50 protein-coding genes and 9 tRNA genes (1 of these 59 only partly in view) are annotated in these 56,279 nt (G+C 66.9%); 28 read left to right on the forward strand and 31 right to left on the reverse strand.

Going from position 1 to position 56,279, the window contains the following annotated elements:
• Both HGB51_RS02525 and HGB51_RS02530 read left to right on the forward strand, forming a co-directional pair.
• Positions 1 to 1,172, forward strand: partial view of a TadG family pilus assembly protein gene (locus HGB51_RS02525; protein WP_070208247.1) — the 3' portion only. 970 nt of this gene lie to the left of the window's left edge; 1,172 of the gene's 2,142 nt are visible here — the last part of the coding sequence; its start codon lies off the left edge, out of view; it ends in the stop codon at positions 1,170 to 1,172.
• A gap of 45 nt (positions 1,173 to 1,217) precedes the next feature.
• Positions 1,218 to 1,553: a putative quinol monooxygenase gene (locus HGB51_RS02530; protein WP_070208248.1), complete on the forward strand. Its 336-nt coding sequence runs from the start codon at positions 1,218 to 1,220 to the stop codon at positions 1,551 to 1,553.
• 50 nt (positions 1,554 to 1,603) lie between these two features.
• Here HGB51_RS02530 and HGB51_RS02535 read toward each other — a convergent pair whose 3' ends face one another.
• On the reverse strand, positions 1,604 to 2,368 hold the full coding sequence (locus tag HGB51_RS02535) for a SapC family protein (RefSeq protein WP_070208249.1): 765 nt from the start codon (positions 2,366 to 2,368) through the stop codon (positions 1,604 to 1,606).
• Between the two features lie 234 nt (positions 2,369 to 2,602).
• On the opposite strand from HGB51_RS02535, the gene HGB51_RS02540 reads away from it, so the two are divergent.
• Positions 2,603 to 3,310 (forward strand): M949_RS01915 family surface polysaccharide biosynthesis protein, encoded by a 708-nt coding sequence (locus HGB51_RS02540; protein ID WP_070208250.1) that lies wholly within the window; start codon positions 2,603 to 2,605, stop codon positions 3,308 to 3,310.
• A gap of 54 nt (positions 3,311 to 3,364) precedes the next feature.
• Complete coding sequence (locus HGB51_RS02545) at positions 3,365 to 3,667, forward strand: hypothetical protein (RefSeq protein WP_070208251.1); 303 nt, start codon at positions 3,365 to 3,367, stop codon at positions 3,665 to 3,667.
• Here the strand turns inward: HGB51_RS02545 and lldD are convergent.
• The 4 genes from lldD to HGB51_RS02565 all read right to left on the reverse strand — a co-directional run bounded on the left by lldD (position 3,654) and on the right by HGB51_RS02565 (position 6,609).
• Positions 3,654 to 4,802 carry an FMN-dependent L-lactate dehydrogenase LldD gene (lldD, locus tag HGB51_RS02550; protein ID WP_070208252.1) on the reverse strand — a complete coding sequence of 383 codons (1,149 nt, stop codon included), beginning with the start codon at positions 4,800 to 4,802 and terminating at the stop codon, positions 3,654 to 3,656. The genes HGB51_RS02545 and lldD overlap by 14 nt on opposite strands.
• Positions 4,803 to 4,849: 47 nt before the next feature.
• The gene (locus HGB51_RS02555; RefSeq protein ID WP_070208253.1) at positions 4,850 to 5,284 is read right to left on the reverse strand and encodes a VOC family protein; all 435 of its coding nucleotides are present in this window, start codon (positions 5,282 to 5,284) and stop codon (positions 4,850 to 4,852) included.
• Positions 5,284 to 5,739: an MgtC/SapB family protein gene (locus HGB51_RS02560; protein WP_070208254.1), complete on the reverse strand. Its 456-nt coding sequence runs from the start codon at positions 5,737 to 5,739 to the stop codon at positions 5,284 to 5,286. Before HGB51_RS02560 ends, HGB51_RS02555 begins: the two co-directional genes overlap by 1 nt.
• A gap of 111 nt (positions 5,740 to 5,850) precedes the next feature.
• Positions 5,851 to 6,609 (reverse strand): SDR family NAD(P)-dependent oxidoreductase, encoded by a 759-nt coding sequence (locus HGB51_RS02565; RefSeq protein WP_070208255.1) that lies wholly within the window; start codon positions 6,607 to 6,609, stop codon positions 5,851 to 5,853.
• A 162-nt stretch (positions 6,610 to 6,771) separates the two neighbouring features.
• On the opposite strand from HGB51_RS02565, the gene HGB51_RS02570 reads away from it, so the two are divergent.
• Positions 6,772 to 7,881 carry an alkene reductase gene (locus HGB51_RS02570; RefSeq protein ID WP_070208256.1) on the forward strand — a complete coding sequence of 370 codons (1,110 nt, stop codon included), beginning with the start codon at positions 6,772 to 6,774 and terminating at the stop codon, positions 7,879 to 7,881.
• A gap of 129 nt (positions 7,882 to 8,010) precedes the next feature.
• On the opposite strand, the gene HGB51_RS02575 is transcribed toward HGB51_RS02570, so the two are convergent.
• Together HGB51_RS02575 and HGB51_RS02580 are read right to left on the reverse strand one after the other, a co-directional pair.
• Entirely contained in the window at positions 8,011 to 9,903 is a 1,893-nt protein-coding gene (locus HGB51_RS02575) for a CocE/NonD family hydrolase (protein WP_070208257.1), read from the reverse strand.
• Positions 9,904 to 10,012: 109 nt separating this feature from the next.
• Complete coding sequence (locus HGB51_RS02580) at positions 10,013 to 12,862, reverse strand: beta-glucosidase (protein ID WP_171966718.1); 2,850 nt, start codon at positions 12,860 to 12,862, stop codon at positions 10,013 to 10,015.
• Between the two features lie 358 nt (positions 12,863 to 13,220).
• Between HGB51_RS02580 and HGB51_RS02585 the strand changes: the two genes are divergently transcribed.
• The 7 genes from HGB51_RS02585 to HGB51_RS02615 all read left to right on the forward strand — a co-directional run bounded on the left by HGB51_RS02585 (position 13,221) and on the right by HGB51_RS02615 (position 21,029).
• Entirely contained in the window at positions 13,221 to 13,634 is a 414-nt protein-coding gene (locus tag HGB51_RS02585; RefSeq protein WP_084738999.1) for a type II toxin-antitoxin system MqsR family toxin, read from the forward strand.
• 2 nt (positions 13,635 to 13,636) lie between these two features.
• Complete coding sequence (locus tag HGB51_RS02590) at positions 13,637 to 14,116, forward strand: type II TA system antitoxin MqsA family protein (RefSeq protein WP_070208259.1); 480 nt, start codon at positions 13,637 to 13,639, stop codon at positions 14,114 to 14,116.
• 258 nt (positions 14,117 to 14,374) lie between these two features.
• A complete protein-coding gene (gene imuA, locus HGB51_RS02595) occupies positions 14,375 to 14,992 on the forward strand; it encodes a translesion DNA synthesis-associated protein ImuA (protein ID WP_070208260.1) in 618 nt (205 codons plus the stop codon).
• 9 nt (positions 14,993 to 15,001) lie between these two features.
• Complete coding sequence (locus HGB51_RS02600; RefSeq protein WP_070208261.1) at positions 15,002 to 16,417, forward strand: Y-family DNA polymerase; 1,416 nt, start codon at positions 15,002 to 15,004, stop codon at positions 16,415 to 16,417.
• The gene (locus tag HGB51_RS02605; protein ID WP_070208262.1) at positions 16,414 to 19,515 is read left to right on the forward strand and encodes an error-prone DNA polymerase; all 3,102 of its coding nucleotides are present in this window, start codon (positions 16,414 to 16,416) and stop codon (positions 19,513 to 19,515) included. Before HGB51_RS02600 ends, HGB51_RS02605 begins: the two co-directional genes overlap by 4 nt.
• A 162-nt stretch (positions 19,516 to 19,677) precedes the next feature.
• Complete coding sequence (locus tag HGB51_RS02610; protein ID WP_070208263.1) at positions 19,678 to 20,184, forward strand: hypothetical protein; 507 nt, start codon at positions 19,678 to 19,680, stop codon at positions 20,182 to 20,184.
• A 77-nt stretch (positions 20,185 to 20,261) separates the two neighbouring features.
• Complete coding sequence (locus HGB51_RS02615; RefSeq protein WP_171966719.1) at positions 20,262 to 21,029, forward strand: YggS family pyridoxal phosphate-dependent enzyme; 768 nt, start codon at positions 20,262 to 20,264, stop codon at positions 21,027 to 21,029.
• A gap of 144 nt (positions 21,030 to 21,173) precedes the next feature.
• On the opposite strand, the gene HGB51_RS02620 is transcribed toward HGB51_RS02615, so the two are convergent.
• From HGB51_RS02620 to HGB51_RS02635, 4 genes are all read right to left on the reverse strand, one after another.
• Entirely contained in the window at positions 21,174 to 22,070 is an 897-nt protein-coding gene (locus HGB51_RS02620; protein WP_070209141.1) for a LysR substrate-binding domain-containing protein, read from the reverse strand.
• Positions 22,071 to 22,260: 190 nt separating this feature from the next.
• The gene (locus HGB51_RS02625; protein WP_070209140.1) at positions 22,261 to 24,441 is read right to left on the reverse strand and encodes a hypothetical protein; all 2,181 of its coding nucleotides are present in this window, start codon (positions 24,439 to 24,441) and stop codon (positions 22,261 to 22,263) included.
• 175 nt (positions 24,442 to 24,616) lie between these two features.
• On the reverse strand, positions 24,617 to 25,021 hold the full coding sequence (locus tag HGB51_RS02630) for a VOC family protein (protein WP_070209139.1): 405 nt from the start codon (positions 25,019 to 25,021) through the stop codon (positions 24,617 to 24,619).
• Between the two features lie 71 nt (positions 25,022 to 25,092).
• Positions 25,093 to 25,494, reverse strand: coding sequence for a RidA family protein (locus HGB51_RS02635; RefSeq protein ID WP_070209138.1), 402 nt, complete (start codon positions 25,492 to 25,494; stop codon positions 25,093 to 25,095).
• A gap of 131 nt (positions 25,495 to 25,625) precedes the next feature.
• Here HGB51_RS02635 and HGB51_RS02640 point away from each other — a divergent pair, with 131 nt between their 5' ends.
• On the forward strand, positions 25,626 to 26,588 hold the full coding sequence (locus HGB51_RS02640; protein WP_070209137.1) for a LysR family transcriptional regulator: 963 nt from the start codon (positions 25,626 to 25,628) through the stop codon (positions 26,586 to 26,588).
• On the opposite strand, the gene HGB51_RS02645 is transcribed toward HGB51_RS02640, so the two are convergent.
• Positions 26,550 to 26,867: a hypothetical protein gene (locus tag HGB51_RS02645; RefSeq protein ID WP_070209136.1), complete on the reverse strand. Its 318-nt coding sequence runs from the start codon at positions 26,865 to 26,867 to the stop codon at positions 26,550 to 26,552. The genes HGB51_RS02640 and HGB51_RS02645 overlap by 39 nt on opposite strands.
• A gap of 59 nt (positions 26,868 to 26,926) precedes the next feature.
• The gene (locus HGB51_RS02650; protein WP_070209135.1) at positions 26,927 to 27,253 is read right to left on the reverse strand and encodes a hypothetical protein; all 327 of its coding nucleotides are present in this window, start codon (positions 27,251 to 27,253) and stop codon (positions 26,927 to 26,929) included.
• A gap of 186 nt (positions 27,254 to 27,439) precedes the next feature.
• Between HGB51_RS02650 and HGB51_RS02655 the strand changes: the two genes are divergently transcribed.
• Together HGB51_RS02655 and HGB51_RS02660 are read left to right on the forward strand one after the other, a co-directional pair.
• On the forward strand, positions 27,440 to 28,564 hold the full coding sequence (locus HGB51_RS02655; RefSeq protein WP_070209134.1) for a sensor histidine kinase: 1,125 nt from the start codon (positions 27,440 to 27,442) through the stop codon (positions 28,562 to 28,564).
• The gene (locus tag HGB51_RS02660; protein ID WP_070209133.1) at positions 28,561 to 29,343 is read left to right on the forward strand and encodes a LytR/AlgR family response regulator transcription factor; all 783 of its coding nucleotides are present in this window, start codon (positions 28,561 to 28,563) and stop codon (positions 29,341 to 29,343) included. Before HGB51_RS02655 ends, HGB51_RS02660 begins: the two co-directional genes overlap by 4 nt.
• Before the next feature lie 353 nt (positions 29,344 to 29,696).
• On the opposite strand, the gene HGB51_RS02665 is transcribed toward HGB51_RS02660, so the two are convergent.
• The 5 genes from HGB51_RS02665 to HGB51_RS02685 form a co-directional block, all read right to left on the reverse strand.
• On the reverse strand, positions 29,697 to 30,695 hold the full coding sequence (locus HGB51_RS02665; RefSeq protein ID WP_070209132.1) for a hypothetical protein: 999 nt from the start codon (positions 30,693 to 30,695) through the stop codon (positions 29,697 to 29,699).
• Positions 30,696 to 31,095: 400 nt separating this feature from the next.
• Complete coding sequence (gene map / locus HGB51_RS02670; protein ID WP_070209131.1) at positions 31,096 to 31,860, reverse strand: type I methionyl aminopeptidase; 765 nt, start codon at positions 31,858 to 31,860, stop codon at positions 31,096 to 31,098.
• Complete coding sequence (locus HGB51_RS02675) at positions 31,857 to 32,069, reverse strand: ParD-like family protein (RefSeq protein WP_068852612.1); 213 nt, start codon at positions 32,067 to 32,069, stop codon at positions 31,857 to 31,859. Before HGB51_RS02675 ends, map begins: the two co-directional genes overlap by 4 nt.
• Positions 32,070 to 32,166: 97 nt before the next feature.
• Positions 32,167 to 33,003, reverse strand: coding sequence for a thiol:disulfide interchange protein DsbG (gene dsbG / locus HGB51_RS02680; RefSeq protein WP_070209130.1), 837 nt, complete (start codon positions 33,001 to 33,003; stop codon positions 32,167 to 32,169).
• A 94-nt stretch (positions 33,004 to 33,097) separates the two neighbouring features.
• Entirely contained in the window at positions 33,098 to 34,168 is a 1,071-nt protein-coding gene (locus HGB51_RS02685; protein WP_246233397.1) for a GlxA family transcriptional regulator, read from the reverse strand.
• 216 nt (positions 34,169 to 34,384) lie between these two features.
• On the opposite strand from HGB51_RS02685, the gene HGB51_RS02690 reads away from it, so the two are divergent.
• From HGB51_RS02690 to HGB51_RS02740, 11 genes are all read left to right on the forward strand, one after another.
• Positions 34,385 to 34,783 (forward strand): heavy metal-responsive transcriptional regulator, encoded by a 399-nt coding sequence (locus HGB51_RS02690; protein ID WP_070209142.1) that lies wholly within the window; start codon positions 34,385 to 34,387, stop codon positions 34,781 to 34,783.
• On the forward strand, positions 34,780 to 36,963 hold the full coding sequence (locus HGB51_RS02695; protein WP_216666705.1) for a copper-transporting P-type ATPase: 2,184 nt from the start codon (positions 34,780 to 34,782) through the stop codon (positions 36,961 to 36,963). Before HGB51_RS02690 ends, HGB51_RS02695 begins: the two co-directional genes overlap by 4 nt.
• Positions 36,964 to 37,019: 56 nt before the next feature.
• Positions 37,020 to 37,095 (forward strand) — tRNA-Ala (locus HGB51_RS02700).
• Positions 37,096 to 37,149: 54 nt separating this feature from the next.
• Positions 37,150 to 37,225 (forward strand) — tRNA-Glu (locus tag HGB51_RS02705).
• A gap of 123 nt (positions 37,226 to 37,348) precedes the next feature.
• Positions 37,349 to 37,424: transfer RNA gene (locus HGB51_RS02710), tRNA-Ala, on the forward strand.
• A 54-nt stretch (positions 37,425 to 37,478) separates the two neighbouring features.
• Positions 37,479 to 37,554, forward strand: a tRNA-Glu gene (locus HGB51_RS02715).
• A gap of 75 nt (positions 37,555 to 37,629) precedes the next feature.
• A tRNA-Ala gene (locus HGB51_RS02720) sits at positions 37,630 to 37,705 on the forward strand.
• Positions 37,706 to 37,755: 50 nt separating this feature from the next.
• A tRNA-Glu gene (locus tag HGB51_RS02725) sits at positions 37,756 to 37,831 on the forward strand.
• A 106-nt stretch (positions 37,832 to 37,937) separates the two neighbouring features.
• Positions 37,938 to 38,013 (forward strand) — tRNA-Ala (locus tag HGB51_RS02730).
• Positions 38,014 to 38,070: 57 nt separating this feature from the next.
• Positions 38,071 to 38,146, forward strand: a tRNA-Glu gene (locus HGB51_RS02735).
• Between the two features lie 61 nt (positions 38,147 to 38,207).
• Positions 38,208 to 39,164 carry an SOS response-associated peptidase family protein gene (locus HGB51_RS02740; protein WP_070209263.1) on the forward strand — a complete coding sequence of 319 codons (957 nt, stop codon included), beginning with the start codon at positions 38,208 to 38,210 and terminating at the stop codon, positions 39,162 to 39,164.
• 7 nt (positions 39,165 to 39,171) lie between these two features.
• On the opposite strand, the gene HGB51_RS02745 is transcribed toward HGB51_RS02740, so the two are convergent.
• Positions 39,172 to 39,552, reverse strand: coding sequence for a response regulator (locus HGB51_RS02745; RefSeq protein ID WP_070209262.1), 381 nt, complete (start codon positions 39,550 to 39,552; stop codon positions 39,172 to 39,174).
• A 124-nt stretch (positions 39,553 to 39,676) separates the two neighbouring features.
• On the opposite strand from HGB51_RS02745, the gene HGB51_RS02750 reads away from it, so the two are divergent.
• A tRNA-Leu gene (locus HGB51_RS02750) sits at positions 39,677 to 39,763 on the forward strand.
• Between the two features lie 53 nt (positions 39,764 to 39,816).
• Here the strand turns inward: HGB51_RS02750 and HGB51_RS02755 are convergent.
• The 12 genes from HGB51_RS02755 to ppsR all read right to left on the reverse strand — a co-directional run bounded on the left by HGB51_RS02755 (position 39,817) and on the right by ppsR (position 53,637).
• Complete coding sequence (locus tag HGB51_RS02755; protein ID WP_084739090.1) at positions 39,817 to 41,673, reverse strand: methyl-accepting chemotaxis protein; 1,857 nt, start codon at positions 41,671 to 41,673, stop codon at positions 39,817 to 39,819.
• Between the two features lie 186 nt (positions 41,674 to 41,859).
• On the reverse strand, positions 41,860 to 42,780 hold the full coding sequence (locus HGB51_RS02760) for an AraC family transcriptional regulator (RefSeq protein ID WP_070209261.1): 921 nt from the start codon (positions 42,778 to 42,780) through the stop codon (positions 41,860 to 41,862).
• Positions 42,781 to 43,309: 529 nt separating this feature from the next.
• Positions 43,310 to 45,568: a PAS domain-containing protein gene (locus HGB51_RS02765; RefSeq protein WP_070209260.1), complete on the reverse strand. Its 2,259-nt coding sequence runs from the start codon at positions 45,566 to 45,568 to the stop codon at positions 43,310 to 43,312.
• Between the two features lie 56 nt (positions 45,569 to 45,624).
• On the reverse strand, positions 45,625 to 47,994 hold the full coding sequence (locus tag HGB51_RS02770; protein WP_070209259.1) for a Tex family protein: 2,370 nt from the start codon (positions 47,992 to 47,994) through the stop codon (positions 45,625 to 45,627).
• Positions 47,995 to 48,107: 113 nt separating this feature from the next.
• Positions 48,108 to 48,323, reverse strand: coding sequence for a hypothetical protein (locus HGB51_RS02775; protein WP_070209258.1), 216 nt, complete (start codon positions 48,321 to 48,323; stop codon positions 48,108 to 48,110).
• 81 nt (positions 48,324 to 48,404) lie between these two features.
• Positions 48,405 to 48,890, reverse strand: a complete 486-nt coding sequence (locus HGB51_RS02780; protein WP_070209257.1) for a hypothetical protein — start codon at positions 48,888 to 48,890, stop codon at positions 48,405 to 48,407.
• Positions 48,869 to 49,936 (reverse strand): class III poly(R)-hydroxyalkanoic acid synthase subunit PhaC, encoded by a 1,068-nt coding sequence (phaC, locus tag HGB51_RS02785; RefSeq protein ID WP_070209256.1) that lies wholly within the window; start codon positions 49,934 to 49,936, stop codon positions 48,869 to 48,871. Before phaC ends, HGB51_RS02780 begins: the two co-directional genes overlap by 22 nt.
• On the reverse strand, positions 49,933 to 50,919 hold the full coding sequence (gene phaE, locus HGB51_RS02790) for a class III poly(R)-hydroxyalkanoic acid synthase subunit PhaE (RefSeq protein ID WP_070209255.1): 987 nt from the start codon (positions 50,917 to 50,919) through the stop codon (positions 49,933 to 49,935). The genes phaC and phaE overlap by 4 nt, the downstream gene beginning before the upstream one ends.
• Positions 50,916 to 51,530: a CDP-alcohol phosphatidyltransferase family protein gene (locus tag HGB51_RS02795; RefSeq protein ID WP_171966720.1), complete on the reverse strand. Its 615-nt coding sequence runs from the start codon at positions 51,528 to 51,530 to the stop codon at positions 50,916 to 50,918. Before HGB51_RS02795 ends, phaE begins: the two co-directional genes overlap by 4 nt.
• A gap of 222 nt (positions 51,531 to 51,752) precedes the next feature.
• Entirely contained in the window at positions 51,753 to 52,241 is a 489-nt protein-coding gene (locus HGB51_RS02800; protein ID WP_070206263.1) for an NUDIX hydrolase, read from the reverse strand.
• Between the two features lie 4 nt (positions 52,242 to 52,245).
• Positions 52,246 to 52,758 carry a DUF1249 domain-containing protein gene (locus HGB51_RS02805; RefSeq protein ID WP_070206264.1) on the reverse strand — a complete coding sequence of 171 codons (513 nt, stop codon included), beginning with the start codon at positions 52,756 to 52,758 and terminating at the stop codon, positions 52,246 to 52,248.
• 57 nt (positions 52,759 to 52,815) lie between these two features.
• Positions 52,816 to 53,637 carry a posphoenolpyruvate synthetase regulatory kinase/phosphorylase PpsR gene (ppsR, locus tag HGB51_RS02810; RefSeq protein ID WP_070206265.1) on the reverse strand — a complete coding sequence of 274 codons (822 nt, stop codon included), beginning with the start codon at positions 53,635 to 53,637 and terminating at the stop codon, positions 52,816 to 52,818.
• 143 nt (positions 53,638 to 53,780) lie between these two features.
• On the opposite strand from ppsR, the gene ppsA reads away from it, so the two are divergent.
• On the forward strand, positions 53,781 to 56,159 hold the full coding sequence (gene ppsA / locus HGB51_RS02815) for a phosphoenolpyruvate synthase (RefSeq protein ID WP_070206266.1): 2,379 nt from the start codon (positions 53,781 to 53,783) through the stop codon (positions 56,157 to 56,159).
• The last annotated feature ends 120 nt before the right edge of the window (positions 56,160 to 56,279 follow it).

Raw genomic sequence — 56,279 nt, forward strand, 5'->3', positions numbered from 1 at the left:
CGGCGGTGATCGAACCACCCTCCATCGCCATCGGCGACGTCGGCGCGCGCGCTTACAACGCGCAGGTGCGGGTCTACCTCGACATCGACACCAACAACCTGCCACTCGGCGCCGGCAAGGTCCTCGGCGCGCTGGGCATCCGCCTGCATCTGCCCATCCACGCCGACTTCACCAATGCGATGGGCACCCTCACCGCCCTGCAATGCAGCGCGCAACCGGCCACCGCCACCGTCCAGGTCGATGCCTCGGTGCTGCGCGCCTGCGTCGGCAAGGTTGCCGACAGCGCCCGCTTTTCCACCCGCAACGTGTGCGAAGAAAGCCTGCAGAACGAGCAGCTGCTCACCCTGCTCGGCGCACCGCTGGTCAATGACCGCATCCAGCTCAACGCCCTCACCCATTCCGAGCAGCTGACCCTCGCCGCAGGCGAAACGAAGTCCACCTGGATCAACGGCGCGCAGCTGGGCAGCGCGGTCAACGACCTGGTGCAGCAACTGCTGCGCGTGCTCGGCGGCATGCTCAACCCGGCCAGCAAGGGCATGAACACCGGCGACACCGCCAACCAGCTGGCCGACCAGTTCCTCAAGGCCTCCAACCCCGGCAACGGCCTGTACGACGTGGACCGCACCATCTCCCTGCTGCGCAACGGCAGCCCGGCCCAGGGCATCCCCGCGTTCGGCGACTGGATCGTACCCAAGGGCGTGCCCCGGGCCTGCGGACTGGGGCTGCTGACCTGCTTCGACGATGGCTCCGCATGGGAAGGCTATCGCGCCACGGTGACCGGCCAGGGCCTGGGCTTGATCGACGGACTGCTGGGCACCCTGCTCGGCGGGCTGGTGGTGAACCGCTGCAGCGGCCTGGTCAGCGCGCTGCTGGCCTACAACGCCTGCCTCAAGGCCAATCTCGCGTCCTACCTGCAGACCGCACCGGCCGGCGTGCTCGACGCCTACCAGGGCGCCGGCAGCGTGACCGATCCGGGCACCAATGCAGTGGCGTGCAGCGGCCTGCTGTGCACCCTGCTGCGCCCGGTGCTGGAAGGCGTGCTCAAGCCGTTGCTCAACGGCGTCGGCACCCTGCTCACCACCACCCTGGCCAGCGTGCTCGGACTGGAACTGGGCCGAACCGACGTGCACCTGCAGGCCACCGCCTGCAACCCCGCACAGCTGGTGTACTGACCGGGCTGGCTACAATGGGCGCCTCCCTCCTGCCGGACGCGCCCCATGACTGCCACCGATGTGCCCCTTACCTTCTACGTCCGCCTCCAGGTCAAATCCGAGCGCGTGCAGGACTGGCTGGACGCGGTCCACGCGCTGATCGACCGCATGGCAGAGGAGCCGGCGTTCATCTCCTGCGACCTGCACCGCGATGCCAACGACCCCACGCTGTTCACCCTGTACGAGCGCTGGGACGAAGACTCCGTGCAGGATTTCCTGGCCCACCAGTCCACCGACTACCGCGCCGCCTACGACGCGCTGCTGCCGGAGCTGCTGCAGAAGCCGCGCGAACCGCAGGTGCTGGAGTTGATCCAGAGCTGGGAAGCGCAACAGGAACAATGAAAAACGGCGACCCAAGGGTCGCCGTTTTTCCTTCTGCACCGCCGTTGCGATCAGGCCGCCTGGGCCTGCTCGCTCTGGCGCTGCACCAGCGCGTTGAAGCGCGCCAGCGAGCTCAGGTGGTGGTGGATCGAAGCCAGCCAGCCGTTGCGGTGCCAGGCGACGATGATGTCGTCGGGCAGCTTGGCGAACTTTTCAACGTCGACCACGTGGAAGCCGTTGACCGACATCTTCTCACCGTTGTTCAGGGTCACGTCGATGCTGCGGTCGACCAGCAGGTCCTGGGCCAGCAGCGCGGCGCTGAACTGACGGGTCTGCTCGTGTTCGCGGGTGAAGTCGGCGCAGAACTTCATGGCGTTGTCGACCAGCTCGGTCGCCTTGCCGTCGACGAACAGCGGCTCGCCTTCTTCGTTCTCGCCCTGGTTGACCTGCTCCGAATCGGCGTCCAGCGCCAGCAGGAAGTTGCCGTCTTCCTCGGACTGCATGAACACGAACGGGTAGCGGCGCAGGTAGGCCGGCGCGTAGGTGTTGTCGGCCCAGCGGCCGTCATTGACGAACAGGTTGTTGCGGGCCAGGCCCACCGCCACGATCGGCGCAGCGTCCTTGCCGGTGAACAGGATGGGGAAGTGCTGGGCGGCCATGCCGAATTCGCCGATCACCGCCGGAATGGCGTTGGTCTCGGCAGCGAAGGCCAGCGAACCCGGACGCAGGCGCCAGTTGGCGTGCTTGTCCGACTGCAGCGGCAGCGGCTGGCGGTAGAACAGCGGGCCGGAAGCCTGGGTCGTTTCGGTCGGCGGAGTGGTCGTTTCAGCAGTCATGAAATTGATCGGATACGACGCGCCAGACAGCCCGGGCGCGAAAGCGGGCACCGCATTGATCGGTCACTATAGCGTGGCTGTTTGACGATTGCCTGCTGCGCCCCTGGTTCAGCGGAGTCCTACGTTTTCCGCTGCATTGCAGCAATGCCGCCCAACCGGGCCGATAACGACGTCCTGCATGGTCATCGCGGGAATCGCAGGGGATGATCGCCTGCGTTCTGCAGCAGATCTCCCATGCCCACCCGTCTTCCTGCCCCCGGCCTGATCGGCCTGCTCCGCCCTGCCCTGCTGGGCACCGCCTGCGCCGCCCTGGCCGCCTGTGACGACGCCGCGCCGTCCGCGCAGCTGCCCGGCCTGACCCTGTTGCCTGCGCAGGACGTGGCCGCCGACCCCATGCCCGGCAGCGACGACGCGCTGCGCCGCGTACACTACCGCGACCTGCATGGCGAAGGGGTGCTGGTGCTGGAACGCAGCGCGGCGGTGATCGACGACCCCGCAGGCAACGGCACGCTCGACGTGGCGATCCTGACCGCGCGGCTGTACATCCGACCAGCGCCCCGCACCGGGTGGACCAAGCAGTGGCAGCGCCAGATCCGCCAGCCCTGTGCCGGTCCGGTGCTGGAAGCGGCCTGGCTGCTGCAGCACGTGGGCGCCACCGACCTGGACGGCGACGGCCAGGCCGAGATCACCCTGGCCAGCCACACCTTCTGCGGCGGCGGCAGCGACCCGCACCAGCTGCACGTGAGCCTGATCGACGGCAGCACCAGCTACGGCATCGAGGGCGAGACCCGGCTGGACGCCACCGGCCAGGGGCGGTTCGACGGCGAACGCCACCAAAGCCCAAGCCTGGCCATGGCCCCGCCCGTGTTCGTGCAGCACCTGGACACGCTCTGGTCCGCGCTGGGCGACACCTCCACCACGCACGCCCGACAGGCCCACTGAGCGTACGCCATGCCGCAGTGGTATGGTCAGGCCTGGCCCCCGCAGGAGCGACCCATGGCACTTCGTTCGCGCAGTCTGATTACGCTGTTGACGTTGACCACCCTGTCCCTGTCAGCCTGCGCCACCGCGCCGGGCCCGCACATCACCGGCAGCGGCCAGTGCCATGCCGAACCGCTGGCCTGGGCCATCGGCAAGCCGGCCGACGAAGCCAACATGCGCGCCCTGCTCAAGCAGAGCGGCGCCGGCCTGATCGACCCGATCGGCCCGGCCACCATCACCGCCAGCGCCACCCGCGACGACCGCCTGCGCGTGTTCATCGACAAGAACAACGTGATTACCGCGGTCAAGTGCGAATGACGGAAGGCGCCAGCGAATCCTCGCTGATATCGGCCAACGTCCGCGCGCCGATCAACGTCATCGCCACCCGCATTTCCTTCGCGATCAGGTCCAGCAGGTTGGCCACGCCGGCCTCGCCGTGCGTGGCCAGCGCGTAAACGAACGCGCGTCCCAGCAGCACGCCGTCGGCACCCAGCGCCAGCATCCGCACCACGTCCAGCCCGGTGCGGATGCCTGAATCCACCAGGATCTCCACCTCGCCCTTGACCGCCGCAGCAATCGCCGGCAATGCACGCGCCGTGGACAGCACGCCGTCAAGCTGTCGCCCCCCGTGGTTGGAGACCACGATGCCATCGGCACCGAACCGCACCGCATCGCGTGCATCGTCCGGGTCCAGGATGCCCTTGATCACCATCGGCCCGCTCCAGAACTCGCGGATCCACTCCAGGTCCTTCCACGAGATCGACGGATCGAAATTGCTGCCCAGCCAGCCGATGTAGTCGGCCAGGCCGGTGGGACTGCCGCGATACGCAGAGATGTTGCCCAGGTCATGCGGCCGCCCGCGCAGGCCCACGTCCCATGCCCAGCGCGGGTGGGTCACCGCCTGCAGCATGCGCCGCATCGCTGCGTTCGGCCCGCTCATGCCCGAATGCGCGTCGCGGTAGCGCGCGCCGGGCACCGGCATGTCCACGGTGAACACGAGCGTGGTCACCCCTGCCGCCTTGGCCCGCTCCAGCGCATTACGCATGAAGCCCCGGTCCTTCAGCACGTACAGCTGGAACCACATGGGCCGCCCGATGGCCGGCGCCACTTCCTCGATCGGGCAGACCGACACCGTCGACAGCGTGAACGGGATGCCGCGGCTGGCCGCCGCACGCGCAGCCTGCACCTCGCCACGCCGCGCGAACATGCCGGTCAGTCCCACCGGGCCCAGCGCCACCGGCATCGCCATGCGCTCGCCCAGCAGCTCGGAGTCCAGGCTGAGTGCGCCCATGTCGCGCAGCACGCGCTGGCGCAGTGCGATGTCGGCCAGGTCGTCCACGTTGCGGCGCAAGGTGTGCTCGGCGTAGGCACCGCCGTCGGCATAGTGGAACAGGAACGGCGGCAGCCGGCGCTGCGCGGCAGCGCGGTAGTCGGTGGAAGCGGAAATGATCATGGGCCAACCATGGCGGATGCGAATGCAGTCCGCCCATTAGACCAAAGTCAGCCGCAGCAGGGGCTGGTCGGTCCCTTCAGCTCGATGGCGTTGCCATCGGGGTCGCGCAGGTACAGCGACAGGCCGTCGCCCTCCGCGCCCAGGTTGCTGCGCACCTGCCCATCCACGGCGATTCCCAGCTGTTCCAGGTGCGCGCGCAGCGCCGCTTCTTCGAACGGCTCGATGCGGAGGCACAGGTGCTCGAGGTTGCGGCCCTGGGCTCCTGCCGCCGGGCCTCCCCGGCTACCCAGCGCCCCGTCCACGCTGACCAGGTCGATCATCGACGCCCCGGCGTGCAGGTGGACCATGCCGAGGGTCGGGCGCTCGCGGGCTACCGTGCAGCCCAGGACATCGCAGTAGAAGGTCCGCGCACGCTCCAGATCCTGCACTCGCAGGACGACGTGGTCGATACGCAGGATCTCGAAGGGGCGTTCGCTGCTCATCATGGCTCCAGTTTCTTGGCCAGACGGCGGAACACCGTCAGCACGATCACACACAGCACGCTGACCCCGATCGCGATCACGTATTCGCCGATGCCTACCGCGATGCCGATGGCGGCGGCCATGATCAGCGAGCTGGCCGTGGTCAGCCCGCTCACTTCGTCGTCGCGGTTGCCGCGCAGGATGGTGCCGGCGGCCACGAAACCCACGCAGGCCACCACGGCTTCAATCAGACGGACGGGGTCGACCTGCAGCAGGTCGCGGTAGCGCTCCTGCTGGAAATGCTCGGCGATGCTGTCGCCCAAGCCCACGATCAGCGCGGCGGCGCCGGCGATCAGCATGTGCGTGCGCAGCCCGGCCGCGTGTTTGCCCATTTCGCGCTCGATGCCGAGCACGCCGCCGAACAGCATGGCAGCGCCGATGCGCAGCAGGATCGATAGATCTTGTTCCATTCCCATCACGTTCCAGTGGCGATGGGTGGAGCGTTGCCTGATCGTCGTGGGAATCCCGTGAAATAGGACGTGAGCACGACGTGCAGGAGCGGCGTGTCCGCTCCTGCGTCGCCGGGATTACTGGGCCAGGTAGCCGCCGTCGATGGCGTAATACGTACCCGTAGCGAACGAGGCATCGTCACTGGCCAGCCAGGCCACCAGCGCCGCCACTTCTTCTGCCTTGCCCAGCCGGCCCAGCGCATGCTTCGCTTCCAGCGCCTTCTTCACCGCCGGGTCCATCTTGTCCAGCAACGGCGTGGCGATGAAGCCCGGACCGACGGCGTTGACCCGGATATTGTCGGCGGCATGGTCCCACGCGGCCGTCTGGGTCAGCCCGACCACGCCATGCTTGGCCGCCACGTAAGCGGCCGAGTTGGCGAAACCGACCTGGCCCAGGATCGAAGCCATGTTGATGATGCTGCCGCCCTTGCCGGCCTTGCGCAGCGCCTGGATCTGCGCGCGCTGGCACAGGAACACACTGTTGAGGTTGACGTCGATCACGCGCTTCCAGCCGTCCACGGGATAGTCTCCGCTGACCGCGTTGGGGCCACCCACGCCGGCGTTGTTCACCGCGATGTCCAACCCGCCCAGCTCCTGCACGGTACGCTGCACCGCCGCTTCCACGGCGGCTTCGTCAGTGACATCCAGCGCGATGCCGATGGCCTTCACGCCCTTGCTGCGGATCGCTTCGGCGGTCTTCTGCACCGCGTCGTCCTTCAGGTCCCACACCGCGACGGCCGCGCCGGAGTCGGTGAGCAGCTCGGCCACGGCCAGGCCGATGCCGGAGACGCCACCGGTGACGATGGCGACCTTGCCCTTCAGCTGATAATCGATCATTGCGTTTACCTCTGCTTGGATTCGATCCCACCTTACGCCTGCAAAACGTTACACAACGTGCACGGGAGTCCCCGCAACAATCCTTCCCATCGCTGCAACGCACGTGCCCCTATGCTGGGTGTCTTACCTCCTGCGCGACTTCCCTTCCCCCAAGGCATGCACATGACAGAGTCCAACGACGCAACGTTGTTCACCCCCACCCGGCTTGGCGCGATCGAGGTTGCCAACCGCATCGCGATGGCACCGCTGACCCGCAACCGCGCCATCGAAGGCCGCGTGCCGACTCCGCTGGCGATCCAGTACTACCAGCAGCGCGCCAGCGCCGGGCTGATCATTGCCGAAGCCACCCAGATCAGTCCGTTGGGCCAGGGCTATCTGGATACGCCCGGCATCTACAGCCAGGCGCAGATCGACGCGTGGCGCAAGGTGACCGACGCGGTGCATGCCGAGGGCGGCCGCATCGTGCTGCAGCTGTGGCATGTGGGCCGTGTGTCGCACACCAGCCTGCTGCCGGAAGGCGAAGTGCCGGTGGCGCCCAGCGCGATCCGCGCCAACGCCAAGACCTTCACCGCCAACGGTTTTGAAGATGTTTCCGCGCCGCGCGCCCTGCGCCTGGAGGAAATTCCCGGGGTGGTCCAGAACTACCGCCAGGCCGCACGCAATGCACTCACCGCCGGCTTCGACGGGGTCGAGGTGCATGCCGCCAACGGGTATCTGATCGACCAGTTCCTGCGCGACGGCAGCAATCATCGCACCGACGAGTACGGCGGCAGCATCGAGAACCGCACCCGTCTGCTCGAAGAAGTGGTGCGTGCGGTGGTCGCGGAAATCGGCGCGGAACGTACCGGCGTGCGCCTGTCGCCGACCACCCCGGCCAGCGACGCGTACGACTCCAATCCGCAGCCGCTGTTCGAGCGTGCAGTGGAGCGCCTGGATGCGATTGGCGACCTGGCCTTCATCCACGTCATCGAAGGCGCCACCGGCGGTCCGCGCGACAACATTCCGTTCGACTACGCCGCGCTGCGCGCGAAGTTCCGCGGGCCGTGGATCGCCAACAATGGATACGACAAGGCCAGCGCCGAAGCGGCGATTGCCAGCGGTTACGCCGACATGATCGCCTTCGGCCGGGCCTTCATCGCCAACCCGGACCTGGTGGAGCGCCTGCGCAATGACGTTCCGTTGTCGGAGTTCAATCCGGACACCCTGTATGGCGGTGGAGCCGAGGGGTATATCGATTACCCGAGCGTGTCGGGGTCCAACGTGGCCGAATGATTGCGAACGGTGGCAGATCGCGAGGGACACGCATGGCGTGTCTCTACGCGGTCGATCCATCCGCAATGACGGGGTGAACGCGTAGGGACACGCCATGCGTGTCCTCGCGGTGCCGGCCCCACCCGTGTATCAATACACCGGCAACGAAATGAAACTCGCCTGCTGCGGTGCATGCCACACCTGCTGGGTCGCCTTCTGGTAATCGCCCGGCTTGGCCAGGTAGATGTTGGGCACGAAGGTCTGCGGGTTGCGGTCGTACAGCGGGAACAGCGTCGACTGCACCTGCACCATCACCCGGTGGCCGGGCTGGAATACGTGGTTCGCAGTGGGCAGGCCGAACTTGTAATCCAGCACCTGGTTCGAGGCGATCGCCTTCGGGTCGCTGAAGCTCTCGCGGTAGCGCCCACGGAAGATCGCCATCGACACCGCCAGCTCATAGCCGCCCATTTCCGGCGTCGACGGCACCTGGTCCGGATACACGTCGATCAGCTTCACCACCCAGTCGCTGTCGCTGCCGCTGGTGGACGCCTGCAGGTTCACCTGCGGCGCGCCGCCGATGCGCAGCGGTTCGGTCAGCGGCTCGCTGACGAAGGTGAGCACGTCCGGGCGACCATCGACGAAGCGCTGGTCCTTGACCAGCCAGCTGGTCCACATGTCGCGGTCGGCGAAGCGCACCGGGCGCGGCACGAACGGCACCGGCTTGGCCGGGTCGGAGACGTACGCGTCATGGGTCGCCTCGCCCGCCTGCGGCGCCTCGAACGAGAGCTTGCCGCCCGCGCGCAGGTACAGCGGCTTGGTCTGCGCAGCCGTACGCGGCCACTGCTGCAGGCGGTCCCAGTGGTTCTCGCCGGTGTTGTAGATCAGCACCGGCGGGGTATCGGCCTTGGCCGCGCCGTCGACCAGGTACTGGTCGAAGAACGGCTTGAGCACGTCGCGGCGGAACTGCAGCGCGGTGTCGCCGTCGAACTTCAGTGCGCCCAGGTTGGCGCCGTCATAGTTCACCTGGCTGTGGCGCCACGGGCCCATCACCAGGTAGTTGAGGGTATTGCCGGTGTCGCGCGGCTCCATCGCCGCATAGCTGTGCACCGCGCCCCACATGTCTTCCTGGTCCCACAGGCCCTGCAGCCACATGGTCGGCACCTTCAGCGGGGTGCTGGCCATGCGCTTGTCCAGCGCCTGTTCCTGCCAGAACGCGTCGTAGGACGGGTGTTCCACCAGCTTGTGCCACCACGGCAGCTGGTCGATGCCGTTGGCCTTGGCATAGTCGCCGGCCGAACCGGCACGCAGGAAGGTGGTGTAGTCGTCGTAGCCGACGCTGGGAATGGACGGGCCCTTGCCGCGCTTGGCCAGCTGGCCGGTGAAGTAACCGAAGTTGACCTGCCGGAACGCGCCGTAGTTGAGCCAGTCGTCGCCCATCCAGCCGTCGATCATCGGGCTCTGCGGCGCGGCCACCTTCAATGCGGGATGCGGGTCGGTCAGCGCCATCACCACGGTGAAGCCTTCATACGACGAGCCGAGCATGCCGACCTTGCCGTTGCTTAACGGCACATGCTTGACCAGCCAGTCGATGGTGTCCCACGCATCGGTGGCGTGGTCGACCTTGGTGCCATTGAGCGGACCGCGCAGCGGCCGGGTCATCACGTAGTCGCCTTCGGAGCCGTGCTTGCCGCGGATGTCCTGGAACACGCGGATGTAGCCGGCGTCGACGAACACTTCGTCGCCCTGCGGCAGGATGTCGCGCATGTGCGGCGAATCCATGCGCTTGGCCCGGTTGGCGGCGTCGTAGGGGGTGCGGGTGAGCAGCATCGGCGCGTTGTTGGCACCCTTGGGCACCACGATCACCGTATACAGCCTGGTGCCGTCGCGCATCGGCACCATGACCTCGCGCTTGTCGTAGTCGAAGCCCGCAGTCGGGGTCACGAATCCCTTGGCTGGAATGTCCGGCGTCATCGGCGCGGTCTGCGCCGACACGCTGGCGGCAATCATCAGGCTCAACAGCACAGGCACGACACGAACACGCATGGCTCTCTCCGGGAAGGTGATGGCGACTACCTTCAAAGCCTAGCGCTGTTCGCCCGCGGCGCCTATGTGTCGTAGGTTGGCCGCGAACGAACAGATCCTGCAAAGAGACTTAACGCACCACACCCCCACTCAACACCACCGGCACGCGCTGCAGCGGCTGGCTAGCCGAGCGCGAAAGCTGCAGCTCATACCGCCCTTCGGCAATCTTCCACTGCTTGTCGACCGTATCGAAGCTGGCCATCGCCTTCGGTTCGGCCTCGATCCGGATCCGGCGCGACTCGCCCGGCTCCAGCATGACCTTCTGGAAGCCGATCAGGCGGATCGGCGTGGTGCTGCCTTCCGGCAGCTTCAGGTACAGCTGGGCCACGTCCGCACCGGCCACCTTGCCGGTGTTGCGGATGTCGACCGTGGCCACCAGCCGCTGCCCCATCGCCGTGTAGGTCAGGTTGTCGTACTGGAACTGCGTGTACGACAGGCCGTGGCCGAACGGGAACTGCGGCACCAGGCCCTTGGCCGCGAACCACTTGTAGCCCACGTTGGCGCCTTCGATGTCGTAATCGATGGTGTCGTCCGGCTTGTTCTTCGGGTTGAAGCCCAGCCCGTTCACATGCGGGCGCGGCAGCTGCGAGGCGTCCACCGGCCAGGTCACCGGCAGGCGGCCGGACGGATTGACCTTGCCGGTCAGCAGCGCGGCAATCGCCTCGCCACCGCGGATGCCCGGGTACCACGCCTGCATCACCGCCGGCACCTGCTGCAGCCACGGCAGCTCGACCGGGCCGTTGGTTTCCAGCACCACCACCGTCTTCGGGTTGGCCTTGGCCACGCCCGCGATCAGCGCGTCCTGGTTGTCCGGCAGCTGCATGTGCGGCAGGTCCACCGACTCGGCCGACCACTGCGTGGCGAACACGATGGCCACGTCCGCCGCCGCAGCAGCGCGCGCCGCCGCTGCCACGTCACGGCCGTCCACGTAGGTGATGGTCGCGTCCGGGCGCTCGGCGCGCAGCGCCTCCAGCGGCGAGGACGGATGGAAGATCACCGGGCCCGGCCAGGTGGTCGGCAGCACGCCCGGCACTGCATTGGTGCCGCGGGCAGTGAACCCCACGTGCGACGAACCGCCGCCACCGATCACGCCCTTGTCCGCGTGCCCGCCGATGATCACGATGCGCTGCACGTCCTTGCCCAGCGGCAGCAGGTCGCCGGCATTGCGCAGCAGCACGCTGCCCTCTTCCACCGTGCGCTGCGCGGCGGCGAAACCAGCCGCGACGTCGATCGGCACGTGCTGCGGCGGCAGGTCGAAATTGCCGTGCGCGAACATCGTGCGCAGGATCCGCGCGACCATGTCGTCCAGGCGCGCCTGCGGCACCGTGCCACCGGCCACGGCCAGGCGCAGCGGCTGGTCGAAATACACCGCCTTGTCGAACACTTCGCCGGCCGACTGCTGGTCCAGCCCGGCCAGCGCCGCCTTGGAGCCGCTGTGCACGCCGCCCCAGTCGGACATCACGAAACCGGGGAACTTCCATTCCTGCTTGAGCACCTGGTTCATCAGGTAATCGTGCTCGCAGCCGTAGGTGCCGTTGATGCGGTTGTACGAACACATCACCGAACCGGGCTTGCCGGCGTCCATTGCGATCTCGAACGCCAGCAGGTCCGACTCGCGCATCGCCTGCTCGCCGATCTCGGCGCTGTGGAAGTTGCGCGAGGTTTCCATGTCGTTGAGCGCGAAGTGCTTCATCGTCGAAATCACGTGCTGGCTCTGCACGCCACGGATCGACTCGCCCACCAGGCGCCCGGCCAGCACCGGGTCTTCGCCGGCGTATTCGAAGTTGCGGCCGTTGCGCGGGTCGCGCTGCAGATTGACGCTGCCGGCCAGCAGGATGTTGAAGCGCTGCTGCCAGGCCTCACGGCCCATGGTGGCGCCACCGGTGTAGGCGATCTGCGGGTTCCAGCTCGAGGCGGTGGACGGCCCCGACGGCATCGCCGTTGCAATGTCACCCTTGCGGATGCCGCCCGGGTTGGTCACGCCCACGCCGGCGTCGGCCGACTGCTGCGCCGGAATGCCCAGGCGCGGCACGCCGGGCACGAAACCGGCCGAGCCCACTGCGCCTTCCGGCAGCGGCCCACCGTCCTTGCCCAGCCCGAAGTAGCTGTGCAGCATCTGGAACTTCTCGTCCACGGTCATCTTAGCCACCAGCGCCTTGGCGCGGGCATCGGCGTTCAGCGTGGTGTCCATCCACGGCGTGTCGCCGCCGGCCGGTGCGGTATAGGCCAGGGTCAGCAGCTGGCCGGACAGCGGAGCGGAGTCGGCATCGATCCGCAGCGTGACCGGCGCGCTCGTGGCAGAGGCGAAGCCGGCGCTGTAGTACTGCTGCTTCGCGTCGGCCTGCAGGCCGCCGGCATCCAGCGGCATCCCGTCCAGCGGCAGGCTGCCCAGCAGCACGGCCGGGGCGCCCAGGCGCGAGCCTTCCACCAGCGTCTTGATGCCCGGGTCCGGCGAACCGATGGCATCGTCGATCGGATTGAAGGCCCGCGTGTACATCGCTACTACATTGCGGCCGTCATTGAGCCGCAGGTAGTTCAGGCCCGGCGCTTCCACGCCCGATTCGGCCTCCACCGGCAGGCGCGACAGCACCACGCTGCCGTGCTGTTCGGCGGCGGCCGGATCGGCGCTGACGAAACGATAGGTGTAGCCGAGCTGGTCGGCCAGCGCGGCCAGCGGGTCCGGCGCCAGTGCGCTGTCGGGGGTGTCGGCGGCGCGGGTGACGTTGTCGATGGTCAGCGCATCCACGTCCAGCGCCTGCAGCTGCGCGGCCACGGCAGTGGCGTCCAGGTGCGTCGGCGCCTTTTCCAGGCGCAGCACGGTGAAGGCATCGGCGGGGGCAGCGGGGGCGGCCGAAGCGGCAGCGGAGAGCGACAAGGCGATGGCGGCCGTCAGGGCCAGGGGCTTTGTAATCGTTTTCATAAGCGGGCGAAACACCTTTGCTGACGCAGTAAATCCAGGGAGTCTTGCCGCAGAAGGGTGCAGCGCCGTAGTGGCGGGACACCGGCACGCAGGCGGCCGATATCGGAACTACACGGGTACGCCGACCACGATCAGGCCCCTCCGCCTGTCGCTACAGCCATCGCATCCGCCGGGTGCCGTGGTGGGTACCCATCCGATCAAGAGTCGTTCACCGCGTTCATCCGTGTCAACAGCGCGTTCAGGTTTCGGAACCCTTTCGTTCGCCTATCGAATCGCTGAAATCCATAGAAATGATTGTCTTGGAGGGATTGCCAATCAACCTTTAAGGTGTATATTCAATCTGCTGCGGACGTACGCGATGTCCCTTCCGCCTTCCCATCCACCCCGTTGTGGCGCGCCATCTGGATCGTTCGTTCGCAGCGACGGCGTGATCGAAAAACGAACTCCGGACTACCCACTGGCGCACGTGCAGCAGTTGGTGAGAAAGCATGGAACCGGCGTCTTTGGATTCAACGCAATTGCCGGGGTGGCTGCCATGCAGTTGCAGCCACATCAGGCAATTGCCGCGATTCTCGCGCTTCGGCCTGTGCACTTTTTCAAATCGATGACGGCCGAGAACGACGCAACCCACACCCTTTGGCAGGACGTCTACCACGGCCCCACGGAAAACGGACTCGCGTACATCAAATTCATGCTGTGGTTGCCTCCTGCTGCGCCCCGGTCCGCTGTGCCGCCTTCGCCCAAGCTCGTCATCTCATTCAAGAAACTATGACCATGACTACCAATCCCGACTACCCCACCCTCGCCCCAGGTCAATGCCCGGCGTGCGGCGCAGCAGGTACATGGGCTGCATTTGCGGGCGCGCTTCCCCTTGCAGTGGGCGCACGGGTCATCGAGGTTGCCGACCTGGTCGGCGAGCGCTGCGAACGGTGCGGCGAAGCCTTTCTGGATGATGCAAGCCAGGCCCGGTACCTGGCAGCAGCCGATGCCCTGGTGTTGCAGGCACGGCTGGAAGCGGGTGCGGAGCTGCGCCGCGTTCGCCGAAAGCTGCAGTTGAGCCAGCATGAGGCGGCGGAAATCACCGGGGGTGGCCCGAATGCGTTTTCGCGCTATGAAACGGGCAAGGCCCAGCCGGTGGCAGCGGTGTTCAACCTGTTCCACCTGCTGGATCGTCATCCCGACCTGCTCGGGGAGATCCGCGAGGCGACTGCAACCTTTCAACCCGTGCTCAAAGTCCCCTTCAGAGGTTCCTGAAGCGGCTGGCGCGGCCATGAAAGCCCGCTACGAATTGAACCCCCGACACCGGTAGAGCCACGCCCTGCGTGGCTGCTCTCCGGTCAGGAATCATGAACGCCTGAAGGGTCCCGGACACCCGGAGAATTCATTAGTAATTCTGCTAAAACACGCTAGCATGTCGGTCTCACCCCTTGACACCGACCCTGCCTACGCTCGCTTCATGTTCAGGTTTCCCGCCCGTCTCCGCTCGCTCCTGCCCTTCCGGGAGGCACGTCCATGGCCGCTGTAAGAGCCTTGGACCAGCTGCTGGAAAGCCGCCAGGTCTGGCGCGGGCAGCCGCGGGCGGCGGTGCCGGAGGTGGCGGCCCACCCGACCGGGCACCCGGCGCTGGACAGCCGTCTGCCCGGCGGCGGCTGGCCGCCCTCGTCCCTGTCCGAGGTGCTGCTGGGCGCGCCCGGCCAAGGCGAGTTGGCATTGGTCTGGCCCACCCTGGCCCGGCTCAGCCAGCTCCAGCAGACCGTGGTGCTGGTCGCCCCGCCGCACCTGCCGCACGCACCCGGCTGGGCCGGGGCCGGGCTGGCGCTGGGCCAGTTGCAGGTGGTCCACGCCAACCCGCGCGACGCGCTGTGGGCGGCCGAACAATGCCTGCGCTCGGCTGCCTGCGCCGCCGTGCTGTGCTGGCCGCAGCAGGCCGACGACCGTGCCCTGCGCCGCCTGCAGGTGGCCGCCGAAACCGGGCAGTGCCTGGGCTTTGCCTTCCGCGACAGCCGCCAGGCGCGCAACCCCTCCCCCGCCCCCTTGCGCCTGCAGCTCGACGCCGGCCAGGTGCGGGTCCTCAAATGCCGCGGCGGCATGGCACCGGCGCAGCCGTTGCCGCTGGCCCTGGCCCATTGAGGCGCCGCCATGCAGTGGGCCTGCCTGTTGCTGCCTCAACTGGCGCTGGACGCAGCCCTGCGCCAGCAGCCGGACCCGCGCGCGCCGCTGGTGCTGGTCACCGGCCCGGCGCAGCGCCGGGTGCTGCATGCGGTCAGCCCGGCCGCGCGCCAGCTCGGCCTGCGCCGCGGCATGCTGCTCTCGGCCGCGCAGGTGCTCACCCGCGACATGCTCACCGTGGACTACGACCCGCGCGCCGAACAGGACACCCGCCAGCTGCTGGCCAGCTGGCTGTACGGCATCAGTTCGCAGGTCAGCCTCGCCTTCCCGCATGCGCTGGCGCTGGAGATCGGCGCCAGCCGCGCCCTGTTCGGCGACTGGCCGGCGATTGAGCAGCGCCTGCGCGACGGCTTGAAGGAACTCGGCTTCCGCCACCGCCTGGTGGCCGCACCGAACCCGCACGCGGCCTGGGTGCTGAGCGGCGTGCACGCACGGCTGGGCGTGGACGCCGACAGCCTGGAACCGGCACTGGCGCAGATTCCGATCGAACGCAGCGGCCTGCCCACCGAGGCGGTCACGGTATTGGCCCGCTCCGGGCTGCGCAGCCTGGGCGCGGCCTTCGCCCTGCCCCGCGACAGCCTGGCCCGGCGCTTCCCGGCCCAGGTGCTGGCCCACCTGGATGCGCTGCGCGGCATCGGCAGCCCGCCGCTGCAGTACTTCCGCCCCCCCGACCGGTTCGATGCGCGCATCGAGTTCGAGTACGAGATCGACTCCACCCAGGCCCTGCTGTTCCCGCTGCGCCGGCTCACCGCCGACCTCGCCGCCTTCCTGTGTTCGCGCGATGGCGGCGCGCAGCAGTTCGACCTGTGGTTCGAACACGAACGGCACCCGGACACGCGCCTGACCGTCGGCCTGCTCGCGCCCGAGCGCGACGCGGCGATGCTGTTCGAGCTTGCCCGCAACCGCGTCGACCACCTGCGCCTGCCCGCCGGCAGCCGCGGGCTGCGCCTGCAGGCCGAGCACCTGCCGCCGTTCGTGCCGGCCGCGCGCGACCTGTTCGACCCCCGCCCGCAGCAGGCCATGCCGTGGGAACAGCTGCGCGAACGCCTGCGCGCGCGGCTCGGCGACGACGCCGTACAGGGCGTGGCGCTACGCGCCGAACACCGGCCCGAACGCGCCACCGGTACCTCCACCCAGGCCACCAAGGGCCCGCCGCCGGTATTGCCGCTGCGCCCGGGCTGGCTGCTGGCCACCCCGCAGCCGCTGTACGACCCGGACCTGCGCATCCTGTCCGGCCCCGAACGCATCGAATCGGGCTGGTGGGACGAAGACGATGTGCGCCGCGACTACTACGTGGTGGAAACCGCACTCGGCCAGCGCGGCTGGGCCTTCACCGCCGCCGGCGCGCGGCACGGACCGTTCATGCTGCACGGCTGGTTCGCATGAGCACCGCCCTGCCCGACTATGCCGAACTGCATTGCCTCTCGGCCTTCAGTTTCCAGCGCGGCGCCTCGATCGCCGAGGAGCTGTTCGCGCGTGCGAAGGAACAGGGCTACCGCGCACTGGCGATCACCGACGAATGCTCGCTGGCCGGTATCGTGCGCGCCTGGCAGGCCGCGAAGAAACACCAGCTGGCGCTGATCACCGGCGCCGAATTCCAGATCGAAGACGGCCCCAAGGTGGTGCTGCTGTGCACCGACCTGGGCGGTTACGCCGCGCTGTGCCAGCTGATCACCACCTGCCGCCGGCGTGCCCCCAAGGGCCAGTACCGCTGCCTGCGCGAGGACTTCGACACCCTGCCCGAAGGCCTGCTGTGCCTGTGGCCCACGCATGCACCCACCGCCGACGATGCAGCCTGGCTGCACGCGCGTTTCCCGCACCGCACCTGGCTGGCGGTGGAACTGCACCGCGACGCCGACGACGTGGCGCGGCTGGAAGCGCTGCTGGAATTCGGCTACGCCCACGACCTGCCACTGGTGGCCAGCGGCGACGTACACATGCACGTGCGCCGCCGCCGCGCGCTGCAGGACACGCTCACCGCGATCCGCCAGCACTGCACCATCGCCGACGCCGGCTGGCACCTGTTCCCCAACGGCGAACGCCACCTGCGCAGCCGCCAGGCGCTGGCGGCGGTGTACCCGGCCGAACTGCTCGAAGAAACCCTGCGCATCGCCGAGCGTTGCCGTTTCGACCTGGCCCAGCTGCAGTACACCTACCCGCGCGAGCTGGTCCCCGACGGCCACGACCCGGCCAGCTGGCTGCGCGTGCTGGTCGAACAGGGCATGCAGTGGCGCTGGCCAGGCGGTGCCAGCGCAGACCAGCGCCGCCAGATCGAGCACGAGCTGCGCCTGATCCACCTCAAGCAGTACGAGTCCTACTTCCTGACCGTGCACGACATCGTGCGCTTTGCGCGCAGCCAGTTGATCCTGTGCCAGGGTCGCGGCTCGGCCGCCAATTCCTCGGTGTGTTTCGTGCTGGGCGTGACCGAGATCGACCCCAGCCACATGGAACTGCTGTTCGAGCGTTTCATTTCCGAAGAGCGCGACGAACCGCCGGACATCGACATCGACTTCGAACACGAACGCCGCGAGGAAGTGCTGCAGTACGTATTCAACCGCTACGGCCGCGAACGTGCCGCGCTCACCGCCGTGGCGATCAGCTACCGTGGCCGCAGCGCGGTGCGCGACGTCGCCCGCGTGCTCGGCCTGCCGCCGGACCAGGTCAACGAACTGGCCGCCTGCCTGGACCGCTGGAGCAGCCACGAACCGCTGCCCGACGCGCTGCGCGAGCGTGGCTTCGACCCTGAAACACCCCTGATGCGGCGGCTGGTGGCACTCACCGCCGAACTGGTGGATTTCCCGCGCCACCTGTCCCAGCACCCCGGCGGTTTCGTGATCTCCGAGCACCCGCTCTCGACCCTGGTGCCGGTGGAGAACGCGGCGATGGCCGACCGGACCGTAATCCAGTGGGACAAGGACGACCTGGACGCCACCGGCCTGATGAAGGTCGACTGCCTGGCGCTGGGCATGCTCACCGCCGTGCGCAAATGCCTGGCCATGCTGCACGCGCATGGCGCCCCGGCGATGGGCATGGCCGACATTCCGGCCGACGACACCGCCACCTACGACATGATCTGCCGCGCCGACACCCTGGGCGTGTTCCAGATCGAATCGCGCGCGCAGATGGCGATGCTGCCGCGCATGCAGCCGCGCTGTTTCTACGACCTGGTGATCGAAGTGGCGATCGTGCGCCCCGGCCCGATCCAGGGCGACATGGTCCACCCCTACCTCAACCGCCGCAAACGCCTAAAGGAAGAAGGCATCGAGGAAATCGACTACCCGCCCGCGCTGGAAAAGGTGTTCAAACGCACCTTGGGCGTACCCCTGTTCCAGGAACAGGTGATGCAGCTGGCCGTGGCCGCCGCCGGGTTCAGTCCCGGCGAAGCCGATGCGCTGCGCCGTTCCATGGCCGCCTGGAAGCGCCACGGTGGGCTGGAACCGCACCGCGACAAGCTGCTGGCCGGCATGGCGGCCAACAATTACAGCCGCGAATACGGCGAACGCCTGTTTGAACAGATCAAGGGCTTCGGCAGTTATGGCTTCCCGGAAAGCCACGCGGCCAGCTTCGCGCTGATCACCTACGTGAGCTGCTGGCTCAAGTGCCACCACCCGTCCGCGTTCGCCGCCAGCCTGATCAACAGCCAGCCACTGGGCTTCTACACGCCCGACCAGATCCTGCAGGACGCGCGCCGCCACGGCGTGCCGGTGCTGCCGGTGGACGTGCGCCACAGCGACTGGGACTGCACGCTGGTGCCGGCCACGCAGGCCGATGCCCTGCCCGGCATCCGGCTCGGCCTGCGGATGGTCGACGGTTTCAGCGAAGAGGTGGCGATGGCGGTGATGCAGGCGCGTGCCCGTTACCCCTTCGACAGCGTCGCCGACATCAGCCAGCGCGCCCGGCTGGACCGTCGCCACCAGGGCTTGCTGGCCGACGCCGGCGCGCTGAAGGGGCTGAGCGGACATCGCCATCGCGCCCGCTGGGATGTTTCAGGCGTGGAAAAGCCGCTGCCGTTGTTCGACACCGTGCGTGCCACCGTCGAAGCCGAGGTGCCGCTGCCGGCCCCGAGCGCGTTCGAAGACATGCAGGCCGACTACAACAGCACCGGCACCACCCTGGGCCAGCACATGGTCTCGTTCATCCGCGCCGACCTGCAGGCGCGCCGCTGCCAGCGCTCGGACCAGCTGGCCGCGCTGCCGCACGGGCGCAGCGTGCGTTTCGCCGGCCTGGTGCGCATGCGCCAGCGCCCGCAGACCGCCAGCGGCGTGACCTTCCTGACCCTGGAAGACGAATGCGGCATGGTCAACGCCGTGGTCTGGCGCAAGACCGCCGACCGCCAACACCGGGTGCTGGTGGAAGCCCAGCTGATGCAGATCGACGCCCGCCTCGAACGCGTCGACGGCGTGCAGCACCTGATCGTGCAGCGCATGCACAACCTGGACGAGTTGATCGACGGCGTGCGTACCCACAGCCGCGATTTCCATTGAGGCGATGCCGTCCCGTGCTGCGCTTGCCCGATGGTAGAGCGGGGCTCTGCCCCGCTGCTCTGTGACCCAATTCACGCCAAACACAGATACAGATTTTCCTGACTAGTGTCGCAATCACCCCATCAGCTATCGTCGCAGCCATCCAAGGATCCGGAACCGGCCATGTCGCGCACACTCACCCTCACCACCCTGGCCGTGTCCAGCCTCGCCCTGCTGGTCTCCGGCTACACCACCGTGCGGCTGCACCAGAGCCAGTCCGAGCAGCGGGTCATCACTGCACGCGGGCTGGTCATCCAGGACGCCAGCGGCCAGGCGCGGGTCGTCCTCGGCGCGCCGCTGCCCGATCCACTAAGCAAGGGCGTCACCCAGGGCCCGCGTGCCTCGCCGCTGTCCGGCGTGGTCCTGCTCGGCGCCGACGGCTCCGAACGCGGCAGCTATGGCACCGCCGATGTCGGCGACGAAGCCTCGCTCACCCTGGACGATGCCAAGGGCACCACCGAGGTGTTCAAGATCACCGCCAACCCTGATCGCGGCGCCACCCTGGTGATCAAACACCAGAACAGCACCGGCGCCATGCTCACCTCCTGGCAGGGCAAGCCGGAGCTGATCTTCCTCAACGACAACGGCCAGTCGCATTACATCCGCCCAGGTACGGCGGCCGCGCCGTAACGCCGGGCTCTGCCCGGCCGCTCTTCGTTCCGGGTCATGTGCGAAAATCAACCGTCGTTCGTTGAAGGTTTCCGCCCGTGCCCATCGCCGCTCCGTCCTGGCCGCAGGCCACCACCGTTGCCGACTTCCGCCACAACCTGGACGTGGTGCACGCGCGCATCGACGCTGCCTGCGACCGCGCCGGGCGCGACCCGGGCAGCGTGCGCCTGCTGCCGGTCAGCAAGACCGTGGACGAAGCGCGCCTGCGCCTGGCGGTTGAAGCCGGCTGCGATACGCTCGGCGAGAACAAGGTGCAGGAAGCCAAGGGCAAGGCCGAGGCGATGGCCGACCTGGGCATCCGCTGGTCGGTGATCGGCCACCTGCAGACCAACAAGGCGCGCGACGTGGCGCGCTTCGCCTGCGAGTTCCAGGCGCTGGACAGCCTGCGCGTGGCGCAGGCGCTGGACCAGCGGCTGGCGCAGGAAAACCGCACGCTGGACGTGTTCGTGCAGGTCAACACCTCCGGCGAGGCAAGCAAGTATGGGCTGGACCCGATCGAGGTCGCCGACTTCGTGCAGCAGCTGCCGGCGTTTACCCAACTGCGGGTGCGCGGGTTGATGACGCTGGCGGTGTTTTCCACCAATGCGGAGCTGGTGCGCCCCTGTTTCGTGCGCCTGCGTGAGCTGCGCGACCGGCTGCGCCCGACGCTGCCGGCCGGAGTCAGCCTGGATGAGTTGTCGATGGGGATGTCGGGGGATTTCGAGCTCGCCATCGAGGAAGGCGCTACGGTGGTGCGGGTGGGACAGGCTATCTTTGGGGCGCGGGCTACGCCGGATAGTCAGTATTGGCCGGGAACAGCCGGTTGAGTTGAGACCGCCTGGCAGCCACGCAACAGACCCCTTCCCGTGTTGAAGCGGCCGGTCCTGGGCGCGTGGCGACGCGTTCATCGCAATGGCGCCCATCGGTCAAAGGGCGCGGCGTGTCGCTACGCGGGGTTACAGCATCCGTCGTTACGCGAGCGTGGCCATGTGGTTTGCGTGTTCGCGGGCCTGGGCGTGCAGCCAGTCGCGGAAGGCGAGGAAGCCCGGGTGCGTTGAGGAGCGCGGTGGGTAAACCAGCCAGTGCGACCAGCGTGTTTTCAGCCGGTGCGGCGACAACGCGATCAGCTGGCCGGAATCCAGCAGCAGGCGCGCGCGGGTCATCCGCCCCAGCGCCACGCCGAAACCATCCAGCGCGGCGCGGTGGTGCGCTTCGGAATCATTGAGCATCGCCACGAAACGCGCCGGCGCCGCGTCGCCGATAAGCGCGAACCAGCGATGCCATTCGCCATCGGGGTCGCCCAGCAGCGGCCACTGCGACAACGGCCGTGCGTCCACCCCACCCATGCGCTCGACCAGCGACGGACTGGCCATCGGCACCATCCACTCGTCGAACAGAGGCTCGGCATGCACCCCGCTCCACTGCCCCGCGCCCACCCGCAGCGCCGCATCGCAGTGCAGCTGGCGCTCGAAATCGGTCAGCCGCTCGCTGGATTCCAGGTTGAACTCGATCTGCGGATGCGCGGTCACGAATGAGCCCAGGCGCGGCACCAGCCAGTTGGACGCCATCGACGGCAGCGCGCTCACCGTGAGCACCCGGTCATGCCGCGCGGCGAACGGCTGCAGCGCCTGCGCAATTGCATCCAAATGCGGCCCCACCTGCTCCAGCAGCCGCTGGCCCTCGGGCGTCACCTTCACCCCGCGCCGCTGCCGCTGCAGCAGCGGGTAGCCCAACCGCTCCTCCAGCTGTCGCATCTGGTGGCTGAGCGCGCTGACCGTCAGATTCAACGAATCCGCGGCGCGGGTCAGGTTGCCCAGGCGGGCGGCGGTGACGAAATTCTGCAGCGGCTGGAGCGGAACCCGGGACATGGCGACTTGAATCCAATTCAAGAAAGGGTTGTGAAACGATCGCTTCTGCGTCGCCCATCCTGCCCGTATCGTCAATTCCACTCAAGTGGAGGACGCCCATGAACATCTACGCCAGCCTGTTGTTCCTGCACGGTCATATCGCCAACGCCGACCTGGCGCGACAGCTGGCCGAGCCCGAGGACGCCGACGCTCAGGGCGCCGGCTTGGCCTCCGGCAGCACCCGGGGCCTGCCGTCGTACCACTCCCGCGCCCCCGCCAAGTGCCAGGTGCGCTTGTCGCCGTCCAGTTCGATGCCGGCACCGAGCAGCCCCCAGCGCAGGTAGAGATCACCGCGTCGCTTGCCCTGCGGCATGTCCAACCGCGCGCGCAGCGACAGCCGTTCGTTCTCGGCCTGCAGGTCGTCCACGGCCAGGTGCTCGCGCTGCCAGCGCAGCTGGCCGCTGGCCTGCACCTCGCCCGAATCGAGCAGGCCCAGCACCCAGCGCGGGTAATCCTTGCGTGCTGCGAACACGCCCAGCACCGGGCCGGCGTCGCGCAGGCGCAGTTTCGCGCGCGCATCCACCCGGAACGGTTCGGCGGCTTGGATGTGCCCGCTGTCCAGGTCCACCTCGCCCCACCAGCCGCCCTTGCCGGCCGTATCGCCGTCGACCTGCACATTGCGCAGGCTCAGCGTCGTGCCGCCGAGGTCGAACTGGCCGGCGTCGAAATCAGCGCGCTTCACCTGCGCCTTGACCTGCGCATCGCCGAGGATATTCATTCCCAGCACCTGCACGCGTGCGCCGGTACCACGCAGGTCGGCACGCCCCTGCCCGACCCGGCCGGCGCCATCCAGCGACACCTCGCCACTGAGCAGGCCGGTGCCACCCAGCAGGCGCGCATTGCCGCTGCCTACGTAGCGGTTGTAGGCGGTCAGGTCGGGCACCCGCGCATCCTTGAACGCAAGATGCGCACGCATGCCCTCGCGCAGCTGCTGCAACCGCGCATCGCCGCGCAGGTTCAACGCCATCGCCTTGCCATCGAACAGCACCGTCTTCGGCGAATCTGACGGCGCGGCACGAAACTCGGGAATGGCGACCTTCAATTCCGCCTGCGGCGGTTCACCCTCGACAATCCGCCCCACCGCGCTGGCTTCACCCTGCATGCGCACGCCGGCCACCTCGGACACCGCCACCACCTTGGGCACATCCAGCCGGCTGCCCGGCGCCAGCGCACCGTCGACGATCTTCAGGTCGCCCTCGAGCAGGCCGCCGCCATCCAGCCGGAACCACGGCTTGCGCACGAACAGGTCGGCAATCCAGTTCAACGAATCGAACTTCCACGCGCCGCGCACCTCGCCGGACAGGCGCGGCAGCAGCTCCGCCGGCGCCTCGAACGGAATCTTCCGCCCCTGCACGCGCAGGTCGGCGTGCAGCTCGCTGCCGGTTTCCTCGTCGCGCGGCAGGCGCGCCTGCACCCGCATGTCCTGCGCCACGTCCAGCTGCAGCGACAAAAGCCCACGGTCCGGCGCATGCACGCCGGCATGCACCGGCACCCGCCACACCATGCGGCTGCCGGGCTGCAGCTCGCCGCGGTTCATCGCCAGGTCCGCATTGAGCCGCGCCTCGGCCGGCATGCTGCCCACCTTGGCGTGCGCGCCGGCGGTATCAATCGTGATCGCCTGGCTGCGCCCGTCCACCTGCAGCTGCGCCCAGGTGATGCCCAGCTTGCGCAGGCCCGGCGCTTCGTCGCGGTAGTGGCGCGGGTAATGGAAGCGTGCCGCAAGGTGCGCCTCGTCCAGCAGCTTGACCCCGTCGTAGCTCACGGTGGCCTGCTCGAATCCGGCGGTGGAATCGAACAGTTCCGAAGGGCCACCCTTGACCTGCTTCTGGAAACCGACCGTGCCGTGGCCCTCGCCAGTCACCAGCAGCTTGCCGAAACGGCCGCTGCGGATGCTGTCGCTGTGGATCGCATCCAGCCGGATGTTCCAGCCGCGGTCGCCACGCGGCGGCGGTGGAATCGCCTTCTCTACCCGTGAGATGTCCGCTTCCACCCCGGTCGCGTTGATGCCCGGAATGCGCACCTCGCGCTTGAACAGGTGCACCAGCGAAATCCATGCGCTCGCGCGGTCGGCGCGGAAAACATAGACCGTGTGGTTGGCCTGGCCACGGATATGGATGTTCCAGACAATCGCGTGCCCGGGCATCAGGGTCAGCGCCGGCCCGGTCTTCAACGTGAACTTTTCAGGTTTGCGGTTGGTGACCGCATCGAACAGCGGCGTGTTGAGGAACACATTCCCCGCCACCAGGTACAACGCATACAGCACCAGCAGCGCATACAGCGCCACACGCCACGGCCGGGGCCAGCGCCGGACGCGCTCGGGAATCAAAGCCATGGAAGTCTGCGACGTAACGGAATGACACCGCCACTATCAACAACCGCGCTACGGCACCGCGTGAAGATTAGAGGGCACGCCAACTGCAATGGTAGGGTCGGTCCCCAGACGACCGCCGATACCAACGATCACTGCTATAACGCATGACCAGAAAACGGCGCCGCCTCTGCCACGCTCAACCCACCCGCCGCTCAGGATCCCAAGCCATCGGCTGCCACAACTCCAGCTTGTTCCCATCAGGATCCAGGATCCACGCAAACGAACCGTTCTCATGCGTCTCCGGCCCACTCACGATGGTCACATCCGCCTCACGCAGGTTCGCCAGCAACCCTTCCAGATCATCCACCCGATAATTGATCATGAAAGGCGACTCGCTCGGACTGAACCATTTACTCTCCGGCTCGGCCAGCGCCCACACGGTCAGCCCACCATCGTTGGCCTTGTCATCCGGCCAACGCAGCACCGCACCACCGAAATCCTCCAGCTGCATGCCCAGGTGCTGCCGGTACCACTCAGCCAGCGCGGCACGGTCGCCACGGCTCTTGAAGAACACCCCACCGATACCGGTCACCTTCGCCATTGCCGTGCCCCTGCTGCTGTATGTGGTGCGCCGAGCGTACACCGCCCGGCGCCCACCGCAAGGCCGACGCCTCAGGCATCCGGATCCGGCAGCTTCGCCACCACCTTGAACTCCACATCGAAGCCGCTCAGCCAGGTCACGCCCACGGCGGTCAGGCTCGGATGCGGGGCCTGGCCCCAGTACTCCGGCACGATCGCCCAGACCCGGTCGAGGATCTTGTCCGGATCGATCATGAAGACGGTCACGTCGACCACGTCATCGAAGGTGCAGCCCGCTGCGGCCAACACCGCGTTGAGGTTCTCGAACAGGCGGTGCACCTGCGCTTCCAGCCCCGGCTCCGGCGAACCGTCTTCGCGGCTGCCGACCTGGCCGGAGACGAACAGGAAGCCGTTGGAACGCACGGCGGGCGAATAGCGGTAGCGGGCATACAGGTCCTGCCGGCCGGCGGGGAACACAACGTCTCGGGTTGCCATGGAAGTCTCCAGAGGGGCTCGGGGCCCAGTGAGGGAATGCCTCCACGGTACGGGCGCCGCCCGGGGCGATAAACGACCAACCTTGGCCATCACTGTTTGTAGAATCCAAACAATTGCCCATGGGAGTGCCGATGGACCGTTTCGATGCCATGCAGGCCTTTGCCCGGGTCGTGGAGACCGGCAGTTTCACCAAGGCCGCGCAGACCCTGCACATGAGCCGCACCACCGTGACCCAGCTGGTGCAGCAGTTGGAGGCGCGCCTGCGCGTGCGCCTGCTCAACCGCACCACCCGCCAGGTCAACGTCACCGAAGACGGCGCCGCCTACTACGAGCATGTGGTCCGGCTGCTCGCGAATTTGGACGATGCCGAGACCAGCCTTTCCAGTTTCGCCGCCAGTCCCCGCGGGCGCCTGCGCGTGGACGTGCCCGCCCCCTTGGCGCGCTTCCTGCTCGTCCCCGCCCTGCCCGACTTCCATGCGCGCTTCCCGGACATCCAGCTCGACCTTGGGGTCAGCGACCGCAACGTCGACCTGATCGACGAGAACGTGGACTGCGTCATCCGCGGCGGCGTGCTGACCGATCCGTCGCTGGTCGCCCGCCATATCGGCGACCTGAAAGCGGGGCTGTACGCCGCGCCGCAGTATCTCGACACCATCGGCACCCCCACGCACCCTGCTGAGCTGGAGGCCGAGCCGCACCGCATCGTCGGCTACCGGGGCTCACGCCCCAGCGGTGCCATGCCGTATGTGCTGCGGCAGGGCGATGCATCCTTGACCGTGCACGGCCGCCATGTGCTCGCGGTGGATGATGGCAACGCCTACCTCGCCGCCGGCGTGGCCGGACTGGGCGTACTGTGGCTGCCGGACTATGTGGCGGCCGAGCACGAACGACACGGTGAACTGGTGCGCGTGCTGACCGACTGGCAGGTCGACCCCATGCCCCTGCACATCGCATTCCGACCCAACCGGCACGTCAGCGCCAAACTGCGCGTGTTCGTCGACTGGGTCGCGGCCTTGATGGCCAAGCACGTGCCGAAAGCCACGCAGGGCGTGGCGCTACCGGGTGGACAGGACCAGCAGCAGGAAGATCAGTAGCGAGGCCACGCTGGCCAGGGTGAGTACCCATTGGATATCGCGAAGCCGCAGGGTCGCCGCATCCAGCTCGTCCCGGTGCGTGCGAAGCAGCAGGAAGCGGGTGTAGGTGCCATTACCCCAGTGACTGCCACCCGGGCCGAAGGTGCGTGGCGCGCCAAAGGCATCGAACAGCGCCGGATGATCGCGACGGATCCGCCGGAGCATCATCACGTTGAACGGCAGGCACATCAGGATCAGCCCGAACGGCAGCAGCAGCATCATGTCGATCAGTTCTTTCACGGCACCTCCCCTGTGCAGTGCCCTCGATGATAGGCCGAACCGCCGCTGCCGTGCGACCTTCACGACGGCAACGGCTGCACCACCAGCACGTCCCCACGGCACACATCCACCTCCCGGTAGATCGCGTCGCGCCCGTTGCGGAACGCCAGGCGAAGGTCGAAACGGCAGCCGGTGTCGCCCAGGCGCACGGTGGTGCTGACGCCGCCCCCGTCGATACGATCGATCGGACGGGCCTCGAACACCCCGCTGCCGGCTTCGGCGACTTCCAACCGGAGGATGCTGTCGTGCGCCCGGTTGAGCACCGTCAGGTAACGCGGCTGCTCGGTAGCGTGGGCGGCCGAGGTCGTAGACAGCAGGACAAGCAGTACGAGGGGGCGGGTATGCATGGCGGCAGGCTCCGGCGTGGGTGAGCCTGCATGACGCGCCGGGAATACCCACGCCGGCAACGGATCCGGGACCAATCGTCGTCACGTCGGGACCAATCGTAATGGGCCGTCATGGCGCTTCTCCGGACTGGCACGGCCGCCTAAGATGGCCCTGCCCCGCCTTGCCGGGCGCCCTGGATACCCGCCGTGATCGTTCGCCTTGGCAGCACCTCCATCACGCTGACCCGCTACCTGCTGCTGTGGACCGCCGTCGTGCTGGTGTTCGCCGTGCAGCATGTCCTCAGCGACGGCATGCATGGCAACAGCGTGCCGCTGATCGCTCATCTACGCTGGTCGATGATCCAGTGGTACACGTGGGCCGCGCTTGCGCCGCTGGTGTTCCGCCTGGCCGAGCGCCATCCCATAGACCCGACGCGGCGCCTGCGCGGCTTGGGCAGGCACGTGCTGGCCAGCCTGGTGGTCACCTCCGCCGCCATGGTGATCGGCGCACTGGTCTCCACCCTGTTCGAACCCAGTGGCTTCTTCGAACAGCTCGGCTACTTCCTGGCCCAGCACTTCGCCATCGGCCTGCTTGCCTACTGGGCGCTGTTCGCCCTGCAGCAGGCCCTGCACTTCCAGGCCGAGAAGGCGCGGCGCGAGGTGGAAGCCAGCCGGCTCGCCACTGAACTGGCCCAGTCGCGCCTGCTGTCGCTCAAGTCGCAGCTGCAGCCGCATTTTCTGTTCAACACGCTGCACGCCATCATCACCCTGCTCGACGAAGACACCCTCTCAGCCGAAGACATGCTGCTGCGCCTGAGCGAGCTGCTGCGCGCCTTCCTCGAAGACTACGACGGCCAGGAGATTCCGCTGCGCCAGGAGCTGGACCTGATCGAGCTGTACCTCGGCATCCAGCGTGTCCGCTTCAAGGACCGGCTGACCACCCGCACCTACATCGCACCGGACACCCTCGACTGCGCGGTGCCCAGCCTGCTGCTGCAGCCACTGGTGGAGAATGCGCTACGCCATGGCATCGGCCAGCGCGTGGGCGAGGACGTGGTGGAGATCGAAACCCGTCGCGACGGCGACGCCCTGTGCATTGAAGTCCGCAACCGCAACAGCACGCTGGAGCCCACCCCGAAGGCACCGGCCGGGCATGGCATCGGCATGTCCAACACCCGGCTGCGCCTGAAGGAGCTGTACGGCGATGCCGCCGAGGTGCGCCTCGACATGCTCTGGCCCGAAGGCGTGGCCTGTCGGGTGCGCCTACCGTTTCGCGCCCTGGGGTCCCTCGACGACGCACCGGAGTTCGATGCGGGGACAGCGCCGGCATGAGCATCCGCGTACTGGTGGTGGACGATGAGCCACTGGCCCGCCGGGCCATCGTGCGCCTGCTGGCTGACGACCCGGAGATCGAACTGCTCGGCGAATGTGGGGATGGCGTCTCCGCCGTGAAGGCCATCCGCGAACAATCGCCCGACCTGGTGTTCCTGGACATCCAGATGCCGGCGATCACCGGCCTCGACGTCGTCGCCACCATCGGCGCAGAGCGCATGCCCGCCACCGTGTTCGTTACCGCCTACGAGCAGTACGCAGTCAAAGCGTTCGAGGCCAATGCGGTGGACTACCTGGTCAAACCCTTCAGCCGCGAGCGCTTCGCCGCCACCTTGCAGCGCGCCCGTCAGCGCGTGTCGGCCGCAACCGGCACCAGCGCGCAGGCCACCACCCAGATCCTGCAGGCGCTGGACGCCCTGCGCCAGCGCGAGCTCTACCTGCAGCGCATCCCCGTTCGGGTGGAAGAACATGTAGTTCTGATCGACGTCGCTGACATCGTCTGGATCAAAGCCGCACGCAACACCGTGGAAATCCACCTTGCCACGAAGGTGCACGAACATCGCGGCACCATGACCGCATTGGCCGAGCGGCTGGACCCGAAGCACTTCGCACGGGTACACCGCTCGGCCATCGTCAACATCGCCCGGGTCAAGACCATCCATCCCTGGTTCAACGGCCACCATGTGGTCACCTTGGACACCGGCCAGCAGCTGCGCATGAGCCGGTACCAGAATGAGGCATTTTTGAAGCTGGTATCTACGCGGGCAGAAGCGACCTGACCCCGTAGCGCCGGGCTCTACCCAGCGGCTCTCCGCGCAGCCCTTGGGGACGACGAAGAAGGAGTCGTTCGCCACAGTCACGCCACTCGACGTATATTTTTGTAATACCCCAACCCTTTGACCAACACTCCGGCCGCAGTCGGCGGTCACGCCGACCGAGACCTCCACCATCCCTTCATCGGCCCCATCGCCCCCTCCTCGCGGAACGGCTCCCAGTCGTACCGCACCATTCCTCTTTGCTTGAATTGACAGAAGGAGTGATGTCTGCCGCAAATGCCTCGCCACGTTGGCGATTGCATCAGGGACCTCGGGAGATCCAGCTGCCGTCAGCACTCTACGTCTCAAGCACCGGGTCAGATGTGCACATTGGCTTCGAGATGAACAGTATTGAAATCATCGTTGTATGTATTGCCAAGCGCACACTCGGCATAGTTCCCATGCTGGTTGTAGTAACGCACGCATGCCTCACGACGATGATTGGAATTAGCCAGTCTGTGCCCATTAACACTGACTCGAGCCGCAGTGGCCTGGCCCGGCCGCTTGTTTACCTGCCACTCAAGCACTGTCACACCATTGATATTTATCCGGTGAGTAAAGATGGAGCCTGCAGAGTATGCAAAGTGAGCCCTGTACATATGACCATACTTTTCGTGCACGTGCATATTATTGCCCGGGACGTCAATGTGGACAGAATGGACAATATTCAAACCATGCTCCTCGAACTTTATGTAGTACAGATCGACATCCCCATGCGCATTACTTTGCTCATCGACCCGTTCTATTTTCAGATTACTGTGATCATATCTAATCCTATCCACGCCCTGGATGATGACCCAGCTGTCGAATTTTCCAGGCGTCGGGTTGGCCGTATTCGTCGTGAACACCCCGCCCGCCGGAGATCTGATCTCAGCGGCCACTTTATGCGTAGTAACGGCGCTTTTCGTCGTGTGAAGGAAAATTACTTGACCCTTCAATTCGGACGTGTCACGTGGCTCGCGTTCGGATTCAGGCTCCGCAGGGAGATCTTCCCGGATGGGATCCCAATGGTAGACATACCGTGTATCGCGCGCGTGGTTGGTCCCAGAGATGTAAGCGCCGGTGTCATAATCAATGAGCTTGATGGTCTTCAACTGCTCCATCGAGAGCTGGACTCGGACGTCATTTTTGTCCCGCGCCTCGATCAGGAACTCCACAGGCACCTGCTGATTGCCATTGGCGTAGACGCGCGCGGTGACTTTTGATCGCGCGAGGACGCGCACTTCAAACTGCGTGAGCGTTACCCAATCAGCATTCGGCACTACATCGGATTCATCCGGCGAATCCTCGATAGCCTCGATGGCCTCGATTTCCATGACGGCATTCATAAGTCACCTTCCTGTTCCAAATTGAGTTAAACAGCCGCCAGAACGCATGAACCAAAAGCTGAGCAGACCGACCGCGTGGACTGCCAGACCAGGAACATGTTTCGGACCTACTGAATCGCAGACAGGAAGGGCGTGCGCGGGAAAATGCAGCACACCTTCAAAGAGGGACGCCCCGATCAGAATTCCCACGCAACGGGCACGGTAAACACAAGCACGTTGAGCGCAGCTCACTGCTCGCGATTCACCCCCGTGAGTCGCCAACATAATCCCGGGGTTGTTATGCCTGCGTGTTGGGTGGGAGCGGCCGCAGAGTGTGCCTGATTGGCGTTGGCTTGACGCCTCACGCGGCCGGGCAGAGCCCGGCTCTACCGTTGGGGAGGGACCAGCGTTACGCCGCTTTCTCGCCTGCGCGCAGGGTGAGAACCTCTACCCCATTGTCGGTTACCAAGACCGTGTGTTCGGCCTGCGCCGACAACTTCCCATCACGCGTGGTAACGGTCCAACCGTCTTCGCTCATGTCGATGGCCGCGCGGCCCTGGTTGATCATCGGCTCAATGGTGAAGGTCATTCCGGCTTCCAGCTCTTCACCGGTGCCGCGCTTACCGTAATGCAATACCTGCGGCTCTTCATGCATTTCGCGGCCGATGCCGTGCCCGCAGAACTCGCGAACTACGCTGTAGCCGTTCGCCTTGGCATGTTGCTGGATCGCGAAACCGACGTCACCCAAGGTCGCACCCGGGCGGACCACGGAAATGCCCTTCCACATCGCTTCGCGGGTCACCCGCACCAGCCGCTTCGCCTGGAAGTCCACTTCGCCAATCAGGTAGGTCTTGCTGGAGTCGGCAATGAAGCCATCCTTCTCCAGGGTGATGTCCAGATTGACGATGCTGCCAGCGCGCAGTATCTCGTCCGCCGACGGCACGCCATGGCACACCACGTTGTCGACCGAGCTGTTGAGTACATAGGCAAAGCCATACTGCCCTTTGCTGGCCGGCCGCGCCTTCAATTCGTCGACGATGAAACGCTCCACCCAATCGTTGACCTGCAGCGTGCTCATGCCTTCCAGCGGCAGTCGGTCCAGCGCCTCGAACACCGAGGCCAGCAAGCGCCCGGACGCCCGCATCAGCGCCTGTTCTTCAAGTGTCTTGATCACGCCACTGCTACCCGCAGCGCGCCGGGGTCCACCCCCGCCGCCCGTAGTTCACGGTTGACGATCTCCTGATAGCTCATGCCGGGATTCATCTCGCACAGCATGCCGACCTTGATCCAGAAGCCGGCCTGGGCATTGATCGAACGTCCGGAAACGCCGCTGGCGCGGCGCAGGTTGTCGTGCAGTTCGTCGTCGATGTTGACGATGCCCATGGGCGATCTCGGTACCAGGAATATACACATCATATACGCTTCGTATATTCCCGGATACCCGGACGTGACGCGTACAGCAGCCGGGCAGAGCCCGGCTCTAGCGGGCGCCCATCACCTTTTCCATGTCTTCGCCCTGCGGCATCCCCGACACGCGCTGCACTATGCCTTCCGCATCACGGAACAGAATGCCCGGCGTGCCCTGGAAGCCCAATTCCACCATCAGCACCTGGTTCGCATCCAGCTTGTTGGCCAGTTCCGGGGTGATCTTCGTCGCCGGCTTGATCCCGCCCTTGCTGAAATCGTGTTCGTTCTGCAGGAACACCGCGCTGGGATTGGGCGCACCCAGAATCGCTGCGGCCTTGGCCGGGCTGTCCTCACGGATCACGCCGACCATCACGTGCCGCAGCTGCACCTTGCCACTGTCCACCCACGGGCGTGCCGCTTCCCAGAACCGATGGCAGTACGGGCAGTTGGCATCGCTGAAGGTATAGACCACGCGCGGCGCATCGGCACGGCCGTCGCGTACCCAGGCGCTGGCATCCAGCTTCTTCCAGATCTTGTCCGACATCGGCTTCTCCACCAGCTTCTCAAGCGGAGCAGCGCCGACATCCTCACCCTTCTCATTGAAGAGGGTGCCCACCATCAAATTCTTGCCGTCGGCGGTGACATACGCAGCGGCCGGCTGCTGACCGCCCACCAGGCCCGCAAAGCCACGCAGCCCGCCCGGTGCATCGAATTCGCCCATCACCTCGAAGCCGTGCTTCTCGATGCCCTGCAACACGGCGGGACGGTTCGCGCCTGCCTTTGCAGTGGACGTGGCAGCCGGCTGGGCGGCGGTCTTGGCAGGCTGCTGCGCCTGGCTGCACCCGGCCACGGCCAGCAGTACCGACACGGCCAGCACGGAGCCCAGCATGGGCGAGGATTTCAACGACATGGACACTCCCGGGGCACGCCCGTAACGATCAGCCCACAGGGTAGTCGCATCCGGCTGGCGGTGCAGCCGGATGCAGGCAACGCAGTGTTGAGGTTCAGGCGGCCGGCCGCAGCGGCTCGCCCTGCATGTGCGGCAGCGCAGTCCGAAGGCGCTCGCGGCGCTGCGCGAAGATCTGGCGGCGGTAGCGCGCCGGGGTCACCCCGACGATGCGCAGGAACAGGCGACGGAACGCGCTCTGGTCCGAGTAGCCCACCGCCCACGACACTTCGTCCACCGCACCACCGCCCTGCAGCAGCAGCTGTGCCTTGGCGATGCGCAGGCGCTGGCAGTACGCGATCGGACGCAGGCCGGTGGCCTTGAGAAAGCGCCGCTGCAGGGTGCGCGGTTCCAGCCCGGCCGCATCGCAGATGTCCTGCAGGGTCACCCCACGGGCGGCGATGCTGTGCAGCCAGCGCTGCGCCTTGAGGATGCCGCGGTCGCCGTGGGCGAAGTTCGGGCTGAAGCGCTCCAGGTCTTCCTGCACGCCGCGCGGAATGACCAGCTGCAGCTGCTGGATCGCCGCGCTCATCACGCTCTGCCCGTAGATCCGGGCCAGGAGACGCAGGCTGATGTACTTCCAGGCGTCCGGGCCGGACGAGGTGAGCAGGTCGCCGTCGTCGACCAGGGCACGCTCGCTCGGCTGCCAGCTCGGCACCACGGCGGCCAGCGTCGGGCAGCGCGACAGGTCCGGCAGGCTCACCGAGCGGCCGGTCAGGATCCCGGCCGAGGCCAGCAGCAGGCCGCCCTCCTCGCAACCGGCCAGCAGGCTGCCGGCGTCATGGCAGTCGCGCAGCCAGGTCAGCATGCGCTCGTCGCCCTGCATCAGCGGCCAGCTCGGCTCGTTGCCCGGCACCACGATCACCGATGGCGGGGCGTCGCCGAACAGTTCGGCCCCGGCCACGCGCTGCATGCCGTGCCCGCGCGTGGACAGCGTCCAGCGGGTGACCAGCATCCGCGCGCCCGAGCGTTTGCCGGCCGCCGCCGTACGGTTGCAGCGCTGGGCCAGCTCGGACAGCACGGGCGCGGCAGCGCGCAGGCTGCCGGGGTATTCGAGCACCGCGACTTCCATGAGGGTCGGCGAGGTTGGCTTGGGGTTCGACGATGAGGTGGGGAAAGATGCATCCATGACGGCGCTCCTGGAACGGCTTCTGAGACCGGCAATCCCTGCTGGATCAAGGCTTGGCGGCGATTCAGAGGGAGCGTACGGAGGCCCTTCCCATGCAGCTATGAAACTAGTTGTAAATCCGGCCCGGTAACGACATCCGACCGGTTCCGGCAAACCCTTGACTCTTGACCAGACTCCAGGGTTCACACTGTGACCCTGATCCCCTGCGAGACCGCCGTGAACATAGGACAGCTCGCACGCCAGGCCGGCGTGCCCATCGACACCGTGCGCTACTACGAGCGCCAGCACCTGCTCGCCACTGCCCAGCGCAGTGCCGGCGGCTACCGGGTGTTTTCCGACACCGACCTGACCCGCCTGCGCTTCATCCGCCGCGCCAAGGCGCTGGGCTTCACCCTGGAAGAGATCGGCGAACTGCTCCGGCTCAGCGACCACCGTGGCCAGGACATGGCCCAGGTCCGCGACACCGCCGTTCACAAACTGCAGGACATCGAGCAGCGCATCGCCGAACTGCAGCGCATGCAGGCCGCGCTCGGCCAGCTGGTGGATGCCTGCCCCGGCCACGGCGATCTGGAACAGTGCCCGATCCTGGCCGCACTGACGGAGCCGCGCGCATGAACGCTCCGCACAGCTGCTGCTCGGCGCATCTTGCAAAACCGGCCATCCCCGCTTCGGCAATACCACCCGGCACCCGTTACACCTGCCCGATGGATCCCGAGATCGTGCAGGACGGCCCCGGCACCTGCCCGATCTGCGGCATGGCGCTCGAGCCGATGATGCCCAGCCTGGACGACGGCGAGAACCCGGAGCTCACCGATTTCCGTCGGCGCTTCTGGTGGAGCCTGCCGCTGAGCGTGGCCACGTTCCTGCTGGCGATGCTGGCGATGACGCCGCTTCTGCACGCGCTCTCCCCATCGCTGCGGGTCTGGATCGAGTTCGCCCTCGCCACCCCGGTAGTGCTGTGGGCCGGCTGGCCGTTCCTGCAGCGCTGGGCGCAGTCGATCCGCAACCGCAGCCCCAACATGTGGACGCTGATCGGCACCGGCGTGCTGGCGGCCTATGGCTACAGCGTGGTCGCCACCGTTGCCCCCGGTCTGTTCCCGCCCTCCTTCCAGCAGCATGGCCATGTCGGCGTGTACTTCGAAGCGGCAGCGGTGATCATCTCGCTCACACTGCTCGGCCAGCTGATGGAACTGCGCGCCCGTGCGCAGACCTCGGCAGCGATCAAGGCGCTGCTCGGCCTGGCACCGAAAACCGCGCGCGTGCTGCGCGACGATGGCCGCGAGGAAGACGTGGAGATCGCCTCCCTGCGGCCCGGCGACCGCCTGCGCGTGCGGCCCGGCGAGAAGGTGCCGGTGGACGGCAGCGTGCTGGAAGGCCGCTCGAGCGTGGACGAATCGATGCTGACCGGCGAGCCGGTGCCTGTCGCCAAGGCCGTGGGCGATACGGTCATCGGCGCCACCCTCAACGGCACCGGCAGCCTGGTGATCCGCGCCGAAAGGCTGGGCGACGACAGCATGCTGGCGCAGATCGTGCAGCTGGTCGCGCAGGCACAACGTTCGCGCGCACCGATGCAGCGCATGGCCGACAAGGTGGCGTACTGGTTCGTGCTGGCCGTGCTCGGCGTGGCGGTGCTCACGTTCTTCGGCTGGGGCCTGTTCGGTCCGGACCCGTCGTGGACGCACGCCGTGCTCAGCGCGGTGGCGGTGCTGATCATCGCCTGCCCCTGCGCACTCGGCCTGGCTACGCCGATGACGATCATGGTCGCCACCGGTCGCGCCGCACAGCACGGCGTACTGTTCCGCGACGCCGAAGCGATCGAGGCCCTGCGCACGGTCGACACGCTGGTGGTGGACAAGACCGGCACGCTGACCGAAGGCCGCCCGGCCTTCCGCGAGGCGATTGCCGTTGCCGGCTTCAACGCCGACCAGGTCCAGCACTGGGCCGCCAGCCTGGACCAGGGCAGCGAGCATCCGCTGGCGGCGGCGATTGTTGCCGAAGCGCGTGCGCGCGGCCAGGCGCTCGCCACCGTGCACGATTTCGATTCGCTCACCGGACTGGGCGTGCGCGGCACCGTGGACGGCAAGGCATTGCTGCTCGGTAATGCCACGCTGATGCGCGAACACGGCATCGCGCTGGAACCGGTGCAGGCCGATGCAGACCGCCTGCGTCGCACCGCCGCCAGCGTCATGTACCTCGGCGTCGACGGCACCCTTGCCGGCATCATCGCGGTGGCCGATCCGATCAAGGCCTCCACCGCCGAAGCCATCACGCAGCTGCACGCCGACGGCATCCGCATCGTGATGGCCACCGGCGACGGCACCGCCACTGCCGAAGCAGTCGCGCGCGAGCTCGGCCTGGACGAAGTGCACGGCGAAATGCGCCCGGCCGACAAGGCCGAACTGATCCGCACTCTGCAGGCGCAGAGACGCATCGTGGCGATGGCCGGCGACGGCATCAACGACGCCCCCGCGCTGGCCAGTGCCAACGTCGGCATCGCGATGGGCAACGGCACCGACGTGGCGATGTCGAGCGCGCAGGTCACGCTGGTCAAGGGCGATCTGCGTGGCATCCTGCGTGCGCGCCAGCTGTCCACCGCCAGCGTGCGCAACATGCGCCAGAACCTGGGCTTTGCCTTCCTCTATAACGGTCTGGGCATTCCGGTGGCGGCCGGCGTGCTGTATCCACTGGGCATCACGCTGTCGCCGATGCTCGCTGCGGTGGCGATGAGCCTGAGTTCGGTGTCGGTGATCAGCAACGCGCTGCGGCTTCGCCATCAGCGTGTGTCGAATGCATGACAGTTTTTTCTTGCCATTCGAAAACAGCGTCGCTATGATTCCGCTCCTCACGACGTGGGGCCATAGCTCAGCTGGGAGAGCGCCTGCATGGCATGCAGGAGGTCGGCGGTTCGATCCCGCCTGGCTCCACCACTCCAATCCTTAGGCCGATTGGAAGGTAGTGAATACAATTCAAGTTTTTCGTGCGTCCCCATCGTCTAGAGGCCTAGGACATCACCCTTTCACGGTGGCGACCGGGGTTCGAATCCCCGTGGGGACGCCAGTTTCAAAGCACAAAGCCCTGACTCCGGTCGGGGCTTTTTGTTTGCGTCGCGCATGTGTCGCGCATGCAGAAAACACTTGGCGAACTCTTCACATCCGCGTAGAATTCGGCCTCCAGCATCGTGGGGCCATAGCTCAGCTGGGAGAGCGCCTGCATGGCATGCAGGAGGTCGGCGGTTCGATCCCGCCTGGCTCCACCACTCCAGACCTTAGGCCGTCCGGAGCAGCTGGAAAAAATTTGATGAGTTTCATGCGTCCCCATCGTCTAGAGGCCTAGGACATCACCCTTTCACGGTGGCGACCGGGGTTCGAATCCCCGTGGGGACGCCACTCATCGAAACGCAAGGCCCCGGCTTCCCATTCAGGCAAATCAACGCTATGATGGTCGGCTCGCGGTAACAACGTGGGGCCATAGCTCAGCTGGGAGAGCGCCTGCATGGCATGCAGGAGGTCGGCGGTTCGATCCCGCCTGGCTCCACCACTTCTCCGGACATAGGCCGTCCGACAGAAGAAAAATTCAAAGTTTCGTGCGTCCCCATCGTCTAGAGGCCTAGGACATCACCCTTTCACGGTGGCGACCGGGGTTCGAATCCCCGTGGGGACGCCAATAACGCAGAGAACCCCGGCAATGCCGGGGTTTTTTGTGCCCGCTCAAAAATCCATTTGCATTCCGAAACAAACCCGCTATGATAGGCGGCTCGCAGCATCAACGTGGGGCCATAGCTCAGCTGGGAGAGCGCCTGCATGGCATGCAGGAGGTCGGCGGTTCGATCCCGCCTGGCTCCACCAACATCCGGTCATTAGGCCGATCGGATGGATGCAGCATACAAATTAAAGTTTTCGTGCGTCCCCATCGTCTAGAGGCCTAGGACATCACCCTTTCACGGTGGCGACCGGGGTTCGAATCCCCGTGGGGACGCCAATTTTAAAACGCAAAAAGCCCTGACTCCGGTCGGGGCTTTTTGTTTTGGTAGCCTACGCCCATGTGCTATTCCGCCCAGATCCGCGCCGACTACACCAAGCTCGTCCGTGAGTTCGGCGCCACCCTGTCGCTGGACGAATTCGCCCAGCTCTACGCGCACGACGCCGGCAAGCAGCGCCCGAAAACCCCCAAGGCCATGGACGACGGCTTCGTCGGCGCGCGCACCCCGCTCGGCCAGGACATCGTGGCCAAGATCCAGCAGTGGCACGCCGAAGAAATGCAGACCCTCGACCAGGAGCTGCGCGTCCAGGGCGCACGCCTGAAGCAGGCCGAAGAAAGCCTGGCGCACCGCCCCACCCAGAAGGCACGCAACGAGATCCGCATTGCCGGCAACCGCATCGACCGCGCGCAGGCGCGGCTGGCCGACCTGCACCGCAGTGGCCTGCTGCCGCGCGATAGCCGCATTTTCCCGGGCGTGTACGCGCCGGTGATCGTCTCCGAGCACGGCCAGCGCGTGATCAAACCGATGCGCTACCAATGCCGCCTGCCCGACAAGCCCGCCCGCAACGACGCGCTCTACCCCGGCACCTACAACGCCCGCCGCGACAGCCTGGAGGCGTACTGGAAGAATGCCTTCGGCCACCATCATGGCGTAGTGGTGGTGCAGTCGTTCTACGAGCATGTGCCGCGGCACGCCATGGAACAGCGCACGCTGGCGCCGGGCGAAAGCGCGCAGAACGTAGTACTGGAGTTTCGTCCCCGACCGCAGCGCGATCTGTTGATCGCCTGCCTGTGGTCGGAATGGGAAGGCCCCGAAGGTCGCCTGCTCTCGTTCGCCGCAATTACCGACGAACCGCCACGCGACGTGGCGGACGCCGGACACGACCGCTGCATCGTGCCGATCCGGCGCGAGAACCTGGATGCCTGGTTGAACCCGGACCCCGACAACCTCGGCGCGCTGTACCGGATCCTCGACGATCGCGAGCCGGTGGAGCTGGGTTACGAAGAAGCGGCGTAACGCGCGCTCAGCTGGCGACCGGGTTCCCGAGCAGCGCCTTCAGCAGCGCCGCTTCCAGTTCCTTGCCCAGGTACGGCTTGACCAGCACCACGCCGGCGCGGAATGCCTCGGGCAGCTGATGGGCTGCCATGCCGGTGGCCACCACGAACGGAATGCCGCGCGCGGTCAGCAGTTCGGCGACCGGGTCACTGGTTTCATTGTTGGCCAGGCGGTAATCGAGCAGCACCACCTGTGGCGCGTGGTCCTTGACCAGCTGCACGGCCTCGGTGACCGCTCCCGCCATGCCGACCACGACAGCACCGAGCTGCACCAACTGCATGTCCAGCAGCGAGGCACTCATCTCGTCGTTTTCGACCACCAGTACCCGCAGGCCCTGCAACGCGCTCATTCCGGTTCCCTGTATGGTTCAGCGCAATGAGTATAGCGTCGCGGCCAGATGACGGCCGGGGCCAACCTAAACGGTTCAGGCCTCCCCAACCGACCCGAGTTTGTATACACTACGCGGCCAGCCAGCCGAAGTGGCGGAATCGGTAGACGCAGCGGACTCAAAATCCGCCGCCCTTAAAAGCGTGTGGGTTCGAGTCCCACCTTCGGCACCATGGAATCCAAAAGGCCAGATCCCGCGATCTGGCCTTTTGCTTTTCCAACCGGGTTACACCAACCGCAACCCCGGTGCCCCGCCCGGGCTTCCCGACTGCGCCGCATGCCGCAGCGCCTGCGCTACCGCGCCATCCACCCGGAACGCAGCAACCGTCTGCAACAGCTGGGTCGCCTGCTCTTCCATGCTGCGTGCGGCCGCCGAGGCTTCTTCCACCAGCGCTGCATTCTGCTGCGTGCTCTGGTCGATGTGCTCCACTGCCTGATTGATCTGCACGATGCCGTCGCTCTGCTGCTGCGCGCCGACACTGATCTGCGCGATCAGTTCGTCCACGCGCTTCACGCTGGCCACGATCTCTTCCATGGTGCGCCCTGCACTTTCCACCTGCGCGGTGCCGGTGCCGACGCGGTCGACCGAGTCGTCGATCAGCTGCTTGATCTCCTTGGCAGCGCCTGCCGAACGCTGCGACAGCGAGCGGATTTCAGCAGCGACCACGGCGAACCCGCGCCCGTGTTCACCGGCGCGCGCGGCTTCAACCGCCGCGTTCAACGCCAGGATGTTGGTCTGGAACGCGATGCCGTCGATCACGCCGATGATGTCGACGATGCGCTTGGACGAAGCATTGATCAGCGCCATGGTGGCGACCACGTCGTTGACCACGCGCCCACCCTGCGCGGCGACATCCACCGCGCCACCCGCCAGCTGGCTGGCCTGGCGCGCGTTGTCGGCGCTCTGCCGCACGGTGCTGGTGAGACCCTGCAGCGAGACTGCGGTTTCTTCCAACGACGCCGCCTGCTGTTCGGTACGCTGCGAGAGGTCACTATTGCCTACCGCGATTTCGCTGGCGCCCAGTGCCACGGCATCGGCGGCCACACGGATCTGGCCGATCATGCTGCCCATGGTCTCGACCATGGCGTTGACGCCTTCGCACAGCGCCGCGATCTGGCCGGTCTTGTCGGCGGTGTCGATGCGGCGGCTGAGATCGCCGGTCTGGGCGGCACTCACCACGTCACGCGTCTGCGCCACGGCGGCGGCGAGCGCCTGCGCGTCGCGCACCTGCGCGGTGATGTCCGTGGCGTACTTGACCACCTTGAACGGCTTGCCGTTCATGTCGAAGATCGGGTTGTACGAGGCCTGGATCCACACCTCACGCCCACCCTTGCCGAGACGGCGGTATTGGCCGGCGTCGAACTCGCCGCGCCCCAGCTTCTGCCAGAACTGCTTGTAGGCATCGCCGCGCACATACTCGGGCTCGGCGAACATCGAATGATGCTTGCCGCGCACTTCGTCGAGCGTGTAGCCCAGCGCGGCCAGGAAGTTGTCGTTGGCCGAGAGGATGCGGCCGTCCAGGCTGAACTCGATCACCGCCTGCGAGGTATTGATCGCGGCCAGCTGGCCGGCGAAGTCGGCGGCCTGCATCTGCTGCGCGGTGATGTCTGTGGCGAACTTGACCACCTTCACCGGGCGTCCGCTGCTGTCGAACACCGGGTTGTACGAGGCCTGGATCCAGATCTCGCGCCCGCCCTTGCCCAGCCGACGGTACTGCCCGGCGTCGAATTCGCCGCGCCCCAGCCGCGCCCAGAACTCGCGATACGTGGTGCTGCGCACATGCTCGGGGTCGACGAACATCGAATGGTGCTTGCCGCGGATCTCCTCGAGCGTGTAGCCCAGGGTCTGCAGGAAGTTGGCATTGGCCTGCAGGATGGTGCCTTCGAGGTCGAACTCGATCACCGCCTGCACACGGTGCAGCGCAGCGACCTGGGCTTCCAGCTCGGCGTTGCGCTGCGCCAGCGCGGCGCTGGCCTGGCGGGTTGCACGGGGCGCGAACGCCAGCGCCCCGAGGGAACGCAGGAGTGACGTGGTTTCAGGAGTGCGTGCGGCCGCCGGTGGCTGAATGGCTGCGGTGGGCATCGGTATTTCCTCGGTTCCAACAAGCTCAATGGGCTACGTCGGGCCCCATGCCCGATGTAGTACGCAATACGCTTGGGGACTCACGAGGCGCGTCATGCGAGTGACGAACCTTCCGTGGGATGAAGCGGGTAACTGTCTACCCCTCCATGAGCGGCTGCGATGGATGAAACTTTAGGGTCGGCACGATCAGCGTCGACGCCCCGTGCCGGCGGCGCCGGCGGTAGGTTTCGCGCCCAGCGCCCGCGCCAGCTCCTGTGCCGGCTGCAGATGGAACATGCGCGCGTACTGGGCCGCCATCCGGCCCAGGTCCCACACGCCGAAGCGGGAACAGATGCCGGTGACGGTGTCGCCGGGTTTGGCCGTACGCAGCGCGCTGCGGATCGCATGCAGGCGTTCGATCAGATAGAAGTGGTGCGGTGCCATGCCGAACAGGTCATCGAAGGCCCGGTTCAGCGAGCGCTGCGACGCCCCGACCGCGAACGGGATGTCCGAGAACGCCACCTCGCCGCGCAGGCTGCGCTGGATGTGCTCGACCCCACGCCGGACGATCTCGCGGCGCGGCAGCGGCGGTCGCCCGCGCTTGGCCACGCCCGGCTCACCGGCCGCGCGCTGGTGGCACTGCAGCACGGCGGAGGTGAGCTGGGCCACGAAGGCCAGGCGCGGACCGGCTTCGACAAACGCATCGGGACGCGCGTCGCGCACCTCGAATGCGCGCTGCACCAGCGCAGCGATGTGCCCCACCATGGCGCTGGTGGTCACGATGTTCCGCGTGCGGTACAGCCCGGTTACGTCCAGCGCCTCGATCTGCGCCGCCTGCTCCAGCAGCACGCGCTCGGTGAAGTCGATTGCCAGGAAGGTGGCCGGGACCCGGGTGAAGCCCTGCAGCTCCACCCGCGGCGCCAGCCAGGTGAAGCCGTCGTCGCCCACGCGCTGGCCGTCCAGCTCGGTCTGGCTTCCCGGCAGCGACAGGTAGGCGCCGAAGCGACCTTCATGCGGCGCGCCACGGTACAGCACCGGCGCGCCATCGACGCCATGCAGCAGGGTTACTTCGCCAAGCTCCAGCACATTCAACAACCAGGGACCATCGCCGTGACCGGTAACCCGCATCTCGCCGTCGATTCCCTTGACAGAATTTGAATATGCCTCGAAGTCCGGAAATATCAGGGCGGGCATGTGTTCCATGGGTACTCTGAGATAATCAGGGGCGATCGCCGAAGACTTTCGTCCCTGAGCGCCGCGGCGCGGGCGGGGCCTACTGTACGACACGTGCACATGTGCCTGCACACCTATAGGTCATGCCGAATTTGCGCGTATTTGGCAAACTTTACGTAGCGGCGGCGAATGGCCAACAGTAAGAATTCACCTGCCTCGCGACGGGGTGCTGGGCGGTGGGGACTGTCCAGCATCCCTTAGCGAGGCGTTGTTTTCACAGTTTCTGCGGGAAGCTTCGCCGTTCCCGGGACCATACTCAACCGAATCTGGAAGATATTCTTCCAGAGTGATAACTGGTGCACGCTTTAACATGATTCCGACAACGATTGGATAACCGCAGAAAATTTGCTGCGGGAAGGTATCGACCGCACCTTCTGGTGCTTGAGTCCAAATACCTTGGGGCGCATCCGGAAAACTGAAAGATTCAGCCCGGGCCGCCTTCGTTACTCTCGATATCCAGATCGCCGTCGCCCATGTCCAGCGGATCCGGACCGCCGTGCACCGGCGCTTCCACCTGCACGTTGTTCTTGCCCAGGGCCTTGGCCCGGTAACACTGCGCGTCAGCTGCAGCCACTGCCGCATCCACGCTCATGCCGCCGCTGATCGCGGCGATGCCGATGCTGGTGCCCACCACCAGCCGGTCCACGCTCCACGGCACGCTCAGGTTGCGCACCGATTCGAGCAGGTCGCTGGCGATCCGTCGTGCGCGCCGCAGCGAGCAGCCAGCCAGGATCACCGCGAATTCGTCGCCACCCAACCGCGCCACCACGTCGGAGTCGCGCACGCCGTTGCGCAGCACGTTGGCCACCGCCCACAGCATCGCGTCGCCGGCCAGGTGGCCATGGGTGTCGTTGATCGGTTTGAAGTTGTCCAGGTCGATGAACATCAGCGAGGCCGACTGCCCGGTACGGGCAACCCGCGTGATCGCCTCCTGCAGGTGCGCCTCGAAACCGCGCCGGTTGCTCAGTTCGGTCAGCGGGTCCACCTCGGCCAGGTGCCGCGCTTCGCGCTGGCGGGCGCGCTGCTGGGTCACATCGCGGATCACCCACACCGCGCCACTGACCTGTCCAGTGCTGTCCTGCAGCCATGCGCGGGTCACGTCGACGGGCAGCAGGCGCGCGCCGACCGAAAGCAGCATGTCCGAGTGCAGGTCCACCGCATTGCTGTCCGGGTCCATCAACACCGCCAGGTCCAGCGGCGAACGCGGCGCGTACTCGGTGGTCAGCTCCATCACGTCCTGGACCTGGCTGCCGGTCAGCGGCTGGGCGCCCTCGCCGGCCAGCGCGCGGGTGGCGGCGGCATTGGCGTACTGGATCTGCCCGTGCAGGTCCAGGGTCAGCACCATGTCGGCCACCGCATCGAGCGTGACCCGGGTGCGCTGTTCGGAGTCGCGCAGCTGCTGGCCGCTGAGCCGTTGCGCGCTCACGTCCTGGATCTGCGAAACGAAATGCAGCGGCTCGCCGTGCGGCGCACGCACCAGCGACACCGACAGGCGCCCCCAGACCACGTTGCCACCCTTGCCCAGGTAGCGCTTTTCCATGTGGTAATGGTCGCGCCGACCGGCCAGCAGGTCGGCGACCAGCGACAAATCCGCATGCAGGTCGTCGGGATGGGTCAGGGTCTGGAAGTCGATGTCGAGCAGCTCGGCGCGGGTGTAACCCAGAATCCCGCACAGCGCATCGTTCACATCCAGCCAGCGGCCTTCCAGCGACACCAGCGCCATGCCCAGCGCGGCGGAGTTGAATGCACCGGCGAATTTTTCCGCGGCCACGAAGGCCTGCTCGCGCACTTCCAGCAGCGGCGTGATGTCCACCGCCATGCCGACAAAGCCGAGCCGCTGGCCGTTGCCCGAATCCAGCGGGCTGATCGACAGCTGCACCTGGCGATGCTCGCCGTCCTTGCGCACGAAGGTCCACTGGTGCGACCACGTGCCATGCGCGGCGTGCGCGGTCAGCGCCTCGAACACGGTCGGCGCGCGGCCGTCGGCATCGGTCAGCGGGCGCAGGAAGTCCTGCATTTCCATCACGTCATGGAACAGGCCCGGGTTGACCCGGCCGATCACCTCATCGGGGTGATAGCCCAACAGCTTCTGCGCGCCGGTGTTGAAGAGGTTCACCACGCCGTCGGGGTCGGTGGCGATCACCGCCACGTCGTCCGAGGCATCGACCAGCGCCTGCAGGCGCTGGCGCATGTCGGCGGCGTCTTCGCGGGCGTTCTGCAGGTCGCTGACATCCGCGTGCGCACCGGCCATCCGCAGCGGCCGACCCTCCCCATCCCATTCGTAGACGCGGCCGCGGTCCTGCACCCAGATCCAGCGGCCCTGCTTGTGGCGCATCCGGCACAGGCTGTCGTAGTGCGGCGAGCGCCCTTCCAGGTGCTCGCGCAGCAACGCGTCCGAGCGCGCAAGGTCGTCGGGGTGGACCAGGCGGAAGAAGGTCTCCGGGGTGATCGGCGCCAGTTCCTCGCGGGTGTAACCCACGATCTGCGCCCAGCGCTCGTTGACCCACATCTGGCCGGTCTGGCAGTTCCACTCCCAGGTGCCCATCGCGGTGCCGTCGATGATCATTTCCAGGCGGCGGTGCTGCTCGGTCATCTCACGCAACGCACGCGCCAGCGCGGCGCTGCCATCGCTGGCTGCATCGCCCTGGACCGGACCGCCCTGCTCCGCCTGGTGATCTGTCATCTCGTCTCCCGCCGCCGGTACAGCGTACCGGTATTCAGCGGGAAACGGGGAGGGTCTCAGCCGCCGCGCTTGGCCTTGGCGAAGGCCTCGGCCAGCGCATTGTTGGCCGGCGGCGCGGCGCTGCCCGGGCGCGGGCCGGTCGGGGCACCACGGCCGCCACCCGGACGACCGCCACCACCGTCGCGCCGGCCTGCACCGGCCGGGCGCGCGTCGCGCTCGCCGGGGGCCTTGGCCGGGGCCGGGGTGTCGTCCAGGCGCCGGGTCAGGGCGATGCGCTTGCGCGCCACGTCCACCTCCAGCACCTTGACCTTGACGATGTCGCCGGCCTTGACCACGTCGCGCGGGTCCTTGACGTAGGTGTCGGAGAGCGCCGAGATATGGATAAGGCCGTCCTGGTGCACGCCGATGTCGACGAACGCGCCGAATGCGGCCACGTTGCTGACCACGCCTTCCAGGATCATGCCGGGCTTGAGGTCCTTGATCTCCTCCACGCCTTCGGCAAAGCGCGCGGCCTTGAATTCCGGGCGCGGGTCGCGGCCCGGCTTCTCCAGTTCCTTGAGGATGTCGCGCACGGTCGGCACGCCGAAGGTGGCGTCGGTGAACTGTTCGGCCTTCAGCCCGCGCAGGAAGCTGCCGTCGCCGATCAGCGCCTTGATCGGGCGTTCGGTGGCGGCCACGATCCGCTCCACCACCGGGTAGGCTTCGGGGTGCACCGAGGACGCATCCAGCGGCTGGTCGCCGTCGGCGATGCGCAGGAAGCCGGCGCACTGTTCGAAGGTCTTGTCGCCCAGGCGCGGCACCTTGAGCAGGTCCTTGCGGCGCTTGAACGGACCGTTCTCGTCACGGTGGCGGACGATGTTCTCGGCCACGGTCGAGGACAGGCCCGACACGCGCGAGAGCAGCGCGGCCGAGGCGGTGTTGACGTGCACGCCGACCGCGTTGACGCAGTCTTCCACCCGCGCGTCCAGCGCGCGCGCCAGCCGGTACTGGTCGACGTCGTGCTGGTACTGGCCCACGCCGATGGCCTTGGGTTCGATCTTGACCAGTTCGGCCAGCGGGTCCTGCAGGCGCCGCGCGATCGACACCGCGCCGCGGATCGAGACGTCCAGGTCCGGGAACTCTTTCGCCGCGAACTCGGACGCCGAGTACACCGAAGCGCCGGCTTCGCTGACTACGATCTTCTGCAGCTTGGCCTCGCCCAGCGCCTGGATCACTTCACCTGCCAGCTTGTCGGTTTCGCGGCTGGCGGTACCGTTGCCGATCGCGATCAGTTCCACGTTGTGCTTCATGCACAGCTGGCGGATGGTGGCCAGCGACTGGTCCCACTGGCGGCGCGGTTCGTGCGGGTAGATGGTGTCGGTGGCGACCAGCTTTCCGGTGGCGTCGACCACGGCGATCTTGCAACCGGTGCGGATACCCGGGTCCAGGCCGAGCACGGTCTTCGGGCCGGCCGGCGCAGCCAGCAGCAGGTCCTTGAGGTTGTCGCCAAACACGCCGATGGCCTCGGCCTCGGCCTTTTCGCGGGCCTGGTTGAACAGGTCCAGCAGCAGGTGCATGTGCAGCTTGGCGCGCCAGGTCAGGCGGCAGGCGTCGAGCAGCCAGCGGTCGCCCGGGCGCCCGGCATCGCGGATGCCGGCCTTGAATGCCACGCGGCCTTCGGCATACACGTGCCCGGCTTCGGCGTCGCTGCCCGGGTCCAGTTCCAGGAACAGGATGTCTTCGCGGCGTGCGCGGAACAGCGCCAGCAGGCGGTGCGAGGGAATCTTCGCCAGCGACTCGGCATGTTCGAAATAATCGCGGTACTTGGCGCCCTGCTCTTCCTTGCCTTCGGCCACGCGCGCACGGATCACGCCGGTGTCGCCCAGCCAGGCGCGCAGCTCGCCGACCAGCGCGGCGTCTTCGCCCCAGCGCTCCATCAGGATCGCGCGGGCGCCTTCCAGCGCGGCCTTGGCATCGGCCACGCCCTTCTCGGCGTCGACGAACCCGGCCGCGAATACCTGCGGGTCGAGCCCCGGGTCGGCCAGCAGGCCATCGGCCAGCGGCTCCAGGCCGGCCTCGCGGGCGATCTGGGCGCGGGTGCGGCGCTTGGGCTTGTACGGCAGGTACAGGTCTTCCAGGCGCGACTTGGTGTCGGCGCCCAGAATGTCGTTGCGCAGTTCGTCGCTGAGCTTGCCCTGCTCGTCGATGCTCGCCAGCACGGCCGCGCGGCGGTCTTCCAGCTCGCGCAGGTAGGTCAGGCGGGTTTCCAGGTTGCGCAGCTGGGTGTCGTCCAGCCCGCCGGTGACTTCCTTGCGGTAGCGCGCGATGAACGGAACGCTGGCGCCCTCGTCGAGCAGCGCGATGGCGGCCTGCGCCTGCGCCGTCTGGGCACCGATTTCAACGGCGATGGTATGGGCGATCTGCTGGGCGAGCTTGAGGTCTGGCATTGCGTCCGGCCGAAGCCACTATGCGGAAAACACCGATTGTGGCAACGCAGGGCGGCGGGGGAAACCCGTTGACATTGCCAGACCCGGTAGGTACCGACCGGGGGTCGGCATGCTCAGCGGTAGTGGCGGGCCGCGCGCAGCTTGGCGGCGTCGTCGTTGAGCGACTCCAGCGCCATCACCCGGACCCTGCCCAGGCCCTGCAGCTCCATGAAGCGCTCGGTGTAGATTTCGGGGCCGATGTCAGTATCGGCCTGGGACTTGGTGAATCCGTGGGGCACCAGGCCCTTGTCGCCATCCTTGCTACCACCGACATAAAGAACGATTGCCATGTGATGTGTTCCTCCAGAAACGTCATGCATGTCCAACAGGTCACAGCTTAGCGTGGCCAACCTGACTGGTGCGTCAGGAGGCTAATGACCTTTGCTTTCATGCAGATGACGCCGCGTGGGCCACCAGCCATGGCCGTTCAGCGCGTACAGGTCGGCCGCGCGTTCGAACGGATTGCGTGCGCTGACCCCGCCGCACAGCAGGTACATCGGCAGGTAGAACGGGCCCAGCACCAGGTACTGGAAGACGTGGGCGCGTTCATGGTCGTGCAGGGAGATCACTGGCTCGGTGCACTGCCCGGCCTGGTGCGCGTAGGTGCGGCACGGCACGTCCAGGCGTGGGCCGGTGTGCAGGATCACGTTGCCCAGGGTTATCGCCCCGCCCGGTCCCCAGGGATAGTCGCGGAACACCAACGCGCAGTCGCGCCGGCTCCAGTACGGTCGGGCGCCGGCCGGCATGCCGGCGAGGCCGCCGACGATGCCGATCAGGGTGTTGGGCACGGTCCAGACCGCGCCCAGTGCCTGCAGCACGCGCAGCGTGGTTGGAGTCAGGTGCGTTCGGCCAGCCATGCCGAAATGGTACCCGGCACTTCGCGCTGGGCGCGGCCGGAGACATAGATGCCGATGTGGCCGCCGCGGAAGCTGCTCTCGGTGTAGTCGTCGCTGCCGATCCGGCCTTTCATCGCACGTGACGCGTCTGGCGGCACCAGGTGGTCCTGCTCGGCGTAGATGTTCAGCACCGGCAGCCTGACCTGGCGCAGGTCCACATGCTCTTCGCCGATCCGCACGCCGTCGTGCATCAGGCCGTTGCCCTGGTAGAACTGCTTGATGAAGTCACGGAACGCTTCACCGGCCAGGTCGGGCGAGTCGAAGATCCATTTCTCCATGCGCAGGAAATCCTGCAGCGCGGCCTTGTCGTCGAGGATGTCGAGCAGGCCCACGTACTTCTGGATGTTGAGCCGGAACGGCTTGAGCATCAGGTAACTGGCGTTCATCAGGTCGGCCGGGATGTTGCCCAGCGTGTCCACCAGCAGGTCTACGTCCACCTGCCGCGCCCAGTGGGAGAGCATGTTGTCCGGGGTCTGGAAGTCGACCGGGGTGACCATGGTGATCAGGTTGGCCAGTTTGGGCTGGCGCAGCGCGGCGTAGCACAGCGCAAACACCCCGCCCTGGCAGACGCCGAGCATGTTGATCGGCGCGCCGTCGTTGGCCGCAACCAGATGGTCCACCGCGCCGTCGACGAACCGCAGCAGGTAGTCTTCCAAGGTCTGGTAACGCTCGGAGCGGTCCGGGTAGCCCCAGTCCAGCACGTACACGTCGTGGCCCAGTGCCAGCAGGCGCTGCACCAGCGAGCGGTCGGCCTGCAGGTCGACCATGTACGGGCGGTTGACCAGCGCGTAGACGATCAGCAGCGGCGTGCGCTGCACCGGTGTTTCTTCGCCGACGAAACGGTACAGGGTGACCTTGCCGTCGCGCCAGACTTCCTCGCGCGCGGTGGCGCCGTAGTCCACGTCTTCGACCGACGGCAGCAGCTTCAGCCCGTCCATCAGCTTGCGCTGCATGGACAGGGTTTCCTGCATCAGGTCTTCGGCGTTGAAGCCCAGCGGTCCCTTCATGGCGCGGCCTTGCGGGCGCGCGGCTTGGTGGCCTTGGCCGCTTTTGGCTTGGCAGCCTTGGTGGCCTTCTTCGGCTTTGCCTTGGCGGTCGGCTCGGGGCCGGCCTTCGCCGCCATGCGCCTCACCAGCCGCTCCAGTTCGGTGATGCGCCGGTGCGCGGCATCCATTTCGGTGCGGGTCGGCAGGCCGAACGCTTCGCACAGACGCTCTACTTCCTGCTGCGCGGCGCTGCGCAGGCGCATCTGGGCATTGCCCAGCGACGCGTACACCTTCTGGAACGGTTCGGACATCGCGACCTTGGCGTAGGCATCTTCGGCCGCCTCGATCCACAGGTCGAACATGGCGCGCGCACTGGTCAGCTGGTTGCCCGGCTGCTCGTGCTCGGCCAGCCGCTGCTCGAACAGGGCGAACGCGTCGTCCAGCGCCTTTTTGATCTGGTCCACGTAGTCGCTGGCGTGGCCCTGGAATTCCTGCTGGGCGCGCAGCAATGCCTGCCAGCGCGCCTGGTGCTCACGGCCGGGGCCGAACGCCGGGCTCTGCAGCCACGGACCGAGGTCCTGCTGCAGGCGTTCCAGCAGGGCCAGCAGGTCGGGGCCGCCGGGCTGGGTATGCCCGCGTGCGCCCTGCAGCATCCACTTCAACAGGCCGTCGCCCTGCCCTTCCACCGCGTTGCGCCAGGCCTGGGCGATGTCGGCACTGCTGGCGTCCTGGCCGGCGAACTGCGCGGCCACCTGCTGCATGGTCCCGTACCAGCCACCGGCCTGCTCGCGGAACCGGTGCACGGCGTCTTCGGACTGGCGGTTGCCCGGGCTGGACATCAACTGCGCCCAGCCATCGATGGCCTGCTGCCAGCCGCCCGGCGCGGCAGGCCCGCCCGCACCGGGGGCGGCCGCATGGCGCAGCGCATCGCCCCAGGCGCTGAAGTACTGGCGCGCCAGTGCCTCGAAGTCGCCCGCGTCGTGTCCGCTGCCGGCCGTGCTCATGGCTTGGGAATGCGCAGGGTCTTGCTGATCATCAGCGAACCCGAGAGGGCGAACAGCAGCACCAGCGGGTGCAGCTGCCACGGACCCAGCTGCCAGCGACCCAGCCACAGGTCGTGGCCGATCGCGCCCATGCTGGCGGCGATGGCCAGCACCACCACCAGCGCCAGGCTGGTCGGAATCGGCGTGCCTTCGAAGTACGGCACCTTGTCGCCCTCGCCGGCCAGCGCCTCGGCGGTGACGTTGTAGCGGGCCAGGCGGCTCACTCCGCAGCACACGAAGTAGCTCAGCACCAGCCAGTCCCAGCCGCCCTGCATGCCGCAGGCATAGGCCAGCGCGGCCGGGGCCACGCCGAAGGAGATCACGTCGGAAAGCGAGTCCAGTTCGCGGCCCAGGGTCGAGCTGGACTTCCGCCAGCGCGCGATGCGCCCGTCCAGCGCGTCGAAGATGAAGGCCAGCGGGATCAGCGCCATGCCGAACAGCAGGTAGCTGCGCTCGCCGTCCTGCAGGAAGCGCATCGCCGCAAACACGGCGCCGGTGCCGCAGAACGCATTGGCCAGGGTGAACCAGTCGGCCAGCTGGAACTCGCGCAGCATCGAGAAGTGACGTTTCATGGAAGCTCGGGTGGCGGCAATACGGAAAGAGTACCGCGAGCAGGCCAAACCGCGACAGCCTTCACGGACAGGCGCACCTTCGCATGGCACTCACGCGGCGCTGACCAGCGGTGAATTTTTCGCCACCCATCTTGACAGCCATGGGCGCTGGTCGATGCCGGGTCTTATCCACAAACTTACGCACCGGTCATCCACACCCCCTGTGGATAACACGGGACTTCCCTACAGACGGGTATATGACCAACCCTGCATGACGCCATCGCGATAGGGCATGACACCGTGGAACGGGCGCGGGTCGGCGTCGAACACCATCGGCAGGAACTGGCGGTCGCCCTCCCACAGCGGCAGGGTCTCCAGCTTGTCCACGTCCACCCATTCCAGGGTGCCTTCCGGGTTGGAGGTCAGCGGCGTGCCGGTGAAGTCGTCGATGACGAACACGAAGCCGAACCAGTCCTCGCCGGCCTTGCCAAACCCCGGCCAGCTGAGCGTGCCACGCAGGCGCATGGTGCCGCATTCGATGCCGGCCTCCTCCAGGATCTCGCGGCGCATGCCGGCGGCCACGTCCTCGTCGCGCTCGACCTTGCCGCCCAGGCCGTTGTACTTGCCCAGGTGCTGGTCGCCAGGGCGGGCGTTGCGGTGGATCATCAGGGCCTGGCGGCCATCAGGGGACAGCACGTAGCCCAGGGTGGCCACGATCGGGGTATAGGGCATCAGGTCAACCGGCTATCTGGGCGCGACGGGTGTCGGAAGGTGCGGGGGCGGCGTCGCGGTCCCTGCGCAGGGTGGCCACGCCGTGGCCGCGCTCGGCCAGGTATTCCAGCCACTTGCCCAGGAAGGTGTTCATGCGCATGCGGTGGCTGATCAGCTCGGCCGGCGGCGGGTACATGCCCACCACGTCCTGCCAGCGGCGGCCCACATAGCAATGGGTTGTCTCGGCCTGGCGGGCGTCGCGGTACAGGCGAACATAGGCCGAAGGGTCCGGCTGCCCGGTGACCGGGTCGGCGAAGTCGTAGGTCAGGCGCAGTTCCACGGTGTACCGGTGGCACTCGATCACGTCCAGGCGCACGTCCAGCCCGTCGCCGACCGAGGACACATAGCTGCCCGGGGCCAGGTCGGCCGGCCCGAACAGCCGGACCAGATGTCGGTAGTTTTCGGCGTACAGCCCCATCAGCCAGCTCAGGCGGCTGAGGCGGGGAATACGTTCGATGCGGGGCGATGCCTGGGCCATGGTTCGATCCTACACGTTGATCCTTCAACGTGGGGGCGGAATGCCACCGGTCAACCGTCAATACAATTCGCGCTGCAACCCCAGCGTGGTCAATACCTTGCTGGAAATCTCCTCGATCGAGGTATGGGTGGTGCTCAGGGTGGGAATCCGCTCCATCCGGAACATGGTCTCGGCCGCGGCGACCTCGCGGCGGCAGGTTTCCAGGTTGGCGTAGCGCGAATTGGGGCGGCGCTCCTGGCGGATCTGCTGCAGCCGGTCCGGGTCGATGGTCAGCCCGAACAGCTTCTTGCGGTAGGGCCGCAGCCGGGCCGGCAGGCGGTCCTGCTCCAGGTCCTCGTCGGTCAGCGGGTAATTGGCCGCGCGCACCCCGTAATGCAGGGCCAGGTAGATGCAGGTCGGGGTCTTGCCGGCCCGCGATACCGCTACCAGGATCACGTCGGCGTCGTCGTAGTTGATGGCGATGCCGTCGTCGTGGGTCAGCGCGAAGTTCATCGCGTTGATGCGGCGGTGGTAGGTCTCGAAGTCGACCATGCCGTGCGCCTGGCCGACCCGGGAATGGCGGTTGACCGCCAGTTCGCGCTCCAGCGGCTCGATGAAGGGGGCGAACACGTCGAGCATCAGCCCGCCGCTTTCGGCCAGGATCATGCTCAGCCCGCTGTCCACGCAGGAACTGACCACGATCGGCCGGACCTGGTAGCGCTCCCCCGCCGCCTTGATCCGTTCACAGGCTTCCCGCGCTTTTTCGGGGTCGTCTATGAACGACATCCGATCGGTGATGAAGCTGAATCCGGAGAACTGGGTGAGCAGGCTATGCCCAATGGTTTCAGCGGTGATACCGGTTCCATCGGATACGTAGAAGACCGGACGGATCGTCGACATACGGCTCTTAACCCCTCTGAAGCTGAAAAAGGCCGACGATACAAGCTTGTGCCGACGGCGGTCTGCCCGGCATCATATCGGCTTCTTCCTACGGACGTGGCCATTAAGCCCGCCTCGGGCGATGGCCAAACGGAGCATCGCGCTTGAACGAGAATATCCTGTGGTTGCACGAACTGCGCCTGGCCGACCTGGCCCGCGTAGGCGGCAAGAATTCGTCGCTTGGCGAAATGATCGGCAATCTTGCCGGTCTGGGGGTTTCTGTCCCCGGCGGTTACGCAACCACCGCTGAAGCCTTCAAGGACTTCATCGCACACAACGATCTTTCCAAGCGCATTTTCGACAAGCTGGCCACGCTGGACGTGGAAGATGTCGCCGCGCTCACCGCAGCCGGCAAGGAAATCCGCGGCTGGGTGATCGACGCCCCGCTGCAGCCGCAGCTGGACCAGGACATCCGCAGCGCCTACAGGCAGCTGTGCGACGAGAACGGCGGCGGCGACGTGGCCGTGGCCGTGCGCTCCTCGGCCACCGCCGAAGACCTGCCTGACGCCTCGTTCGCCGGCCAGCAGGAAACCTTCCTCAACGTCACCGGTGCCGACGACGTCGTGCACAAGGTCAAGGAAGTGTTCGCCTCGCTCTACAACGACCGTGCCATCGCCTATCGCGTGCACCACGGGTTCAAGCACGAAGACGTGTTCCTGTCCTCGGGCGTGCAGCTGATGGTGCGCTCGGGCGCGGGTTCGTCCGGCGTGCTGTTCACCCTGGACACCGAGTCGGGCTTCCGCGACGTGGTGTTCGTGACCTCCAGCTTCGGCCTGGGCGAAATGGTCGTGCAGGGTGCGGTCAACCCCGATGAGTTCTACGTCTACAAGCCCACGCTGAACGCCGGCAAGCCGGCCATCCTGCGCCGCTCGCTGGGCAGCAAGGCGATCCGCATGGTCTATTCGGACGTGCCCGGTGAGCGCGTGCGCATCGAAGACACCCCGGTGGAGCAGCGCAATACCTTCTCGATCAGCGACGAGGACGTGCAGGAACTGTCCAAGCAGGCGCTGATCATCGAAAAGCATTACGGCCGCCCGATGGACATCGAGTGGGCCAAGGACGGGGTGAGCGGCAAGCTGTTCATCGTGCAGGCGCGCCCGGAAACGGTGAAGTCGCGTGGCCACGCCACCCAGATCGAGCGTTTCGCGCTGAACCAGAAGGACGGCAAGGTGCTGGCCGAAGGCCGCGCGGTGGGTGCCAAGATCGGCGCCGGCGTGGCCCGCGTGGTCAAGTCGCTGGACGACATGGCCCGCGTGCAGCCGGGCGACGTGCTGATCGCCGACATGACCGATCCCGATTGGGAACCGGTGATGAAGCGCGCCTCGGCGATCGTGACCAACCGTGGTGGCCGTACCTGCCACGCAGCGATCATCGCGCGTGAGCTGGGCGTGCCGGCCGTGGTCGGTTCGGGCAACGCCACCCAGGTGCTGCAGGACGGCCAGGAAGTGACGGTCAGCTGCGCCGAGGGCGACACCGGCTTCATCTACGAAGGCAAGCTGGACTTCGAGCGCACCACCACGGACCTGGGCAACATGCCGCCGGCGCCGCTGAAGATCATGATGAACGTGGCCAACCCGGAGCGTGCGTTCGACTTCGGCCAGCTGCCCAACGCCGGCATCGGCCTGGCCCGCCTGGAGATGATCATTGCCAGCCACATCGGCATCCATCCCAACGCGCTGCTGGAGTACGACCGCCAGGATGCGGCCACGAAGAAGAAGATCGACGAGAAGATCGCCGGTTACGCCGACCCGGTGAGCTTCTACGTGAACCGCCTGGCCGAAGGCATTGCCACGCTGACCGCATCGGTGGCGCCGAACCCGGTGATCGTGCGCCTGTCGGACTTCAAGTCCAACGAGTACGCGAACCTGATCGGCGGCAGCAACTACGAGCCGCACGAAGAGAACCCGATGATCGGCTTCCGCGGCGCCAGCCGTTACGTCGACCCGAGCTTCTCGGCCGCCTTCGCGCTGGAGTGCAAGGCCGTGCTGCGCGTGCGCAACGAGATGGGCCTGGACAACCTGTGGGTCATGATTCCGTTCGTGCGCACGCTGGAAGAAGGCCGCAGGGTGGTCGAAGTGCTGGCGGCCAATGGCCTGAAGCAGGGCGAGAACGGCCTGAAGATCATCATGATGTGCGAAGTGCCGTCCAACGCACTGCTCGCCGATGAGTTCCTGGAGATCTTCGACGGCTTCTCGATCGGCTCCAACGATCTGACCCAGCTGACCCTGGGCCTGGACCGCGACTCGTCGATCGTGGCGCACCTGTTCGACGAGCGGAACCCGGCGGTGAAGAAGCTGCTGTCGCTGGCGATCAAGGCTGCGCGCGCCAAGGGCAAGTACGTGGGCATCTGCGGCCAGGGGCCGTCGGATCACCCGGACCTGGCCGAGTGGCTGATGCAGGAAGGCATTGAGTCGGTGTCGCTGAATCCGGACACCGTGGTCGATACCTGGCTGCGGTTGGCCAAGTTGAAGGCCAACAGCTGATAACGAAAAACCCCGCCTCGGCGGGGTTTTTTATTGGTTCCGTCCCCCGCCTAGGCGGGGTTTTTTTATGACGGTGTCGTCTACCTCGGTAGAGCCACGCCCTGCGTGGCTGCTCTCCGT

The organism is Stenotrophomonas bentonitica, from assembly GCF_013185915.1.
GTDB classification, from domain to species: domain Bacteria; phylum Pseudomonadota; class Gammaproteobacteria; order Xanthomonadales; family Xanthomonadaceae; genus Stenotrophomonas; species Stenotrophomonas bentonitica.

Coding starts and splice junctions, on each gene's coding strand:
- HGB51_RS02630 (WP_070209139.1), bottom strand. CDS start 25,021: ATGGCGAAGGTGACCGGTATCGGTGGGGTGTTCTTCAAGAGCCGTGGC.
- HGB51_RS02805 (WP_070206264.1), bottom strand. CDS start 52,758: ATGGCCCAGGCATCGCCCCGCATCGAACGTATTCCCCGCCTCAGCCGC.
- HGB51_RS02695 (WP_216666705.1), top strand. CDS start 34,780: ATGAACGCTCCGCACAGCTGCTGCTCGGCGCATCTTGCAAAACCGGCC.
- HGB51_RS02775 (WP_070209258.1), bottom strand. CDS start 48,323: ATGGCAATCGTTCTTTATGTCGGTGGTAGCAAGGATGGCGACAAGGGC.
- HGB51_RS02675 (WP_068852612.1), bottom strand. CDS start 32,069: ATGGGCATCGTCAACATCGACGACGAACTGCACGACAACCTGCGCCGC.
- HGB51_RS02665 (WP_070209132.1), bottom strand. CDS start 30,695: ATGGAAATCGAGGCCATCGAGGCTATCGAGGATTCGCCGGATGAATCC.
- HGB51_RS02685 (WP_246233397.1), bottom strand. CDS start 34,168: ATGGATGCATCTTTCCCCACCTCATCGTCGAACCCCAAGCCAACCTCG.
- HGB51_RS02620 (WP_070209141.1), bottom strand. CDS start 22,070: ATGTCCCGGGTTCCGCTCCAGCCGCTGCAGAATTTCGTCACCGCCGCC.
- phaC (WP_070209256.1), bottom strand. CDS start 49,936: ATGAAGGGACCGCTGGGCTTCAACGCCGAAGACCTGATGCAGGAAACC.
- HGB51_RS02780 (WP_070209257.1), bottom strand. CDS start 48,890: ATGGCTGGCCGAACGCACCTGACTCCAACCACGCTGCGCGTGCTGCAG.
- HGB51_RS02765 (WP_070209260.1), bottom strand. CDS start 45,568: ATGACAGATCACCAGGCGGAGCAGGGCGGTCCGGTCCAGGGCGATGCA.
- HGB51_RS02560 (WP_070208254.1), bottom strand. CDS start 5,739: ATGGGAATGGAACAAGATCTATCGATCCTGCTGCGCATCGGCGCTGCC.
- HGB51_RS02745 (WP_070209262.1), bottom strand. CDS start 39,552: ATGAGCGCGTTGCAGGGCCTGCGGGTACTGGTGGTCGAAAACGACGAG.
- HGB51_RS02755 (WP_084739090.1), bottom strand. CDS start 41,673: ATGCCCACCGCAGCCATTCAGCCACCGGCGGCCGCACGCACTCCTGAA.
- HGB51_RS02740 (WP_070209263.1), top strand. CDS start 38,208: ATGTGCTATTCCGCCCAGATCCGCGCCGACTACACCAAGCTCGTCCGT.
- HGB51_RS02585 (WP_084738999.1), top strand. CDS start 13,221: ATGTCCCTTCCGCCTTCCCATCCACCCCGTTGTGGCGCGCCATCTGGA.
- HGB51_RS02535 (WP_070208249.1), bottom strand. CDS start 2,368: ATGACTGCTGAAACGACCACTCCGCCGACCGAAACGACCCAGGCTTCC.
- HGB51_RS02590 (WP_070208259.1), top strand. CDS start 13,637: ATGACTACCAATCCCGACTACCCCACCCTCGCCCCAGGTCAATGCCCG.
- HGB51_RS02565 (WP_070208255.1), bottom strand. CDS start 6,609: ATGATCGATTATCAGCTGAAGGGCAAGGTCGCCATCGTCACCGGTGGC.
- HGB51_RS02800 (WP_070206263.1), bottom strand. CDS start 52,241: ATGCCCTATACCCCGATCGTGGCCACCCTGGGCTACGTGCTGTCCCCT.
- HGB51_RS02600 (WP_070208261.1), top strand. CDS start 15,002: ATGCAGTGGGCCTGCCTGTTGCTGCCTCAACTGGCGCTGGACGCAGCC.
- ppsR (WP_070206265.1), bottom strand. CDS start 53,637: ATGTCGACGATCCGTCCGGTCTTCTACGTATCCGATGGAACCGGTATC.
- HGB51_RS02625 (WP_070209140.1), bottom strand. CDS start 24,441: ATGGCTTTGATTCCCGAGCGCGTCCGGCGCTGGCCCCGGCCGTGGCGT.
- HGB51_RS02575 (WP_070208257.1), bottom strand. CDS start 9,903: ATGCGTGTTCGTGTCGTGCCTGTGCTGTTGAGCCTGATGATTGCCGCC.
- HGB51_RS02660 (WP_070209133.1), top strand. CDS start 28,561: ATGAGCATCCGCGTACTGGTGGTGGACGATGAGCCACTGGCCCGCCGG.
- phaE (WP_070209255.1), bottom strand. CDS start 50,919: ATGAGCACGGCCGGCAGCGGACACGACGCGGGCGACTTCGAGGCACTG.
- HGB51_RS02770 (WP_070209259.1), bottom strand. CDS start 47,994: ATGCCAGACCTCAAGCTCGCCCAGCAGATCGCCCATACCATCGCCGTT.
- HGB51_RS02640 (WP_070209137.1), top strand. CDS start 25,626: ATGGACCGTTTCGATGCCATGCAGGCCTTTGCCCGGGTCGTGGAGACC.
- HGB51_RS02795 (WP_171966720.1), bottom strand. CDS start 51,530: ATGAAACGTCACTTCTCGATGCTGCGCGAGTTCCAGCTGGCCGACTGG.
- HGB51_RS02570 (WP_070208256.1), top strand. CDS start 6,772: ATGACAGAGTCCAACGACGCAACGTTGTTCACCCCCACCCGGCTTGGC.
- HGB51_RS02545 (WP_070208251.1), top strand. CDS start 3,365: ATGGCACTTCGTTCGCGCAGTCTGATTACGCTGTTGACGTTGACCACC.
- HGB51_RS02635 (WP_070209138.1), bottom strand. CDS start 25,494: ATGGCAACCCGAGACGTTGTGTTCCCCGCCGGCCGGCAGGACCTGTAT.
- HGB51_RS02760 (WP_070209261.1), bottom strand. CDS start 42,780: ATGCGGGTTACCGGTCACGGCGATGGTCCCTGGTTGTTGAATGTGCTG.
- HGB51_RS02605 (WP_070208262.1), top strand. CDS start 16,414: ATGAGCACCGCCCTGCCCGACTATGCCGAACTGCATTGCCTCTCGGCC.
- HGB51_RS02650 (WP_070209135.1), bottom strand. CDS start 27,253: ATGCATACCCGCCCCCTCGTACTGCTTGTCCTGCTGTCTACGACCTCG.
- HGB51_RS02530 (WP_070208248.1), top strand. CDS start 1,218: ATGACTGCCACCGATGTGCCCCTTACCTTCTACGTCCGCCTCCAGGTC.
- HGB51_RS02540 (WP_070208250.1), top strand. CDS start 2,603: ATGCCCACCCGTCTTCCTGCCCCCGGCCTGATCGGCCTGCTCCGCCCT.
- dsbG (WP_070209130.1), bottom strand. CDS start 33,003: ATGTCGTTGAAATCCTCGCCCATGCTGGGCTCCGTGCTGGCCGTGTCG.
- HGB51_RS02610 (WP_070208263.1), top strand. CDS start 19,678: ATGTCGCGCACACTCACCCTCACCACCCTGGCCGTGTCCAGCCTCGCC.
- imuA (WP_070208260.1), top strand. CDS start 14,375: ATGGCCGCTGTAAGAGCCTTGGACCAGCTGCTGGAAAGCCGCCAGGTC.
- lldD (WP_070208252.1), bottom strand. CDS start 4,802: ATGATCATTTCCGCTTCCACCGACTACCGCGCTGCCGCGCAGCGCCGG.
- HGB51_RS02580 (WP_171966718.1), bottom strand. CDS start 12,862: ATGAAAACGATTACAAAGCCCCTGGCCCTGACGGCCGCCATCGCCTTG.
- HGB51_RS02555 (WP_070208253.1), bottom strand. CDS start 5,284: ATGAGCAGCGAACGCCCCTTCGAGATCCTGCGTATCGACCACGTCGTC.